At 32.5% G+C, this 57,671-nt stretch carries 60 protein-coding genes (2 of these 60 cut by a window edge); 37 read left to right on the plus strand and 23 right to left on the minus strand.

The annotated features are described in order from the left end of the window. Nucleotides 1-523, plus strand: the 3' portion of a protein-coding gene (locus tag DIS18_RS10445) for a hypothetical protein (protein ID WP_109353003.1). Its footprint begins 419 nt before the window's first position; the window shows 523 of its 942 coding nt (coding positions 420-942); its start codon lies beyond the left edge, outside the window; the stop codon is at nt 521-523. Nucleotides 524-532: 9 nt separating this feature from the next. Here the strand turns inward: DIS18_RS10445 and DIS18_RS10450 are convergent, their stop codons facing one another. Further along, nucleotides 533-1,096 carry a Smr/MutS family protein gene (locus tag DIS18_RS10450; RefSeq protein ID WP_109353004.1) on the minus strand — a complete coding sequence of 188 codons (564 nt, stop codon included), beginning with the start codon at nt 1,094-1,096 and terminating at the stop codon, nt 533-535. A 2-nt stretch (nt 1,097-1,098) separates the two neighbouring features. Next, entirely contained in the window at nt 1,099-1,287 is a 189-nt protein-coding gene (locus DIS18_RS10455) for a hypothetical protein (protein ID WP_109353005.1), read from the minus strand. A 172-nt stretch (nt 1,288-1,459) separates the two neighbouring features. Here DIS18_RS10455 and DIS18_RS10460 point away from each other — a divergent pair, with 172 nt between their 5' ends. The 3 genes from DIS18_RS10460 (at nt 1,460) to DIS18_RS10470 (ending at nt 3,886) form a co-directional block, all read left to right on the plus strand. After that, complete coding sequence (locus DIS18_RS10460) at nt 1,460-3,208, plus strand: T9SS type A sorting domain-containing protein (protein ID WP_181364033.1); 1,749 nt, start codon at nt 1,460-1,462, stop codon at nt 3,206-3,208. Between the two features lie 74 nt (nt 3,209-3,282). Next, complete coding sequence (locus tag DIS18_RS10465) at nt 3,283-3,558, plus strand: DUF2752 domain-containing protein (RefSeq protein WP_109353007.1); 276 nt, start codon at nt 3,283-3,285, stop codon at nt 3,556-3,558. Between the two features lie 10 nt (nt 3,559-3,568). Further along, nucleotides 3,569-3,886 (plus strand): CCC motif membrane protein, encoded by a 318-nt coding sequence (locus DIS18_RS10470; protein WP_109353008.1) that lies wholly within the window; start codon nt 3,569-3,571, stop codon nt 3,884-3,886. Between the two features lie 55 nt (nt 3,887-3,941). On the opposite strand, the gene DIS18_RS10475 is transcribed toward DIS18_RS10470, so the two are convergent. The 5 genes from DIS18_RS10475 to DIS18_RS10495 all read right to left on the minus strand — a co-directional run bounded on the left by DIS18_RS10475 (nt 3,942) and on the right by DIS18_RS10495 (nt 7,226). Then, nucleotides 3,942-4,388, minus strand: coding sequence for a DUF5362 family protein (locus tag DIS18_RS10475; RefSeq protein ID WP_109353009.1), 447 nt, complete (start codon nt 4,386-4,388; stop codon nt 3,942-3,944). 9 nt (nt 4,389-4,397) lie between these two features. Beyond that, nucleotides 4,398-5,678, minus strand: coding sequence for an ornithine--oxo-acid transaminase (gene rocD / locus DIS18_RS10480; protein WP_109353010.1), 1,281 nt, complete (start codon nt 5,676-5,678; stop codon nt 4,398-4,400). A 137-nt stretch (nt 5,679-5,815) separates the two neighbouring features. Continuing rightward, the gene (locus DIS18_RS10485) at nt 5,816-6,202 is read right to left on the minus strand and encodes a DUF6768 family protein (RefSeq protein ID WP_109353011.1); all 387 of its coding nucleotides are present in this window, start codon (nt 6,200-6,202) and stop codon (nt 5,816-5,818) included. Next, on the minus strand, nt 6,192-6,746 hold the full coding sequence (locus DIS18_RS10490; protein WP_109353012.1) for an RNA polymerase sigma factor: 555 nt from the start codon (nt 6,744-6,746) through the stop codon (nt 6,192-6,194). The genes DIS18_RS10485 and DIS18_RS10490 overlap by 11 nt, the downstream gene beginning before the upstream one ends. Continuing rightward, nucleotides 6,747-7,226, minus strand: a complete 480-nt coding sequence (locus DIS18_RS10495) for a hypothetical protein (RefSeq protein ID WP_109353013.1) — start codon at nt 7,224-7,226, stop codon at nt 6,747-6,749. A 109-nt stretch (nt 7,227-7,335) separates the two neighbouring features. Between DIS18_RS10495 and rlmD the strand changes: the two genes are divergently transcribed. From rlmD to DIS18_RS10530, 7 genes are all read left to right on the plus strand, one after another. After that, on the plus strand, nt 7,336-8,751 hold the full coding sequence (gene rlmD, locus DIS18_RS10500; protein WP_109353014.1) for a 23S rRNA (uracil(1939)-C(5))-methyltransferase RlmD: 1,416 nt from the start codon (nt 7,336-7,338) through the stop codon (nt 8,749-8,751). 9 nt (nt 8,752-8,760) lie between these two features. After that, complete coding sequence (locus DIS18_RS10505) at nt 8,761-9,309, plus strand: DUF6452 family protein (RefSeq protein WP_109353015.1); 549 nt, start codon at nt 8,761-8,763, stop codon at nt 9,307-9,309. Then, nucleotides 9,275-10,006 carry a DUF6048 family protein gene (locus tag DIS18_RS10510; RefSeq protein ID WP_109353016.1) on the plus strand — a complete coding sequence of 244 codons (732 nt, stop codon included), beginning with the start codon at nt 9,275-9,277 and terminating at the stop codon, nt 10,004-10,006. The genes DIS18_RS10505 and DIS18_RS10510 overlap by 35 nt, the downstream gene beginning before the upstream one ends. Before the next feature lie 369 nt (nt 10,007-10,375). Then, on the plus strand, nt 10,376-10,993 hold the full coding sequence (locus tag DIS18_RS10515; RefSeq protein ID WP_245925667.1) for a hypothetical protein: 618 nt from the start codon (nt 10,376-10,378) through the stop codon (nt 10,991-10,993). A 31-nt stretch (nt 10,994-11,024) separates the two neighbouring features. Then, nucleotides 11,025-11,645 (plus strand): hypothetical protein, encoded by a 621-nt coding sequence (locus DIS18_RS10520; protein WP_146191818.1) that lies wholly within the window; start codon nt 11,025-11,027, stop codon nt 11,643-11,645. Nucleotide 11,646: 1 nt separating this feature from the next. Further along, nucleotides 11,647-12,663 (plus strand): tetratricopeptide repeat protein, encoded by a 1,017-nt coding sequence (locus tag DIS18_RS10525; RefSeq protein WP_109353019.1) that lies wholly within the window; start codon nt 11,647-11,649, stop codon nt 12,661-12,663. A 25-nt stretch (nt 12,664-12,688) separates the two neighbouring features. Further along, nucleotides 12,689-14,008, plus strand: coding sequence for a DUF2314 domain-containing protein (locus DIS18_RS10530; protein ID WP_109353020.1), 1,320 nt, complete (start codon nt 12,689-12,691; stop codon nt 14,006-14,008). A gap of 36 nt (nt 14,009-14,044) precedes the next feature. Here DIS18_RS10530 and DIS18_RS10535 read toward each other — a convergent pair whose 3' ends face one another. Continuing rightward, nucleotides 14,045-14,521, minus strand: a complete 477-nt coding sequence (locus DIS18_RS10535; protein WP_109353021.1) for an OsmC family protein — start codon at nt 14,519-14,521, stop codon at nt 14,045-14,047. A gap of 166 nt (nt 14,522-14,687) precedes the next feature. On the opposite strand from DIS18_RS10535, the gene DIS18_RS10540 reads away from it, so the two are divergent. The 4 genes from DIS18_RS10540 to DIS18_RS10550 all read left to right on the plus strand — a co-directional run bounded on the left by DIS18_RS10540 (nt 14,688) and on the right by DIS18_RS10550 (nt 18,370). Further along, nucleotides 14,688-16,031 carry a hypothetical protein gene (locus DIS18_RS10540; protein WP_109353022.1) on the plus strand — a complete coding sequence of 448 codons (1,344 nt, stop codon included), beginning with the start codon at nt 14,688-14,690 and terminating at the stop codon, nt 16,029-16,031. A gap of 21 nt (nt 16,032-16,052) precedes the next feature. Further along, on the plus strand, nt 16,053-16,349 hold the full coding sequence (locus DIS18_RS15125; protein ID WP_342752165.1) for an exonuclease domain-containing protein: 297 nt from the start codon (nt 16,053-16,055) through the stop codon (nt 16,347-16,349). Further along, complete coding sequence (locus DIS18_RS15130; protein WP_342752166.1) at nt 16,346-16,564, plus strand: 3'-5' exonuclease family protein; 219 nt, start codon at nt 16,346-16,348, stop codon at nt 16,562-16,564. Before DIS18_RS15125 ends, DIS18_RS15130 begins: the two co-directional genes overlap by 4 nt. Nucleotides 16,565-16,825: 261 nt before the next feature. Further along, nucleotides 16,826-18,370 carry a ComEC/Rec2 family competence protein gene (locus DIS18_RS10550; protein WP_109353023.1) on the plus strand — a complete coding sequence of 515 codons (1,545 nt, stop codon included), beginning with the start codon at nt 16,826-16,828 and terminating at the stop codon, nt 18,368-18,370. Nucleotides 18,371-18,402: 32 nt separating this feature from the next. Here DIS18_RS10550 and DIS18_RS10555 read toward each other — a convergent pair whose 3' ends face one another. Next, the gene (locus DIS18_RS10555; RefSeq protein ID WP_109353241.1) at nt 18,403-19,560 is read right to left on the minus strand and encodes a THUMP domain-containing class I SAM-dependent RNA methyltransferase; all 1,158 of its coding nucleotides are present in this window, start codon (nt 19,558-19,560) and stop codon (nt 18,403-18,405) included. A 188-nt stretch (nt 19,561-19,748) separates the two neighbouring features. Here DIS18_RS10555 and DIS18_RS10560 point away from each other — a divergent pair, with 188 nt between their 5' ends. From DIS18_RS10560 to DIS18_RS10570, 3 genes are all read left to right on the plus strand, one after another. Then, nucleotides 19,749-20,480 carry a class I SAM-dependent methyltransferase gene (locus DIS18_RS10560; protein ID WP_109353024.1) on the plus strand — a complete coding sequence of 244 codons (732 nt, stop codon included), beginning with the start codon at nt 19,749-19,751 and terminating at the stop codon, nt 20,478-20,480. Between the two features lie 119 nt (nt 20,481-20,599). Further along, entirely contained in the window at nt 20,600-21,274 is a 675-nt protein-coding gene (locus DIS18_RS10565; RefSeq protein WP_109353025.1) for a ZIP family metal transporter, read from the plus strand. A gap of 99 nt (nt 21,275-21,373) precedes the next feature. Further along, nucleotides 21,374-21,799, plus strand: coding sequence for a DUF4268 domain-containing protein (locus tag DIS18_RS10570; RefSeq protein ID WP_109353026.1), 426 nt, complete (start codon nt 21,374-21,376; stop codon nt 21,797-21,799). Nucleotides 21,800-21,814: 15 nt separating this feature from the next. Here DIS18_RS10570 and DIS18_RS10575 read toward each other — a convergent pair whose 3' ends face one another. Next, nucleotides 21,815-22,312: a GNAT family N-acetyltransferase gene (locus DIS18_RS10575; protein WP_109353027.1), complete on the minus strand. Its 498-nt coding sequence runs from the start codon at nt 22,310-22,312 to the stop codon at nt 21,815-21,817. A gap of 171 nt (nt 22,313-22,483) precedes the next feature. On the opposite strand from DIS18_RS10575, the gene DIS18_RS10580 reads away from it, so the two are divergent. Genes DIS18_RS10580 through DIS18_RS10590 form a run of 3 tightly spaced genes read left to right on the plus strand, consistent with a single transcriptional unit; the run spans nt 22,484 to nt 26,463 of the window. Further along, nucleotides 22,484-24,292, plus strand: a complete 1,809-nt coding sequence (locus tag DIS18_RS10580; RefSeq protein ID WP_109353028.1) for a DUF1800 domain-containing protein — start codon at nt 22,484-22,486, stop codon at nt 24,290-24,292. A 6-nt stretch (nt 24,293-24,298) separates the two neighbouring features. Continuing rightward, entirely contained in the window at nt 24,299-25,711 is a 1,413-nt protein-coding gene (locus DIS18_RS10585) for a DUF1501 domain-containing protein (RefSeq protein WP_109353029.1), read from the plus strand. After that, complete coding sequence (locus DIS18_RS10590; RefSeq protein WP_181364034.1) at nt 25,711-26,463, plus strand: T9SS type A sorting domain-containing protein; 753 nt, start codon at nt 25,711-25,713, stop codon at nt 26,461-26,463. The genes DIS18_RS10585 and DIS18_RS10590 overlap by 1 nt, the downstream gene beginning before the upstream one ends. Nucleotides 26,464-26,466: 3 nt before the next feature. Here the strand turns inward: DIS18_RS10590 and trhA are convergent, their stop codons facing one another. Further along, nucleotides 26,467-27,093, minus strand: coding sequence for a PAQR family membrane homeostasis protein TrhA (trhA, locus tag DIS18_RS10595; protein ID WP_109353031.1), 627 nt, complete (start codon nt 27,091-27,093; stop codon nt 26,467-26,469). Further along, nucleotides 27,094-27,771 carry a DUF4294 domain-containing protein gene (locus DIS18_RS10600; RefSeq protein WP_109353032.1) on the minus strand — a complete coding sequence of 226 codons (678 nt, stop codon included), beginning with the start codon at nt 27,769-27,771 and terminating at the stop codon, nt 27,094-27,096. Between the two features lie 215 nt (nt 27,772-27,986). Between DIS18_RS10600 and DIS18_RS10605 the strand changes: the two genes are divergently transcribed. The 9 genes from DIS18_RS10605 to DIS18_RS10645 all read left to right on the plus strand — a co-directional run bounded on the left by DIS18_RS10605 (nt 27,987) and on the right by DIS18_RS10645 (nt 38,197). Beyond that, entirely contained in the window at nt 27,987-28,745 is a 759-nt protein-coding gene (locus tag DIS18_RS10605; protein ID WP_146191819.1) for a hypothetical protein, read from the plus strand. A gap of 20 nt (nt 28,746-28,765) precedes the next feature. Further along, complete coding sequence (locus DIS18_RS10610) at nt 28,766-29,530, plus strand: DUF6090 family protein (protein ID WP_109353034.1); 765 nt, start codon at nt 28,766-28,768, stop codon at nt 29,528-29,530. 423 nt (nt 29,531-29,953) lie between these two features. After that, complete coding sequence (locus DIS18_RS10615; RefSeq protein ID WP_109353035.1) at nt 29,954-31,042, plus strand: M42 family metallopeptidase; 1,089 nt, start codon at nt 29,954-29,956, stop codon at nt 31,040-31,042. A gap of 121 nt (nt 31,043-31,163) precedes the next feature. Beyond that, nucleotides 31,164-33,284, plus strand: coding sequence for a T9SS type B sorting domain-containing protein (locus DIS18_RS10620; protein ID WP_146191820.1), 2,121 nt, complete (start codon nt 31,164-31,166; stop codon nt 33,282-33,284). 14 nt (nt 33,285-33,298) lie between these two features. Beyond that, nucleotides 33,299-33,853 carry an NUDIX hydrolase gene (locus tag DIS18_RS10625; protein WP_109353037.1) on the plus strand — a complete coding sequence of 185 codons (555 nt, stop codon included), beginning with the start codon at nt 33,299-33,301 and terminating at the stop codon, nt 33,851-33,853. After that, complete coding sequence (locus tag DIS18_RS10630; protein ID WP_109353038.1) at nt 33,850-34,524, plus strand: PrsW family intramembrane metalloprotease; 675 nt, start codon at nt 33,850-33,852, stop codon at nt 34,522-34,524. The genes DIS18_RS10625 and DIS18_RS10630 overlap by 4 nt, the downstream gene beginning before the upstream one ends. A gap of 101 nt (nt 34,525-34,625) precedes the next feature. After that, nucleotides 34,626-35,111, plus strand: coding sequence for an acyl-CoA carboxylase biotin carboxyl carrier protein subunit (locus DIS18_RS10635; RefSeq protein WP_109353039.1), 486 nt, complete (start codon nt 34,626-34,628; stop codon nt 35,109-35,111). 90 nt (nt 35,112-35,201) lie between these two features. Then, nucleotides 35,202-36,644 (plus strand): acetyl-CoA carboxylase biotin carboxylase subunit, encoded by a 1,443-nt coding sequence (gene accC / locus DIS18_RS10640; protein WP_109353040.1) that lies wholly within the window; start codon nt 35,202-35,204, stop codon nt 36,642-36,644. 2 nt (nt 36,645-36,646) lie between these two features. Next, complete coding sequence (locus DIS18_RS10645; protein ID WP_109353041.1) at nt 36,647-38,197, plus strand: acyl-CoA carboxylase subunit beta; 1,551 nt, start codon at nt 36,647-36,649, stop codon at nt 38,195-38,197. Between the two features lie 294 nt (nt 38,198-38,491). On the opposite strand, the gene DIS18_RS10650 is transcribed toward DIS18_RS10645, so the two are convergent. The 3 genes from DIS18_RS10650 to DIS18_RS10660 form a co-directional block, all read right to left on the minus strand. Beyond that, entirely contained in the window at nt 38,492-40,102 is a 1,611-nt protein-coding gene (locus DIS18_RS10650) for a helix-turn-helix transcriptional regulator (RefSeq protein WP_146191821.1), read from the minus strand. A 91-nt stretch (nt 40,103-40,193) separates the two neighbouring features. Beyond that, nucleotides 40,194-40,790 (minus strand): acyloxyacyl hydrolase, encoded by a 597-nt coding sequence (locus DIS18_RS10655; protein WP_109353242.1) that lies wholly within the window; start codon nt 40,788-40,790, stop codon nt 40,194-40,196. 49 nt (nt 40,791-40,839) lie between these two features. After that, nucleotides 40,840-41,454, minus strand: coding sequence for a DEAD/DEAH box helicase (locus tag DIS18_RS10660; RefSeq protein ID WP_109353043.1), 615 nt, complete (start codon nt 41,452-41,454; stop codon nt 40,840-40,842). Between the two features lie 136 nt (nt 41,455-41,590). Between DIS18_RS10660 and DIS18_RS10665 the strand changes: the two genes are divergently transcribed. Continuing rightward, the gene (locus tag DIS18_RS10665; RefSeq protein ID WP_109353044.1) at nt 41,591-42,796 is read left to right on the plus strand and encodes a multidrug effflux MFS transporter; all 1,206 of its coding nucleotides are present in this window, start codon (nt 41,591-41,593) and stop codon (nt 42,794-42,796) included. A 158-nt stretch (nt 42,797-42,954) separates the two neighbouring features. Here DIS18_RS10665 and DIS18_RS10670 read toward each other — a convergent pair whose 3' ends face one another. Together DIS18_RS10670 and DIS18_RS10675 are read right to left on the minus strand one after the other, a co-directional pair. Continuing rightward, a complete protein-coding gene (locus DIS18_RS10670) occupies nt 42,955-43,473 on the minus strand; it encodes a DinB family protein (protein ID WP_109353243.1) in 519 nt (172 codons plus the stop codon). 4 nt (nt 43,474-43,477) lie between these two features. After that, on the minus strand, nt 43,478-45,250 hold the full coding sequence (locus tag DIS18_RS10675) for an ABC transporter ATP-binding protein (RefSeq protein ID WP_109353045.1): 1,773 nt from the start codon (nt 45,248-45,250) through the stop codon (nt 43,478-43,480). Nucleotides 45,251-45,364: 114 nt separating this feature from the next. Between DIS18_RS10675 and DIS18_RS10680 the strand changes: the two genes are divergently transcribed. Beyond that, entirely contained in the window at nt 45,365-45,979 is a 615-nt protein-coding gene (locus DIS18_RS10680; RefSeq protein WP_109353046.1) for a fumarylacetoacetate hydrolase family protein, read from the plus strand. A gap of 74 nt (nt 45,980-46,053) precedes the next feature. On the opposite strand, the gene acs is transcribed toward DIS18_RS10680, so the two are convergent. The 4 genes from acs to DIS18_RS10700 all read right to left on the minus strand — a co-directional run bounded on the left by acs (nt 46,054) and on the right by DIS18_RS10700 (nt 51,545). Then, entirely contained in the window at nt 46,054-47,961 is a 1,908-nt protein-coding gene (acs, locus tag DIS18_RS10685; protein WP_109353047.1) for an acetate--CoA ligase, read from the minus strand. 120 nt (nt 47,962-48,081) lie between these two features. Continuing rightward, entirely contained in the window at nt 48,082-49,803 is a 1,722-nt protein-coding gene (locus DIS18_RS10690) for a sodium:solute symporter family protein (RefSeq protein WP_425428178.1), read from the minus strand. After that, entirely contained in the window at nt 49,796-50,053 is a 258-nt protein-coding gene (locus tag DIS18_RS10695; protein WP_109353048.1) for a DUF4212 domain-containing protein, read from the minus strand. The genes DIS18_RS10690 and DIS18_RS10695 overlap by 8 nt, the downstream gene beginning before the upstream one ends. 127 nt (nt 50,054-50,180) lie before the next feature. After that, nucleotides 50,181-51,545: an alanine/glycine:cation symporter family protein gene (locus DIS18_RS10700; RefSeq protein WP_109353049.1), complete on the minus strand. Its 1,365-nt coding sequence runs from the start codon at nt 51,543-51,545 to the stop codon at nt 50,181-50,183. Nucleotides 51,546-51,629: 84 nt separating this feature from the next. Here DIS18_RS10700 and DIS18_RS10705 point away from each other — a divergent pair, with 84 nt between their 5' ends. Both DIS18_RS10705 and DIS18_RS10710 read left to right on the plus strand, forming a co-directional pair. Next, a complete protein-coding gene (locus tag DIS18_RS10705) occupies nt 51,630-52,739 on the plus strand; it encodes a heparan-alpha-glucosaminide N-acetyltransferase domain-containing protein (protein WP_109353050.1) in 1,110 nt (369 codons plus the stop codon). Beyond that, nucleotides 52,726-53,097: a TfoX/Sxy family protein gene (locus DIS18_RS10710; protein ID WP_109353051.1), complete on the plus strand. Its 372-nt coding sequence runs from the start codon at nt 52,726-52,728 to the stop codon at nt 53,095-53,097. The genes DIS18_RS10705 and DIS18_RS10710 overlap by 14 nt, the downstream gene beginning before the upstream one ends. A 295-nt stretch (nt 53,098-53,392) precedes the next feature. On the opposite strand, the gene DIS18_RS10715 is transcribed toward DIS18_RS10710, so the two are convergent. Beyond that, nucleotides 53,393-54,343 carry a phosphoribosylaminoimidazolesuccinocarboxamide synthase gene (locus DIS18_RS10715; protein WP_109353052.1) on the minus strand — a complete coding sequence of 317 codons (951 nt, stop codon included), beginning with the start codon at nt 54,341-54,343 and terminating at the stop codon, nt 53,393-53,395. A 348-nt stretch (nt 54,344-54,691) separates the two neighbouring features. Continuing rightward, nucleotides 54,692-55,645: a PhoH family protein gene (locus DIS18_RS10720; RefSeq protein WP_109353053.1), complete on the minus strand. Its 954-nt coding sequence runs from the start codon at nt 55,643-55,645 to the stop codon at nt 54,692-54,694. 155 nt (nt 55,646-55,800) lie between these two features. Here DIS18_RS10720 and DIS18_RS10725 point away from each other — a divergent pair, with 155 nt between their 5' ends. The 3 genes in view from DIS18_RS10725 to gldF are tightly spaced (at most 33 nt apart) and all read left to right on the plus strand, a layout consistent with a single transcriptional unit that may run on beyond the window. Beyond that, a complete protein-coding gene (locus DIS18_RS10725) occupies nt 55,801-56,691 on the plus strand; it encodes an SAM hydrolase/SAM-dependent halogenase family protein (protein ID WP_109353054.1) in 891 nt (296 codons plus the stop codon). A 14-nt stretch (nt 56,692-56,705) separates the two neighbouring features. Next, nucleotides 56,706-57,002 carry a putative quinol monooxygenase gene (locus DIS18_RS10730; protein WP_109353055.1) on the plus strand — a complete coding sequence of 99 codons (297 nt, stop codon included), beginning with the start codon at nt 56,706-56,708 and terminating at the stop codon, nt 57,000-57,002. 33 nt (nt 57,003-57,035) lie between these two features. Then, on the plus strand, nt 57,036-57,671 hold the 5' portion of the coding sequence (gene gldF / locus DIS18_RS10735) for a gliding motility-associated ABC transporter permease subunit GldF (protein WP_109353056.1). 81 nt of this gene lie beyond the right edge of the window; the window shows 636 of its 717 coding nt (coding positions 1-636); the start codon lies at nt 57,036-57,038; its stop codon lies beyond the right edge, outside the window.

A 57,671-nucleotide genomic window follows, 5' to 3' on the forward strand; every position in this document is an offset into this window, starting at 1 on the left:
AGATGATAACGATGATATTACAGCAGATTTAGAAGATAGAAATGGCAATGGTGATTTAACTGATGATGATACTGATGGTGATGGATTACCAAATTATATTGATGCTGATGATGATGGTGATAATATTTTAACCAAAGATGAAGACCCAGATCCGAATGGTGATGGAGATTTAAGTGATGCTTTAGATACTGATGGTGATGGTACACCAGATTATTTAGATGCAGATGATGATGGTGATGGGATAGATACCAGAGATGAAGAAAATGATAGCCAAGATCAAAATCCTGCAAACGATATTACTATAAGTGAGTTTGGTCCAGATTATTTAAATAAGGATGTAGCTAATCTGGGTGCTCCGGCTGCTGTAGCTTATAGAGATCATACAATTACTGAAACATACACCGTAACGCTTAACGTTACAAATTTTGATTTAACCTTAATATCTCTTGATATTTATGATTTCGGAACTCTAGATGATAGTTCAACTTCTACAACCAGAACTGAGACGCCAGATTTTCCTTAATTCTATTGTTTAGTTTGAAGACGTATTTTGATAAATATAAACTTCTGTTGCGCCTAAACCATACTTTTGATAATTGGCATCATAATATTTAACGTTATTATATCTACCAAATAAATATTCAAGCTCCATTTTTAAAACACCTTCCCCTACACCATGTATAAAAACGATTTTTTGTATTCGCTTAGAAATTGCAAAATCCAATTTATGTCTAGCTGTATCTAATTGAAGGGTAAGCATTTCATGGTTACTCATTCCCTTTGCAGATTTTACTAACTGATTGATATGCAAATCCACTTCCATAGTAGGCTCATATCTATCTTTAGCGCGCTTTTTAGTTTGTTGCTTTCTTTTGGGTGTTTCCTTTTCTGAAACAACATCTTTAATATTCGAGTTTGAAAATATTTCAGAGGAAATAGATTCCTTTTTAGCTTTCAAAACCAACTCATTTGCATTGTAATCAATTAAAAACCCATCCTCAGTTTCAATTGAAATAGTATGCCCTGAAATTTCTTTTATCACTCCAGACAAATCTTCATCTAAAACCAATACATGGTCTCCAGTTTTAAAATTCATAATCAAACATCAGAGTTTTGGTCATTCTCATTGTCATTTCTACTAGGTATCGTTTTTGATATTCTATAAACACCAATCATAAGCATTACAATACCAGCTATAAGTAAATACTTATTTTGATCCGCATCAACTTTTGCATACATAGCAACAAATGCACCAATAATAATTAAAATATAATTTAGATATTTCATCTTATAAAGAAACAGAATTTAGAGAGTAAATTACATCAAAAATTAGTTTTTTTAACTTTAATTTTTCACAAAAAAAGAATCACAAATAATCGACGAAATGCATTTTATAGCGTCAAAGAGCAAATTAAATAGAAAAAATAGTATATTTGCTGTATTGAAGTCCCCATACTTTATGCAAAAAATAATACTTTTTTTATTTCTATTAGCCACAAGCCTAAGTTTTTCTCAACTTTCAGTTAGAAATAGCGCTTACATTTTTGTAAATAATGAAGTTGTTTTTGTTGAAGACGATATTAACCTTAACGAAGCAACTAGCACTATTTATTTGAGAAACGAAGCTCAAATTATTCAAGGAACTGGAACTACTGGAAATTCGGGCATTGGTGAATTAAGTGTTTATCAGGAAGCAAATGGAGGAGAACATGAATACAACTATTGGTGTTCCCCTATTGGAAGTAAAACTAGCAATTCAATAAACAACCCTTTTGGTATTTCATTCTTAAATGATGTTACTGGTTTAATAACCTCAACACCTGCAACTTTTGTAACTTCATCAACTTACAACGGTACTTCTAGTCCTCTAAACATAGAACCTTATTGGGTTTGGAAATTTATTGCCTCTGATGATTACTCTGAATGGATTCATGTTCAAGGCAATACATCTATCAACCCAGGAGAAGGCTTTACCATGAAAGGCACCATTGGTTCTGGTGATGCACAACGTTATGATTTTAGAGGAAAACCAAACAATGGCACCATAGCCGTAAATGTTGCAACTAATCAATACTCATTAGTTGGCAACCCATACCCATCAGCAATGGATGCTTTAGCATATATTCACGATACTCAAAATGCAGGTACTATAACTGGCACTTTGTACTATTGGGAACAAGATCTTTCAACTAACTCGCATTATATAAGAGATTACAGTGGTGGTTATGCTACTTATACCATAAATGCAGCTGGTGTAGAAACATTTGTGCCGGCAGTTTTCAACACATATAATGGAGATGGTTCAATCAATGTTGCAAATACTGGTTCTGGAAGTAAAACCGCAAGACGCTATATACCCATTGGGCAAGGTTTTATGGTTGAAGGTACCGCGAATGACGTAGTTAGAGCAAAAAACGCGCATCGTTATTTTACAAGAGAAACTGCAGCAAATAGTGAATTTTTTAGAGGAACAGGAAAGAAAGAGAAAAATGAACCTATGTTCTCAAAAATTCCAGATGACTATAAACGCTTTAGACTAAATATTGATTTTAATAATAATTATACAAGACAACTTGTACAAACATTCCATAGTTCTGCTTCAAAAGGTTTTGATTATGGCTTAGAATCAAAAATAAGTGAGACTGATATTATAAGTTCTGATGCTTACTGGGTTGTTGATGGTAACTCCCACATTGCTGAGGCCTTACCATATGATGAAAACAGTCCTATTCCACTAACCATTAAAATAAATCAAGACCAACCGATTACAATTAGAATTGCTGATATTCAATATTTTGACAATGAAAAACCTATCTATTTACATGATAAAGAAATAGATACGTATACTAATTTAAGAAATCAGAATTTTGAAATTAATCTAGCTATTGGTGAATATATAGATCGTTTTGAAATTACTTTTAATAAAAACCTATTAAATAATTCAGTTGAAACTTTCGAAGGTTTAAAAATATTTCAAAACAACAGAAAATCAGAACTTAAATTATTGAATAGAAATAATATTGAAATTACATCTCTTAAATTATTCGACATTTCTGGTAAACAAATTATGAATGAGGTTATTTCGTCTTCTAAAAGAAAACATTCATATTCAACAAAATCAATCAGTTCTGGTGTTTATATTGTTAAAATTGAATTAAAAGATTATAAAATCTTCACTCAAAAAATTGTTGTTGATAATAAAAAATAGCAAACAACATATTTAGTTCATTTAATAGCTTTTAGTATTTTAGCTTTCAATCAAATCACATTTTTTTAGATTTTATGGAAGAGTATATGCTCCCGTGTTTAAATAAAAAACTACTAGGAATAGAGTGTATGGGCTGTGGTATGCAACGGGCTATTGCATTAATTTTTCAAGGAGAATTTGTTGCAGCATTCCATATGTATCCAGCTATTTACAGCTTAATTGCACTTTTTATATGTATTGGCATTAATATTTTCTTTAAATTTAAACATTCGAATAAAATTATTGGAGTACTCGCTATTATAACGGTTGCTACAATTATAACAAGTTATCTTATTAAAATAATCAATTAAAATTCTTAAAATGAAGAAAAAACTCAATCCAACTTTAATTTATGTGCTATCTATATTGGGGTTTGTATGTTGCTGCCTAGGAGGTGCCGTTTTATCAATACCAGCATATATTATGGCTCATAATAAAGTTAAAGATGCTGAAATAAATCCTGATGATTATGAAGGAGATTTAAAAGCTATGAAAACAGCAAAAACAGTAGCTCTTGTTTCTGCAATAATAAGTGGTCTAATGCTTATTAGAATTATTTATGTTCTAGCAACAAATGACTGGGATGAACTACAAAGAACGTTTGAAGAGGCCATAGAACAAGCACAACAAGCTCAATAAAAATACTATTATTAAAAGGCGACCAAATGGTCGCCTTTTTTTATTCTATTTTGTACTAAAATAATGAAGTACCTAATGCTCCAATTAAAATAATAACATAAAGTCCAATAATAGCAATAGTAAAAATGCCAATGAATTTATAATGCGATTTCAAATTCAAAAAAGCACTTTTAAAGTTTTCATTATTATCAGACTTTAAAGCACTTTTCATGTTTTTAGCAAACTTGAATAAGTATAACAATGGAAAAAAGTAGATTAATGCAAAAAGGATGTAAAAAAGCCCCACCCCAGCAGAATAACCTAATCCGTAAGCAGTGTCTCCTCCAAATTGATTCATTCCAGTAAAAAAGCTAACTCCAATACCTCCTGTAACCATTAGTCCTATTCCAACAAATCCAAGTATGGATAAAAAATAAGCCCACTTTGATATTTCCTTTAAAAATCCTTTAATTTCATTATTCACTTCTAACTCAAAGCTTTTAAAAGCTGACTTTTCTTCCATATTAATTATTTAATTTTCAAATTGTTTTAGTGTCTTTTTAATAATATCAACACAATCTAATAATTCCTCTTTTGTCATCACTAAAGGTGGTGCAAAACGAATAATATTACCATGTGTTGGTTTAGCTAACAAACCATTATCGCGTAAAGCTAAACAAATATTCCAAGCCGTATCACTATCTTCATCGTCATTAATTACAATAGCGTTTAGCAAGCCTTTTCCTCTAACAAGGTTAACTATATTACTAGTTGCTATGTATTTATTTAATTCACTTCTAAAAAGGTTCCCTAATTCAAAAGCATTTTCTGCTAGTTTTTCATCTCTTACAACTTCAAGTGCTGCAATGGCGACTGCTGCTGCAATAGGATTTCCTCCAAAAGTACTTCCATGATTTCCTGGTTTGATAACGTTCATAACATGATCATTTGCTAAAACCGCTGAAACAGGATACACACCTCCACTAATGGCTTTTCCAAGAATTAAAACATCTGGCTTTACTTCTGGTGAATTATCACAATTTTTGCTTTCGCATGAACAGTTCCCGCAAGTTGCCAATAACCTGCCTGTTCTAGCAATACCAGTTTGAACCTCATCAGCTATAAACAACACATTATGTTTTTCACAAAGTGCTTTAGCTTTTACTAAATAATCATTACTAGGAACATAAACACCAGCTTCTCCTTGAATTGGTTCAACTAAAAAACCACTTACATTTGGATTAGTCTTTAACGCTTCTTCTAAAGCAATTAAATTATCATATTCAATTTTAATAAATCCATTAGTGTAAGGTCCGAAGTTTTTACGCGCTACAGGATCATTTGAAAATGAAATTATAGTTGTTGTTCTTCCATGGAAATTGTTTTCACAAACAATGATTTCAGCTTTATTTTCATCAATCCCTTTTACCTCATAGGCCCATTTTCTACAAAGCTTTAAAGCGGTTTCTACAGCTTCAGCTCCCGTATTCATAGGTAAAAGTTTATCAAACCCGAAAAACTCGCAAGCGAATTTCTCATATTTACCAAGCATATCGTTATGGAAAGCTCTTGAGGTTAGTGTTAATGTTTGCGCTTGTTGCGTCATGGCATTAACAATTTTAGGGTGACAATGTCCTTGATTTACTGCTGAATATGCAGATAAAAAATCATAATACTTTTTCCCCTCTACATCCCATACAAACACACCTTCTCCCCTGTTTAATACTACAGGTAATGGATGGTAATTGTGTGCACCGTACTTGTTTTCTAAATCTATCGCTTGTTGCGAAGTTAATTGGTCTAAAACAGCCATTTTAATTTGTTTTAAATTAATAAATAACCATTCCTTATCTACCTTTATCCTTTCGAAGAGTGTCGAAAATTCAGCGTGGGAAAGAAATCATCCCTAGGAGGTACAAAGCTAATAAATATTAGTTGCTTCAAAAAATCTTATTCAGACATTCTTCCTGATAGCGAAGATACTTGTATTTCCAGACGTTTAATTTCACGTAACAATGCATTTTTATCCATTTGCATCCAAGCAAAAACTTTAAGCATACTAACTCCTAATAAAAAAACAAGACTTCCTGTTGCCCATTTTATCATATCAAAAGTAATTTCAGAATTAAAAAATTGCACTAAGCAATAGATAAATAAACCGAAGAATACCAAAGTCATGAAATTCATCATATACATAATCCACTTATTTTTCCCTTTGAATAATCCAAGTATCATTTGCAATACATTCTGTTCATCTAAATCATCGTAAAATTTAGCTTCTTCTTGTGTTAGCGTTTCTTTTATTAATTTGTCTATGTCTTCCATATTATTTTTCATAATTATAATGTTTTAAAAGTTGTTTTAATTTTTCTCTTGCGTGAAATAATCTTGATTTTGCTGTCCCTACAGAAATATTAAGCATTGAACTAATCTCTTTCAATGAATAGGATTCAGTGTAAAACAGTTTCACAACAACTTGTTGATGCTGAGGTAACTGTTTAAAGACTTCCAACAGTTTTAATTTTATTTCAGAGCTAGACTCAAAAGGCTTTTGAATGGCAACCGTTTCTTGTTCATGTTTTATTTGTTCTTTATGCTTTTGCTGCCTTTTATTTTTATTTAACCAATCTATAGCATTATTGCACACAATGCGTAATGCCCAACTCCCAAAACGTTCTGGTTTATTTAAAGCATCAATTCTTCTTATTATTACAGTCCAAGAATCTTGAGCAATATCTTTAGCAACATCAGCATCTTTAACCAACCAATAAGCCTTTTCACAAAAGGTTTTATGCCATTGTTTTACCAATTGATTTAATGCACTTTTATCCCCAGATTGAAATGCTATAACTAAATCTTTATCTGATGTTTTTCCCTTCACTTATTTTAGAATATACCTCCAAATACGAACCCAAAAAGACCATTTTGTAAATTTCTTAGTCTCTAAAAAATTATTTTCAACAGTATCAAAAGCGTTTTCAATTAAAGCATCATGCAACCATCGTATTACAAAAATCCATTTAAAAGTAGCCAACCCTTCCGTTTCCATAATGATGCTATGCTTAATCTCTGTTGATTTAGCATCCATCGCTTCAATTTCAAATTTATGAATTCCATTAAACCCTTTAGGTTTCAAAAACCTAAACACTATTCGTTCTTCAATTTCAAAAGTTTCAATTGCATATCCGATAATACCATGTCCGCCTTTCTCTCCTACTTTTAATCCATTTTTAAATCGCATTGCTGGCCATCTATCCTTAGGCCAAACTTTATCATTTTTTGTTGATAGTGTTTTCAACAAAGTAACAACTTGAGCTTTGGGTTGATTAATCGTTCTTTTATGGATGTTTACAACTTGCATTCTACTTTAAAGACGGTAAAAAATTAAAAAGGTTCATTTTATTTTGAAGTTTTTTAAAGATAATTCTATTTACCTACATTTAATCTATTGCGATTATTATTTTTGCAGCATGTCTAGAAGAAGTAAACAGAGAAAACAAGTTTTTGAGCACATAGAAGTTATAGATGCTGGTGCCAAAGGAAAAACAGTAGCAAAAGCACCAGACGGAAAAGTGGTTTTTTTACCAAATGCAGTTCCGGGTGATGTGGTTGATGTACAAACTTTTAAAAAAAGAAAAGCGTATTACGAAGGGAAAGCAATAGTTTTTCATAAACTTTCGGACAAAAGAACAGAACCTGCTTGCGAACATTTTGGAACCTGCGGTGGTTGTAAATGGCAAGATATGGGCTATGGGCACCAATTGTTTTATAAGCAGAAAGAGGTTACTAATAACTTAACCAGAATTGGACACATTGAACTTCCTGAAGTGACTCCCATTTTAGGTTCTGATGAACAATATTTTTATAGAAACAAGATGGAATTTTCTTTTAGTGATAGTCGTTGGCTAACCCTTGAAGAAATTAAATCTGATAAAGATTTAGGCGATAAAAATGCTTTAGGGTTTCATATTCCTGGAATGTGGGATAAAATTTTAGATATTGAAAAATGTCATTTACAAGCAGACCCTTCAAACGCTATTAGAAATACAGTTAAAAGTTTTGCTATTGAAAACGGTTTAGAATTCTTTAACACTAGAAACCAAACCGGATTATTAAGAACTATGATGATTCGTACATCTAGTACAGGCGATATTATGGTGATGATTCAGTTTTTTAAAGAAGATAAAGTGAAACGCGAATTACTACTCGATTATATTGCAGAAAAATTTCCACAGATAACATCGTTACAGTACGTTATTAATGAAAAAGCTAACGACACAATTTATGATCAAGAGGTAGTTTGTTATAAAGGTGCCGACCATATTTTTGAAGAAATGGAAGGCTTAAGGTTTAAAATAAACGCGAAATCTTTTTATCAAACCAACTCCAACCAAGCTTTTGAACTTTATAAAATTACAAGAGATTTTGCTGGATTAACCGGAGACGAATTGGTTTATGATTTATATACAGGAACTGGAACCATTGCTCAGTTTGTTTCAAAGCAAGCTAAAAAAGTAGTTGGTGTAGAATCTGTTCCCGATGCTATTACTGCAGCTAAAGAAAATGCACAATTAAATAATATTAATAACGTTGAATTCTTTGTTGGAGACATGAAACAGGTTTTTAATAATGAATTTATTGAAACGCATGGGCAACCAGATGTTATTATTACAGATCCACCTAGAGATGGCATGCATAAAGATGTAGTGCAACAAATATTAAATATAGCACCAAAACGTGTGGTTTATGTAAGCTGTAATAGCGCAACCCAAGCAAGAGATTTAGCACTAATGGATGCCACTTATAAAGTAATAAAAACCCAAGCTGTTGATATGTTTCCGCAAACGTTTCATGTGGAAAATGTTGTACTTTTGGAAAAGCGATAATAAATATTGATGAAAAAAATTAGCCTGCTTATTTTAATGATGTTTATAGTTGGTAACTACAGTTGCGAGCGCGATGATATTTGTCCTGGCTCAACTGCCACCACACCAAGATTGTTAATCGATTTTTTAGACTCCACAGATCAAGATAACATGAAAAATGTATTTGATTTGGTAGTTATTGGTGTTGAAAATAACACAACTTTAGAATCTCCTTTATCTGATTATGTTTTTGTAGATACTGATAACGTTATCTTGCCTTTAAAAACCACAGACAATACCACAGAATACATCTTTGTAAAAGAAGCCACCGTTAATGATAATGGCACACCTGATGACACCACTGATGATTTTGTAGATGGTAACCAAGATAGAATTGAAATAAACTATAGTCGAGAGCAAGTTTTTGTATCTCGTGCCTGTGGTTTTAAAACTATTTTTAAAAATGTAACACTCACCATAATTGATGATGGTGATAATTGGATGCTTTCAAGAGCACCTTTAACTGATAATCAATCTGTAGAAGATGAAACAACAACACACTTTAACATTACGCATTAGTAATTTAATACTTATGCTTTTTATTTGTGTGTTTGTTAATGCACAAAATGACAGCATTCCTGAAACTATTGATGATTCTAATCAAATTAAACTAAAATACGGACTGCGCTTAGGTGGAGATATTGGTAAATTGATTAGAACATCTCTTGATGATGATTACACTGGTTTTGAAATTATGGCAGATTATCGCTTAAAAGAAAAACTATATATAGCAGGAGAAATTGGTTTTGAAGAAAAAAACACTATCAATGATTATTTGAACATTACCACAAAAGGAAGCTATATAAAAGGCGGTATAGACTTTAACATGTACCAAAATTGGCTAAACATGGATAACATGATTTATGCTGGTTTTAGAGTTGGTGCAAGTACATTTAGTCACGATTTAAATAGCTTTCAAGTGTATAGTATAGACCAATATTGGGCACCTCAGCTAACATCAGATAATAAACAAGAACTTACCGGACTCACCGCATTTTGGGCAGAAATTATATTAGGCCTAAAAGCAGAAATATTTAATAACCTATACATGGGTTTAAACGTTCAGCTAAAAATATCTGCTAGCCAAACCATTCCAAATAATTTTGATAATGTTTACATCCCTGGTTTTGGCAAAACTTATGATAGTAGTGGTATTGGCGCTGGGTACAGTTACTTTCTAGCCTATAGAATCCCGCTTTACAAAAAGGCTAAATAGTTAGTTTTAATTTGGGCGTTACCCACAAGGGGTCGGGCTATCCGTTACAAGTCCTCGCACCTCTCCCTTAACCCCGATAGCTATCGGGGTCGGGATCGGGCTGTGGGCTATCCACTACTATCCCTAACGCGAACAAATCCGCCAAAGTCAGTCTTCAAACCAAACGCATTTCACTTTTAATCTATAAAAAAATACATTCATCAATTATATGCAATCAGCTTAACAAATAAGTTAACTTTTTCTTACAAATTCTAAGTTTTTTATTTATGTTTGAAAAGCTAGTGCTTAAAACAAACTCAAATATTAAACTAAATGACCAGAGCTGAACACCTAAAATTTTGTAAAAAATGTACAAACAGAGAACTTGATATGAAAAGAGGTCTTGTTTGTAATTTAACAAATGAAATTGCGGATTTTGAAAAAGAATGCGGATCCTTTAAATTAGATGATACTGTTGTAGAAAGAATTGATGACACAGAAGCTGTTGAACATAGTGAGGTCATACAAAAACTTTCAGAAAAAGATATTGAAAAATTTAAATCAGAACAAGATTATCCAAAAGCTGTTACTACCGGAATAGTAGTTGGCCTTATTGGTGCAATACTTTGGGGGGCAATTACTGTGGCAACTGGCTACCAAATAGGATATATGGCAATTGCCATAGGCGCTGGTGTAGGTATTTCTATGCGTTATTTAGGGAAAGGAATTGACCAAATATTTGGAATTACAGGTGGTATTATTGCCATATTAAGTTGCTTTCTAGGAAACTTTTTTAGCCTTGTAGGTTTTGCTGCAAACCAAGAAGGTCTAGGTTATATAGAAGTATTATCAATGATAGATTATAGTTTAGTCCCTAGTATAATGATGGAGGCCTTTAGTCCTATGGATTTATTTTTCTATGCCATTGCTGCGTATGAAGGGTATAAATTTGCATTTAGAACATTTACCGAAAAAGACCTTTATAATTTAGAAAACAACAATTCTTAGTAATTCATTTTTCTTATCAATAAACGTAAATATGAAGTACTCTTTTCTTTTTTTATTAGCTTGTATCTCATTGGCATCTTGCAAGCAAATTGATGCTAACAAACAGATAGATGAAGGTGAGTTTAAAAAAAACACATATACAAGTAATGAATTAGGGTGGACTATTAAAATCCCTGAAGGCTGGAAGATTACAAGCCGTGAACAAAATGAAAAATTTGAAAAGAAAGGTTTAGAAGCAATGGAAGATTTAGTTGATGGTGAAATTGATGTTAGTCAATTAAAAGACTTAATAGGGTTTCAGAAAAATCAATTTAATATGTTTCAATCTAATACCGAGCCATTTAAAGAAGAATATGATGGAGAATGGGAAGAAAATAATGCCTTAATTAAAGCACTTATTTTTAACACATACCAGAATCAGGGCATTAAAGTAGATTCTTCTAAAACAACATCTTCAAGAATAGGTGGATTAAATTTTGAAACTTATAAATTTACAATTTATGCACCCAATGGAGATGTTATTTTAAATCAAATAATGTATAGCAGATTAATAAATGAACTTTCTTTTGGAGTAAATATAAATTATAATAATGAAGCGGATAAAAATGAGATGCTAAGCAGTTGGAAAAAATCAAAATTTAAAAAAAAATAAAATGAAACCTATCCTATTCCTTTTTGTATTTATAATAAATATAGTTGTGTTGAATGCTCAATCAACCATTGATGATTTTGTAAAAAAAGGTATTGAATATCATGATGCTCAAAATTATGAAATGGCCATCAAAACTTACGAAAAAGCTTTAGAGATAAATCCTAAATCAACTCTTGTTAATTACGAAATTTCATTAAGTTATTTCAATAGTAAGAACTATGAAAAAGCTATCGAATATTCTGATAAAGTTTTAAAACAAAAATCCAAACATATGATGCAAGCATACCTTACTAAAGGCTCGTCATTAGATGTATTAGGAAAAACTAAAGAATCTATAAAATTATTTGAAAAAGCAATTAAAAATGAAGGAAGTCATTATTTACTTCATTACAACTTAGCGCTTAATTTTTATAAAATAGGAAAATTAGACGATGCGGAAGAACATGTTATTAAAGCAATAGAGAATAACTCTAATCATGCAAGCAGCCATTATATGCTAGCAAATATTCATAACTACAAAGGGCATACGGTACAAACATTATTAGCGCTTCATTATTTTCTATTTTTAGAACCAGACTCTACAAGATCTATAGAAGCTTATATGTTGCTTCATGATAAATTTGGAGGTAACGTTACAAAGGAAAAAGATAAAGCCACTACCATAAATATTAACCTTTCTTCTCTGGGAGCAGAATCAGATTTTGGAGCTGCAGAACTTATGATAGGTATGTTGGAAGCCTCAAAAAATTTAGAAGAAAATGTGGGTAAAACCGACGACGAAATGTTTATTGAAAACACTGACTCTTTTTTTACTGTTATGGGCGAGCTTAAAAAGAAAAAGCACAAAGGTATTTGGTGGACATTCTACACCACATTTTTTTATGAACTAGCAAAAAGTAATCACTTACCAACGTATTGTCATTATATAAACCAATCTGGAAATAAAGACTCAAGAAAATGGATTCAGGATAATCAAGAACAGTTAAATGCATTTGGAGATTGGTTAGAAAAAATATAATTTATAATGACTCAAAACTTTACAAATGACATTTAGATTTTTAATTTTCGCTTTATTAACAGTAACACTTTCTTCGTCACAGAACAAAATACCAAAAGGAAACCTTTCTGATGATACCATCTTTTTCGAATTTGCTATCTATTTTTTAAAAAATGATAAAATTGATGATGATGAAGCAAAAAAAATATTTAAAGACCAGTATCCAAACTTTAAGGTACATGATACATTCCCAAATCCAGATACGCTTAAAGGCAATAACGTTATTATAACTGGTGTTGATAATGTAATGATAGATTTTCCTCCTATGGATCTTGAGTATTTAAAATATACTAATCAGGGACTTACTGAAAGAGAGAAGACCGATTTACAAACATCAAAATATGCTTTAGTATTAGATTTTACTTGTGAAAAAAATCAATTAATAGCAAGCTTAAAAAAAGCTAATGATTATATTTTTAGTTTAATAAAAAATAAAGATGCCGTTGTTTTTGATTCTGAAACCAGAGAAACTTTTAGTAAAAAATTCTGGAAAGAAAAACGATTAATTTCTAACAAATCAGTCAATTTAGCAGAGCATATTACCATACATTTTTATCAAAAAGATGAGTTTTGTAGAGCCATATCACTTGGTATGTTAAAATTTGGGCTACCAGATATTGTCATTGAAAATTTATCCTGTAAATCTGGCCCTGAATTAGCCAGTTTTATAAATTTAATTGCTCAAACACTATTTGAAAAACAAGCGCTTGAAAAAAGCGGAGTGCTTAATCTTGATATAAATACTATAGAAAATAAGCCATTAAAAACACGCTTGTTAAGTGATTTATATGAAAATGCAACTAAACAAGCTGAAGTACAACTTATTGAGGGAGGTTTAGAAGAAGGCGACCCCGAAAACAGATTAATTGAAGTTGCATTTTCAAGTGATAACCCACAAATTGAACAAAATGAAGTCATATCCAAAATATTTGGGTCTTTAGATGAAGTAACCTTTTTAAAGCATGATGAAAAACTTGAAGCTGCAAGTAATAGAGCAAAAGCAAAAATACCAGAGTTACAAAAGCTATTTTTAGCTGGCTTGCCTTTAAACACTCATTTGTTAATTAAGTTTCCATTTGAAAGTGAAGACGGCCAAAGAGAATGGATGTGGGTTGAAATAACTAAATGGAAAGGTGAAAAAGTAGATGGTTTATTACAAAACGACCCAAGATTTGTTATGACATTAAAAGCGGGTCAGAAAGTAACAAAAAATATAAATGATATGTTTGATTATATATTATACAAACCAGATGGTAGTCAAGAAGGAAATGAAACTGGTGAAATTATTATGGAAAGTCAAAGATAGACTTTTTAAATACTAGAAAAACTCTTACTAACGTCATTAGTATTTAACAAACACTTTTACATAATGCTCCACAGGAAAATTACAAGAATTAGCAATAAAACATAACCTATTGGCTTTTTCATGAAGCGTTTTTGCTAGTTCTTTTTTTGAAGCATCTTTTATAGTTACCACAGGGTTTAGAGTTACTTTTTTGAAGCGTCCACTACCCGACCCTTCTACTTCTAAGATGGCCTCAGCATTATCCTCATAGTTCAAAACTTCAATATTGTTTTGCGCACAAACGTATAAATACGACATCATGTGGCAAGACGCTAAGGCAGATAACAACAAATCTTCTGGATTATACAGTGTTTCATCGCCTCTAAATGGCTTTGCAGCTGACACTTCTAAAGGTGCATTTTTATTGGGTATTGTTACTACATGGTTTCTACTAAAACCTTTTGGGTTTTGGGTAGTTTCGTTATTACCTAATTGCCAGTTTACTTTGGCTTTAAAGATGTGGTTTGATGGCATGAGTTTGTTTTTTTGAAAGGTAAGGAATGGTCAAAGTATTAATATTATTTATTAAGCACAAGTACGTATAGGTATTTTAGTCGGAAAATTCTAACTTAGCTTATTAACTAATATTTAGTATCACCACAATTATATTTCTAATTATTTACACTCAAAGTCAAAACAAATGATTCAAAAAAAACTAACCAAACTAGTAGGACTCAAAAAAGAAGATTTTGATTTATTTGTAAAAACCAAACAAATAAAGTTACAGCCAGCAAGATTAATCCCCACTCTTAAAACTGGAGATGAAATGGCTCTAACATCAATATTTTTATCTACAGTAAGATTAGTAAAGGAATATAGAGATGGTATTTTTAAAAGTATAAAACTAAATCGTGCAGGAAAAGCATATTACTATACTGAGGCTTGCTTTCCAGACATTAATCAATCACGAATTGATGGCTTAATAATAGTTGTTACTAAAGGAGTTATTTCAGATGCCGTATTTTTTGAAATGAAAAATAAAAATAATGGAATTGATAAAACTCAAATTGAAAGTTATCTTTCAATATCAAAAAGTCTTAAAGTAACCAAATTAGTAACAGTATCTAATGAGTTTGTTGCAGATTCTTCTCACTCTCCTGTAAATGTGAAGGTTCCTCGAAATATATTTCTTTATCATTTCTCTTGGACATATTTAATAACTAAAGGGAGACTACTTTTATTTAAGAACGATTTAAAAATTCAAGACAACGATCAAGTAGAAATAATGTCTGAATCTTTACATTATTTTGAAAATTCAGTATCTGGTATATGCGGATATATTCAAATGAAAGCAGGTTGGAAAGAACTTGCAGAAAGTATTAGAGCACAAAAAACACTTAAAATGTCTGATGAATATATCGAAGAAGCTGTTTTAAGTTGGTATGAAGAAGAAAAAGATATGGCATTACTTCTTAGTCGGAGATTAGGAGTATTAGTTAAATCATCTCCAAAAACTAAAGACAGTCTTAAGAAAGACATTAAGAAAATAATAAAAGACAATTGTATTACAGGAGAATTAATAATTAAAAACACGGCATCTGATATTAAAATTTTAGCAGAATTTGAACGTCGAATTGTATCAATGTCTGTAAAATTAACACCTCCTTTAAATAAAGGAAACAAAGCCAGAATTACTTGGATTGTTAAACAACTAGAAAATTGTAAAAGAAAAAATGAAGCTTCTTTTATGAAATTGGAAAAAGAATTATTTATTGAAGCTAATATAAAATACGCTCAAGCAAATATTAAAGTTAAGTTATCAGAAATAGAGAAATTAATTGATTTAACTAAAGACAAAGATATCCAAGGTTTTAAAATAGTAATAAACAGAGGTTTTGGAGCTAGTTTTGCAAGTGTAAAAAAATTCATTGTATTAATTGAAATTTTAGTCTTAGAATTTTATGAAGGAATAGTTCAATATGTTAGCACTTGGGTTCAACCAACCCCAAAACTTATTCAAAAGGATAATGATTTAAATCTGTAACTTTACCCTCAAACCCAAACCATGTCAAACACCTTTGCTGCCATAGACTTCGAGACCGCAAAAGGTCATCATATTTGTTCTGTAGGTATTGTAACCTTTAAAGATGGTGTTATTGTAGACGAGTTTCATGCATTAATACAACCACCAAATAACGATTACAATTGGCATAACATCCAAGTACATGGTATTACTGAAGATGACACAAGGTTTGCGCCTAACTTTAAAAGTGTGTATCCAGAAATTAAAAAACGTATTTCTGGTATTACTACTGTAGCGCACAACGAATCTTTTGACAGAACCGTTTTATTAAAACCATGAAGGATTATAATATTCCACAGTCTGATTTAATTATGCCAGAACGTTGGGAATGTACACTTAAAATTTTCCGTAAAAAAGGATATAAACCTGCAAAGCTTGATGCTTGTTGTAAAGTGCATAATATTACCTTAAAACATCATGATGCGCTATCTGATGCACGTGCATGTGGTAAGTTGTTTTTAATTGCACAGTTTGAGCGCTTGCCTCTGTTTTAAGAGCATCAAGAAATATATAACCTATTTAATTACAAACAATTAAGTAGTAGTACGTATTTTTTATTTGGTAAGAAAATTCTAATTTAGCTTATCAAGCTACTTTGTTGTTTTGAAATAGTTAAAAAGCTTTATACTGAACATAAAAAAGCAAATACAACTAACTAAACCTACAAGATGTTACAAATATTGAGTGCTTAACTCAAATTTTTCTAACACTGGGTGCTATGGTCTTTTAAATTCGCAACATAAAACCTTATCAACATGGAACATCGATTTGTTGGATTACCAAAAAAAGGACAAACATATTTATACCTAAAAGAAGGCGGAAAACTAAAAAAAGCAAAGCAAGTGCTTTGGGGAGATTGGCTTTACATAGACCCTTCACTAAATATTACTCACAAAGGAAAAAACTATCTAGCTGTTATCTGGAGTCCAAAAGGTCCTGACCCAAAAACGTATTACATACTTGAAGAGCATACTGATGAAAAAAGACCAATGGAATTGATCTTTTTGGATGTTGGACAGGGAGATGGTTGTGTGTTAATTACTCCTGAGCGAGATCAGAATGAAAGAATTATGATTATTGACGCAGGTAAAGGAGATAATATGAATACCTTCTTAGAGAGTAGATTCAAAACCTACAGAAATAAATTTCAATTTGATGCAGCCATACTTACCCATCCTGACAACGACCACTACCTTGGCTTCGAGAGTATTTTTGCCAACAAGAAAATCGGGTTTAACAATGTGTATCATAACGGACTCAATGAACGTCCTGTAAAAGGCACTTGGGATAAAGTAGGTGGTCATCATAAAAATCATAATGGAAATAGCTACGTTCATGAGCTTGTAGAGACCAAAAAGAAATTAGAAGAGCTCTACGGAACTAAAGAAAAAATTGGAAGTTTTCAATATCCGGGTGTTATGTATAATGCGTTAACGAATGACAACATTAAAGGATACAAGATGTTGTCAGTACACAAGAAACACAGCACACATAAAAATGGACGTGCTTATATGAAGGGTTTTGCTCCAATTAACGGAAGAGGCTATACTATTGAAGTATTGGGTCCAGTTCCAGAGGAGAATGAAAATGGAGAATTAATGTTACGCAAACTTTCATCTTATGGAGAGACCAAAAACGGGCATTCTATTCTTTTGAGATTACACTATGGTAATTTCAAGATTTTCTTTGGTGGCGACCTTAATATTCCAGCTGAGAAATTCCTTTTACAGCATTATGCCAATAAGGATAAATGGCCCAAATATGGAAGCGCACGGAGTGAGGCAATGATTGAAGAGGCTCGAGAATGGTTCCGATCGGACGTGATGAAAGTATGTCATCATGGTTCTGAAAAAGTAACAGATGAGTTTATAAGAGCTGTTGATCCTGCTTGTTTCATAATTTCATCTGGTGATGAGGAAGGGCATGTACATCCAAGACCAGACTTACTTGGTAGATTAGGTAAATTAGGAAGAAGTAATAGCCCTGTTATTCTGTCTACTGAACTCCAACGATCGACTCGAGAACGCGAAGATCAAAAAGTTATTGATAGGTTGAAAAAAAATGTAAACAAGCTTAGGTCTATTAAGGAAGAAAAACTAGAAGATCACACCAAAAGTGTGGATGCAGATATTGCACGTCTTGGACGTACTAATGTAAGCGTATTTGGGTCTATTTACATCAAAACTGATGGGGAACGCCTTATTGCTGCTTTCAAAAACGAGGCAGATTCAGAAACAAAGAAATGGTTCTATTTTGAGTATCATCTTAATGATGAGGGGGAGTTAATTCTTAAATCATAATCTGAATTATAGGTTAAAGAATAACTACTAAACTACTTCATGTATTTTCCCTTCTTACTCCCTTCATACATCACATACTTTACTAAACGCGATTCTAATTTAGCGTTATAGAGTTGTATTTTTCTTGATGGACGTAATCCTACATGTTTTAAAGCATCTAAGTTTGAAGTAATAAACCATGCATCAGTTCCTGGGTAGTTTTGTTTTAGGGTATCCCCAATATTGGCATAAAATTCTTCCATATCGATATTTAAACGTTCACCATACGGTGGATTAAATACCATATGGAGTTTCTCGTCTCCACCTTTTTGGGTTTTGAAAAAATCTTCGTGTTTAACGTCTATAAAATCTTCTAGCTGTGCGTTTTCTACGTTTTCTTTGGCTTTATTTACCGCACTTGGGGCTTTATCATAGCCAATTATTTTATGATGGAAATCTCGGGTTTTTCCGAGTAGAGATTCTTCTATTTTTTCAAACAGCTCCACATCCCAATCTTGCCAACGCTCAAAAGCAAATTCTTTTCGCATCAGGTTTGGTGGTATGTTACAGGCTATCATTGCAGCTTCTATAAGCATGGTTCCTGAGCCACACATGGGATCCATAAAATTGGTTTGCCCATCCCAACCGGATAACATGATTAAGCCTGCTGCCAATACTTCGTTTATGGGTGCAATGTTGGTGGCTGTTTTATAACCACGTTTGTGTAGAGAATCTCCTGAGGAGTCTAAAGATATCGTACAACGACGTCTATCAATATGAACATTTATTTTTAGGTCTGGGAATTTAAGGTCTACGTTTGGACGTTGTCCGTCGGTATCTCTAAATTTATCAACTATGGCATCTTTTGTTTTTTGAGCGATGTAGAGCGAGTGCGAAAACAAATCGGAATGGATAGTGGCATCAATAGCTAAAGTGCCTGTAGGCTTTAAGTATTTACTCCAATCCATGGCGTAGATTTTATTGTATAAATCTTGCTCGCTATTTACATTAAAAGCATGTATGGGCTTTAAGATTTTTACTGCTGTACGCAATGCTAAATTACATTTGTACATAAACCCTTTATCGCCTGAAAAAGAAACGTTTCGAACCCCTTTTTTAACGTACATTGCACCGAGTTGAGTGAGTTCTTTTTCTAATAATTCTTCAAAGCCAAATAGGGTTTTGGCGACCATGTTAAAATTTTCTGCCATTTTTTTAAGTCTGATAGACTTTTTACGTCTAATAGATTGCAAAAATAATGTAATTTTGCGCAAATTAACTAGCATTAGCGGATAATGGGTTAAGGATTGCAGTGGAAAGCCCACAGCGAGGTACGAGCGAGGACTTGTAACGGAAAGCCTGACCCCGCTTTTGAGCGGGGTAACCCTCAAAAACTACTATGACAAACGATACTTCTACTTGGTTTACTTCTTGGTTTGACACACCATTTTACCACATTTTATACAAAAATAGAGATGATACGGAGGCACACGCGTTTATGGATACGCTTACCGGGTATTTGAATATTCCTGAGCATGGAACGATACTGGATTTGGCCTGTGGTAAGGGTAGGCATGCACGATATTTAAATAAAATAGGGTATGATGTTACTGGTGCTGATTTGAGTGAAAATAGTATTGATTATGCAAAACAGTTTGAAAATCACCGTTTGCATTTTGCTGTGCATGATATGTGCAAGCCTTTTGGTAAACAGTTTGATGCGGTTTTTAATTTGTTTACTAGTTTTGGCTACTTTGATGATGATGCAGATAATTTAAAAACGATAAAGGCGATTAAGGAAAATTTGAACGATTTTGGGTTTGGAGTGATTGATTTTATGAATAGTGAGTTTGTAATTGATAACTTAGTGCCTGAGGAAGTGAAAACGGTTGATGATATTGATTTCCATTTAAAACGCTATGTTGAGGACGGTTATATTATAAAAGATATTACTTTTACGGCGGACGATAAATTGTACAATTTTCAGGAACGTGTGCGTGGATTTACGCTTGCGGATTTTGAGTTGCTTTTTGAACAGGCTGGTGTACATTTATTAGATGTTTTTGGAGATTATAAACTACGTAAGTTTAGCGCTAAAACCTCTGAGCGTTTAGTAATGATTTTCAAATAAGCCGATAATCGGCATTTGTTTATTATCACTGTTTCGGGGTCGATAATCGGCTTTTGGTTTTGTTTACTGTTACGAATTATTATAGATTAGATTTTAAAATTGTATAGTATATTTTTTGAATGAATAAGTTTCTTTTTCCCATACTTGCTGTTATTTTAGGTTTTGTTTTAGCCTTTTTTACGAAGAAGCAAAAAACTTGGAACACCAAGCTCCTGCTATCCTTTAGTGGTGCTTTTTTATTGGCTTTGACACTTTTTGAGTTGCTTCCTGAAGTATATAGTCATTTAGATACTAAAATGACAGGACTTTTTATAATGTGCGGTATTTTACTGCAAATTGTTTTGGAGTTATTCTCTAAAGGCGCGGAACATGGGCACGTACATATCCATAAGGATGAAACGGCTTTTCCTTGGCTATTGTTTATTAGTTTGTGTATTCATAGTTTTCTAGAAGGGTTTTCTATTCATGATCATAATGATATGGTTTATGGGGTTTTGGTTCATAAAATACCAATTGCTACATTGATTACTATGTTTTTATTGCAATCTAGCTATACCAAAATACAGGTTGGTAGCTTTTTGTTAGTATTTGCTTTAATGACACCGTTTGGGACTTGGATTTCTCATACTTCATCGTTTCTTGCTGATTATGCACATATGATTAATGCTGTGGTTATTGGTATCTTTTTTCATATTTCTACCACCATTTTATTTGAAAGTGGCGAGGGACATAAGTTTAATTTATCAAAGTTTGTTTCTATAATACTTGGTGTTGGGGTGGCTTATTTGATTTAGATTGTCATTCCTGCGAAGGCAGGAATCTCATAAATTGAAACTAAAATATATTAAAGTGGATTCCTGCCTTCGCAGGAATGACAAAATTGAAGATTTTAAATGTTCTCAAAAGAAGAATCTCGTAAATTAAAACAAGAATTTTGGACCAGTTTTGGTAAGTCGTTCCCACGAAAATGGATTTTATATAATACCAAACTGAAAGGTCTTAGTTTTAAATTTTATTTTGACAATAAGAAAGCTTTAGTGGCTTTAGACCTTGAAGATGATTTGGAATACCGCATTAAATATTGGGAAAAACTTCTTGCTTTAAAATCGATTCTGCTAGATGAATACTTATCTGATGCTATCTACGATGAGGAATATTTTTTAGACAACCATAAAGAGATTTCAAGAATTTATGTGCCTTTGGAGCAAAAAGTATCTATCCATAATAAAAACTCGTGGCGAAATGTTATGGAGTTCTTCAATGAAAAGATGAGTTTATTTGAGGCTTTTTTTGAAGAGTATAAGGAGATTATTGAATAGTGAATACTACAACTTTTAACTTTTAACTAATTTAATCATTTCATAATCATCCATAACAAAACCACTACCAATATCCGCAATTAAAGCTCCTATGTTTTTAAAACCAAGTTTTTCATAAGCTTTAATAGAGTTTATATTGTTTATATTAACCGTTAGTCTTATACGCTTTAAATTGTAAGTCTTTGCTTTTTGTTCTACAAACTGCATTGCCGTTTTTCCTATTTTTTTTCCTCTATAGTTACTTAGAACATATATTTTACTTAAAAACAAGGTGTCTTTTTCCTCTTTTATGGAAATATAGCCAACAGGAGTTTCATCATAATATATTGAGAAATACTCATATCCATCTTCAACTTGCTTTTCAATAGCTTTTACAGATTGAAATTTGTCTAGCATATAATCTATTTGCGGTTTTCCAACAATGGGTATATAATGCTCTCTCCAAATAGTATCAGCTAAAATTTCAATTTGTTGATAATTTTGAGTGGTTATAGCTGCTTCAATTTTAATCATATCTGTGTTTAAAAATTCAAAGAAAACAATAAAAATCTATTTATGATGTTAATATAAAGTGAATTTACCATTCATCGAAAAATTACGCTATCTATCTGATTTTTAACTATATTTGAATTGATATCAGTCAAAAATACCTACAAATTATACAGACTGACTAAAAAAAATTGCATGAAACACCCCATACTCTATCTTTTTTTATGTTTTCCTATTTGTTTCTTTTCGCAACAATACAGCGACTATTTAGGTGCTGGACATAGTAATGGAATAACGGTTACTTCTAGTAGTCAAGAAAGTCGAGCAAGTTGGAATGAAGTTGCAAGTGATGATAACACTGTAAATGGCACAGGGTTAGATGGACGCTTACTAGAAACTTCTCGATTTTTAGCACAAGCCACTTTTGGTACCGATTTAGATTATATTAAATCAGTAGCTGAAAACTCTTTTGAAGATTGGATTGATACACAATTTGATTTGAATTCACCATCTTTTGGCGAACTGACGCAAACCGTTTTCGACAAAGCTTTAAATAGATTTGTTGCCAATGGCGGTAATGAAGACGATTATTTTGGACCTTATTGGATTCATTTTCAATATGCATGGTGGGAAAGTAACATTGACAATCAAGATTTACTCAGACAGCGCATTGCACTAGCCTTAAGCGAAATTTTGGTTATTTCAAGAGAATCTAATCTAGGAGATTATGGTATTGGTTTGGGTGATTATTACGATGTTTTAAAAGATAATGCTTTCGGCAATTACAGAAACCTTCTTAAAGATATCACTTTACATCCTATGATGGGAATTTATTTAAGTCATTATAATAACCCTAAAACAAATCCTGATGAAAACACAAATCCTGATGAAAATTTTGCAAGAGAAATTATGCAATTATTTTCTATTGGACTTTATGAATTAAATCAAGATGGAAGCTTTGTGTTAGATGGAAACGGTGATAGAATACCTACTTACGATAATAATGACATCAAAGAGTTTGCTAAAATTTTCACAGGTTTAGGTCCTGCCGATGTTATGGATAATCCCTGGGGTGTAATAACACAGTTTGGTGTAGAGCATTATTTGGCTGTAAAAGATATTCCTATGGCCATGTATGAAGAATTTCATGAACCTGGAGTAAAACGCTTACTTAACGGTTTAGTTGTTCCCAGTGGGCAATCGGGTATGCAAGACATAGATTCTGCTATTGACAACCTATTTAACCATCAAAATGTTGGCCCTTTTATAGCAATCCGTCTTATTCAACAATTAGTTAAATCAAACCCATCACCAGCCTACATATCCAGGGTAAGTTCAGCTTTTAATAATACAAAAGGTGTTAGAGGCAATATGAAAGCAGTAATAAAAGCTATTCTATTAGATGAAGAAGCTAGGAGTTGTAATGGTATTGAAAACCCAACAAGCGGAAAATTAATTGCACCAATGATTCGCTATTTTAATGTTGCAAGACAACTTGATTTAAATAATGAAACTAGTGAAAATTGGAATATTGCTTATAACTTTTATAGAGCAACAGGTCAATCACCTTTAGCGGCGCCACATGTGTTTAACTTTTACTTTCCCGATTATGTTCCTAATTCTGAATTTGATACTGCTAAATTAGTAGGTCCAGAATTTGAAATACATAATTCAGCAACAAGTATCGATTTTATAAATGAAGTTGATCTATGGACATTTCCTCAATATTACTCAATATTAGATACTTGGGATTTAGATATGGAAGGACGCGCTTTAGATTTTGAAGCACTTAAATATTACGCAAAAGATAGTGAAGTACTCATCAATCAATTAGATAAATTATTTACGCATGGGCAACTATCAAATGAAACCAAACAACTCATAATTGATGCAATAGATCCTATTGTAAATGATTGGAATGAAGATTTTAAATACACAGACTTAAGAGTAAAAATGGCTTTGTACCTTTTACTAATAAGTCCAGATTATGCCATCCTTAAATAGCCTCAAATGACTAAGCATAAACACATATCAAGAAGAAAATTTATAGGCAATTCCTGTGCAGCTCTTGGCTACACTACCCTATTTTCATCTTTAATAAACCTGAAAGCTATGGCAGCAACTGCCATGGATAATTCTTCATTAATAACAGTTGGTGGAGATTATAAAGCACTTGTTTGTGTATCACTTGCTGGTGGAAATGATTCCTTTAATATGCTTATTCCTAAAGGGAATACTGAGTATAATGAATATGCAAACACGAGGTCTAATTTAGCCATCCCGCAAAATGATGTTTTACAAATTAACCCTAATACAAGTGATGGTAGAGTTTTTGGTTTACATCCATCAATGCCAGATGTGCAACAACTATTTGAGAGTGGTAATTTAGCTTTCCTTTCTAACGTTGGAACACTCATAGAACCTTCAAGTAAAACTGATATATTAAACGGTGTTGTTAAAACACCTTTAGGATTGTTTTCACATGCTGATCAGCAACAGCAATGGCAAACTGGACGTCCAAATGAAAGAACCAATACAGGATGGGGAGGTAAAATTGCAGATTTAGTGCAGTCCATGAATTCTAATCAAAATATATCAATGAATATCTCATTACGAGGTAGTAATATTTTCCAACGAGGTGATCAAATTACACCTTATGCCATTAGTAATAATGGGAGTATTGGTATAAATGGCTATGGTAATTCTGGTCATTTTAATGAATTAAAAACGGCTGCTCTAAATACAATGCTTGAAAGAGATTATCAAGATATTTTCAAGAATGCATACAAAAACACCATAAAAACCTCTAACGATGCCAATTTAGAATTTCAGGCAGCTATTGATACTATTTCAGATTTCAGTACACAACTTCCAGAATATAATAATTTGGCTGATCAACTTAGAATGGTTGCTAAAACTATAGCATCTAGAGATACTTTAGGATTTTCCAGACAGATATTTTTTGTTCAAATAGGTGAATGGGATCATCATGATGAACTTTTGTTAAATCATAGCAATAAATTAGCCGAAGTCAATCAAGCTTTAAAATACTTTAACGATGTGATGACCGAATTGAATGTTGGAGATTGTGTAACCACATTTAGTGTTTCAGATTTTGCAAGAACTTTAACTTCAAACGGAAATGGAACTGACCACGCATGGGGCGGAAACGCCTTTATGATGGGTGGAGCAGTTAACGGTAAAGAAATTTATGGAAACTATCCTAATTTAGCTTTAAACGGCGACCTGAATATTAACGACAGTGTACTAATTCCAACAACTGCAGCAGACAGTTATATGGCAGAATTAGCATTATGGTTTGGTGTTCCAGCATCAGAACTTTCTACTATTTTTCCTAATATTTCAAATTTTTATGATACAACCTCTAATGTTCCGCCATTAGGTTTTATGAATATGGCATGATGAGAACACAAAACATTTGCATATTACTGTTTGCTTTTTTGAGTTTTCAATTCATTACAGCTCAATGCTATCAAGATAGACATAGCACTAATTGGTATGACGGTTGGGTGTCTTGTGAAATATCACAAAACCCGATTGCATCTTACGGAGAGACCCATTGGATTATGTACGATTTGGGTTATGATTATGTTTTAAACGAAACTAAATTTTGGAATGCCAATGAACCTAAACATATTGATTATGGTATAAATGAATTTAACATAGATTACTCTTTAGATGGTGTAACATGGATTAATTTAGGTGAATTTAATATGGAACAAGCCTCAGGCTTATCAACTTATGTAGGGAATGAAGGTCCAGATTTTGATTCTGCTCAAGCACGCTATGTATTAATTACACCAAACTCTAACTATGGTGGAGCCTGTTATGGTTTAAGTGAATTGAAAATTTCAATTACAGATCCGTTTTTAGTTGTTGATGAAGATGATGGATTTAATGCTTCAGTTTATCCAAATCCTTTTATAGATAATATCTCTTTACGAATTGTTGCCTTAGATGAAAACTCACCAATTGAATATACGCTTTACGATATTTTAGGGCGTGCAGTAATAGAAAATAGTATGTCTATGGTTGAAGGTAACGAAACTTACGAGTTCCCATTAAACGGCAGTAGCTTATCTCTTGGTATTTATATTTTGAAAGTGAAGCAAAGTGGAAAAGAGCGCTCTTTTAAGTTAATTAAGAGAGATTAACTTTTAAATCACGTAATAAAAAATCATAAAAAAGTGAAAAATAGCGCCTGCTAACACAAACAAATGCCAAATAACATGATTATATGGTATTTTTTGAATCGCATAAAAAACGATGCCAACAGTGTAAGCGAGCCCACCAGCAAATAGAAATAGAATCCCATTATCTCCTATTGTATCAGATAAGTTTGAAAAATCAAATATAATTAACCAACCCATAACTAAATAAAGTAAGGTTGAAAACAGTTCAAACTTTCCCGTAAAAAAAAGTTTTAAAATCACACCAAAAGCTGCTATTCCCCAAACGGTAAAAAAGAGCGTCCAACCTAAAGTCTGTTCTAATGAAATTAGACACACAGGCGTGTAGGTTCCAGCAATTAAAAAGTAAATACTAATGTGGTCTACAATTCTGAAATAGTGCTTACGCTTCTCCCCTTTTACGGCGTGATAACATGTTGAAGCTGTAAATAAAATAATGATTGAAACTCCGTAAACAATAACACTAAACAAACTCCAATCAGTTTTACTAGAGTTATACGCCATTAGTAACACTAATGCAACAATACCAAATACAGCACCAATAGCATGAGAAATGGTGTTTAATTTTTCTTCAAAAGCCGTTTGAATACGCATTTATTCTGACGGATTTTGATGAATCCATTTATTGGTTAAATCATAGAAATCAATATCCAAAGCAGATTTTTGACGGTCTAAACGCCCGCTTTGAAAGTTGCGCTGCAAAACATCTTCAATTAAATAATCTTCCTTTTCATTTAAAGGGTCGTACTCTCGCTTTAAAGAAATATCAAACATACTGGCTGTGGTATTATACCAAAAGGCACGCCAACCGTTACGCAATTCTTTTATAAGGTTAAATGTTGTTTTGCCAGTTTGCCTATGAATCAGTTTTACTAAAATTTGGCCTTCAGTTCTGGTAAGCTTTTTTAATTCTTCAGAAAACTCACCTTCTATATATTTTTGTACACGTTTAGTATAACGTTTCTTTTCTCTGTTTTTGGTTAAGGTTGCCATACGTGCATTCATAGAATCTAAGCGTTCTGCAGCAAGTTTAGCATACGGGTAAACTTTAATGGTTTTTCTTCTCAAGATTAGGTAACGTATTCTATCTTTTCTACTATCAAATTTTAGTTTATGAAGCAGCATGACTTCATCCAAATCTATAGAAACTCTTGGAACAGAATCGCCTTCTATGATAATATACTCTGTGGGTATAGAATCTTGTTTAACTTCTTTTACTTGAGAAAAGCATAAAAAAGGAAAAATAACAAGTATGTATTTTAAGTAATTCATTTAATAAATAATGGGACATTTATTGTGCCAAAAATACTGAATTTATTAAAATTGGTTGTATTGATTTTAGATTTTCATAATACTTGATTTTGTCAGAAAAAAATGATAACTTCGTTTAACGTCGGATATAAGTCACCTGTGCTGAACTTGTTTCAGTATTAAAACGACACATATCCTTAAAAACATTGTGCTTCATTATAACCAACCGCTAACCAATGATAAAATTCTTTAGAAAAATTAGACAAAAAATGCTGACTGAAAATAAGTTTAGCAAATATTTTCTTTATGCTATTGGAGAAATAATCTTGGTCGTGATTGGAATTTTAATTGCACTTCAAGTAAATAATCAAAATCAAGTCAAAAATGAAAAACAAGCACTCATAAATTATTTAGATAAAATTGCTAAAAATGTAGAAAGTGATTTAAAAGTTAGTGAGCTTATGATTAAAACACGAACTGAACAATCACAATTGTGTGCTAATGCAACAGAATTGATTTCAAATAAAAAATGGAATGACCAAAAAACCATAACCTCTGCTGTATTTGTTATGATTATTGAGCAACCCTTGAATTATAACCGTAGTGGATTTGAATCGTTAAAGAATTCTGGGTATTTACAACATCTTGACAATCCAAAAGTTGAAGAACTGATTTACAATTATTACAATGCAGTAGATAAAGTTATATTTGAAGAAACAAGTCTACAAGTTTGGGCAAATGATTTGGATTTAGAATTACACAAAAGTGGCTTCTTTTCAGAATGGATTGAACTTGAAAAAAGGCCAAATCAAAAACTTAATGAAGTTGTTGGGAATTATACAGATGAACTTTGTGAGCATAAAGGGAATAATATTGTATTGTCCCTTTTATATAGAGGTTTCTTATTTACTGCCGACTTAACAAGTTTCTATAAAGAACAAGTAACTTTTGGAAATGAATTATTATTAGCAATAGAGAATTACGATAAAAAATAACGAAAGCACAACGCTAACCAATGATAAAATTCTTTAGGAAAATTCGCAAAAACTTACTCACCGAAGGTAAGACTGGAAAGTATTTTAAATATGCTATTGGAGAAATTGTTCTTGTAGTCATTGGAATTTTGATTGCTTTGCAGATTAATAACTGGAATGAAAACCGAAAAAATAAAATTGCTGAAGCTGATTATTACTGTAGAATTTTAGATGACTTTGAACTCAATGAAAAATTAATTGATGACACTACTGAACTGATAAACAACAAAATAAAACTCTGTAAAGAATTGATATTAGATTTAAACAAAATACCAAATGAAAGAGGTGAAATACTTAATAAATTTGTAATTGCTTTAAGACAAGACGTTTTTGTACCTAGCAATATCGCTTTTGAAGACATAACATCGTCAGGACAGTTAAAACTGTTGACAGATTTGAAACTTAAAAACAGACTCATTCAGCACAGTACATTTTTGAACAATATTTTAAATCTACTTCAAGAGAATAGGAATGAAATTCTTAAAAGAATGAGTGATTATGAATTAATAGTTGATTTTGGATATCAAGATATTAATTACCTTAATCAAGTGCTCGATAAAGAACTAGTGAATCTATTACCAAAAAACGATTGGACAAATGAGCCAGATAATCCAATCTTCGTGAAGTTTCAAGATAATCTTGTAGTATTTATTGCTATGCTAATCAGACAGAAACAACATTTATCAAATTTGAAAAAGGAAATGAAAGAACCTATAAGATTATTAAAAGAAAAAGAATGTAAATAACGAAAGCACAACACCGTGTATAATTCATTGCTAGTACTCGCCTACTTACGAAAATCCTCTCGGATTTTCTATTCAGTTTGTGTTTGCTAATTTAGTTGCTGAAACACGCAACGAAATCATACACAAACACGTTAAACGAACCTTCCAAAAATAAAACTACTTTCGTTTTAAAACACCTCTAGCAAACAAACCCGCGTTAGGGATTGCAGTGGCATCCTTTTTAAAACTTAATAAACTATAAGATTGATTTGCGCTTAGATTTGAAAGATTGCTAAGTCGCTCACTCCTCGCAATGACGTTTTAAAAAGATATAACGAAAAGCCCGACCCTTGTGGTAACGCACAAAAACTTTTAAAATATAAGAGGAGTTTCAATTGATTTTTTACATTTTATATTATTATTTTAGTGCAAAACTTTTTATAAATGGCAAAGAAGAGCATACTTAACAAGAAGTCGATGGACTTTTTAGAGAAATATTTGAATAATGCAGCGCCTACGGGTTATGAGTGGGACGGACAAAAAATTTGGATGGATTATTTGAAACCTTATGTGGATGAGTTTATTACAGACACTTACGGTACTGCTGTTGGTGTGATTAACCCAAAAGCAAAATATAAGGTGGTTATTGAGGGGCATGCGGATGAGATTTCGTGGTATGTGAATTATATCTCTGATAACGGATTGATTTATGTGATTAGAAATGGTGGTAGTGATCACCAGATTGCACCAAGTAAAGTGGTGAATATACACACCAAAAAGGGCATTGTTAAAGGTGTTTTTGGTTGGCCTGCCATACATACAAGAAACCGTGCTAAAGAGGAACCACCAAAGCCAGATAATATTTTTATTGATTGTGGTTGTGCTACTAAAGCCGAGGTTGAAAAACTGGGTGTACATGTGGGTTGCGTAATTACGTATCCGGATGAGTTCCATATTTTAAACGGCGATAAATTTGTGTGTAGAGCTATTGATAACCGCATGGGTGGTTTTATGATAGCTGAAGTAGCACGATTACTAAAAGAGAACAAAAAGACATTACCTTTTGGACTTTACGTTACTAACGCGGTGCAGGAAGAAATTGGTTTACGTGGTGCGGAAATGATTACCCAAACTATTAAACCAAACGTGGCAATTGTTACTGATGTAACGCATGACACCACTACCCCAATGATTGAAAAGAAAAAAGCGGGACATCTTGAAATTGGTGCTGGTCCTGTGGTAGCTTATGCGCCTGCAGTACAGCAAAAATTGCGTGATTTAATTACAGATACTGCTGAGTCTAAAAAGATTCCGTTTCAGCGTTCTGCACTTTCAAGAGCTACAGGGACAGATACGGATGCTTTTGCTTATAGCAATGGTGGTGTAGCATCAGCTTTGATTTCGTTACCTTTACGCTATATGCATACCACTGTAGAAATGGTGCATAAAGAAGATGTTGAAAACGTAATTAAACTGATTTACGAAACATTATTGAACATAAAAGACGGGGAAACATTTAGTTATTTTAAGTAATATACTTTGTTTCTACATTATAAAATTGAGTCGGTTTTTTAATATATCGACTCAATTTTATATTTAATTAAATACATATCTCCTATTGGGTAACTCTTATTTACATATAAATGAATTCCCATTGGCTAAACAGACTTTAATTATTCTATGTATTGGTTTGTTTGGTAGTATTCCTTACGTTTCTGCTCAAATACAACAAGAATTTTCGCCTAGATTTAATGAGATGGTTCGTGGTGATTTTACTTTGATTGCTAACAATGTAATATCAAGAACTGCCACTGGAGCTTACAATGGTGAAGGTGATAACCATGATTTTGTTGATAATGTTTATGTAGATATTGATAATGATGACTCTACTTTTAATTCTAGTAGCGCCAATTTTACAAATCCAGAGCCACAATTAGCCTGCGTAAGTATTAAAAAAGCGTATTTGTATTGGGCTGCTGCAGATAAAGAAAATGAAGAAGGTGAAGACAATGTACCCGATTGGAATTTTAATGATGTAAAACTAATGCTTCCTGGTGAAAATGAGTATACAACTTTAACTGCTGATGAAGTGATTTACCGAGGTAGAGATACTCATTTTAGTAACGACCCTTACATTTGTTTTAAAGATATTACAGCTTTAGTAACTAATCTAGAAAGTCCGTTTGGAAAATATCAATTAGCTAATATTGAAGCAAAAACTGGATTTTTGTTTCAGCATTCTGATGGCAATACTGGAACTTCTGGAGGCTGGCAAATTGTATATGTGTATGAAAGCCCTAAACTGGTTTCTAAAAATGTGAGTATATTTGATGGTTACGCACACATTACCAGAGATTTTAATAGTTATGATGTAAGCTTTTCTGGTTTTCAAACCATACCTAATGGTCCTGTAAATGTAAACACCTTAATTGGTGCTTTGGAAGGTGATAGAGGTTTAATTGGAGATCGGTTTCAAATACAAAATATTGCTGGCGATTATATAGATCTAACGGCGCCTTTGCGAAATTCTGATAATTTTTTCAATAGTAGAATTACCATTGACAATACTAATTTTACGGATAGAAATCCAGCTAGTTTAAATACTTTAGGGTTTGATGCCGCAGTATTTCAGCTAGATAACACAAATAATAGTATTATTGGTAACAGTCAAACTTCGGCTTCGATACGACTGGCTTCTAATCAAGAAACCTATGGTTTATTTTTAATTGGTTTGTCTGTTGAAGTTTGGGTGCCAGATTTGTATCCTATACTTGTAAATTCATCTGCAGTTGACAATACAACTAATGCTTCGAGTACTGTAACTTATAGTTTTAATGTTTCTAATACTGGAAATGATAATGCTTTAAACGTTTTATTTTCTGAAACACTTCCCGTAAATATTGAATTTGTTTCTGCTGATAATTTACCTGTTGGTGTCACTTACAGTTATAACCTAGATACTAGGCTTTTACAATTTTTCATAGAAGATGGTTTGGTTGATATTGGTGATGATCCATTAAATATCGAATTTGATGTTATTGTAAGAGAAGCTTGTTATTTTCTTGAAGAAAACTGCGATCTAGATTTTGATATTCAATTTGAAGCAAGTTATAGTGGAGAACAGAATCCTAATAATTTTATGGCTTCTAGCTCCAGCGTGTTAGACGATTGTCAAATTGGAAACCCATTAACGACTATTATAAACCAACCCATTCCGCAATGGGCAACACCAATAGGAAGTTTAGACAGAGAGATATCCAGCAATAATCAAAATGAATTAATGAATGCTCAAGCATTGTTTCCTGTTCCAGATATTTGTGATTTTAATATCATAAAAACTACTGGGGATTTTATTCAAAATAGTGATTGTGATTATAACGGAAGTTATACAAACACTTGGACTTTTACCGATGCTTGTGGGCGTACTATTGAAGATTTCACTCAAATTATATCGGTAACTTCAAATCGAGTTTTTGATGGTAGCAACATTACCATTTCTAAAGTTGTGACACCAAATCAAGACCAATGGAATGAATATTTTACTGTTAATGAGATAAAAGATTGTGGGTTTGTAGTAGACTTGAAAATATTCAATCGTTGGGGCGCTATCATTTATCAATCTGATAACTACCAAAACAATTGGAATGGAACAGCAAGTAGTAGCGCAATTGGTTCAGCAAATCAAGTGCCTTCAGGAACATATTTTTATATCATTAATATGATGAAAAGTGGTCTAGCACCTATTGCAGGAACATTATATTTAGGAACAAAATAAGATTTAAATTTAAAATGGAATACATCGATATTGTTACTAAAGATGGTAAACCCACAGGGAAATCAGAATTAAAATCAATAATACATAAAAAAGGGTATTATCATCATACGTCGCATCTTTGGTTATACACTGATGAAGGTAACATCCTAATATCACAACGCTCTGCTAATAAAACTATTTGCCCCTTAATGTGGGATGTTTCGGTGGCTGGACATATTGATGCTGGTGAAACTCCAGAACAAGGTATTATTAGAGAAACTAAAGAAGAAATTGGGTTAACAATTTCTTCAAACGAATTGAAAAAAATAGGCGTTTTTGAATGTTTCCAATCTTATGAAAATGGTATTATAGATAATGAATTTCATAATACTTATATTGCTGCATTGCAAGTTCCCATTTCTGAATTGATTCCGCAACAAGAGGAAGTTGAAGCATTAAAAATGGTTTCAATTGATGAGTTTCAATCTTTAATTACTAACATAAAAGATAATGGTAATCACTTTGTGCCTTCAAATAAATCTTACTACGAATTTGTTTTGCAAATGATTAAGAAACATATAAACTTATGAATTTACTACTTGTAGCTGTTGCTCCGGTTTTTATAATTATACTTTACATTTATCTAAAGGATAAATATGAAAAGGAACCAAAACGATTACTATTTTACAATTTTCTATTAGGTGCAATAGTCAGTATTATTATCACTTCCATTTTGTATTATGCCTTTGATATTGTATTACCATTACCAAATGAAACAAGCATTTTACAACAGTTTATAAAAGCCTTTTTTGTTGTTGGTTTAGTTGAAGAATTTAGTAAATACATTATTGTTAGATATTTTGCACAGCCCAACAAAGCTTTTAACGAACCTTTTGATGGTATTGTATACGCTGTTATGGTTTCTATGGGTTTTGCTGCAACCGAAAACATATTTTATGTTCTTGAGGGTGGTTATACAACAGCTTTAGCTAGAGCTTTTACTGCCGTTCCTGCTCATGCCACTTTTGGGATTTTAATGGGTTATTTTATGGGGAAAGCAAAGTTTTCGAGTAATAGAATCGTTTTAAATTTATCTGGGTTATTCCTCGCTATCCTTTTTCATGGGAGCTATGATTTTTTTCTGTTTATTGACTTTGTTCCTGGAATTTGGATAGGTGCTATTATATCTTTATTTATTGGAATCGTGCTATCTAGAAAGGCTATAAAAAGGCATCAACAAGATTCAAATTTTAAAATTTAAGGTTTATTAAACTTATATAAAATCCCTTTTCAAGAGTGTTATTTAGGGTTGAAATTCCTTTATAAAAATCCTTATATTTACTAAGATTAATTTCTCCAATTATGAGTAAACATTTTAAGACAAAAGTGAATAAAGCCATTGATTTTGATTTTTCTGAAGATGATATTTTAAAACTTGATGCTCTTCAAACATCCAAAGAAAAATATCATATTCTAAAAGATAATACGTCTTTCAAAGCTGAAATTGTTGAAGCAGATTTTAACAGAAAATCATATACAGTAAAAGTTAACAACAACTCATACAATGTCAATATTTTCAACGACTTAGACTTACTAATAAAAGATATGGGTTTTTCAGTTGGAACCACCAAACAAATCAATTCTATACTCGCACCAATGCCTGGGTTAATTCTTGAAATTAATGTTGAAGTTGGGCAAGAAGTAAATGAAAATGACAACCTACTCATTCTTGAAGCTATGAAAATGGAAAACATAATTACATCTCCCAGAGATGGTATTATAAAATCTATTTCGATAAAAAAAGGAGATGCGGTAGAGAAAAACCAACTTTTAATTGAGTTTCAATAATATGAAACTTCTATAACGAGAACTCTTTACAAAATACAATGTTAAAATGGAAGCTACATGTGACCGATTTTAAATAAATAATTTTAACACATGAAAAAAATACTTGTTGCCAACAGAGGAGAAATTGCTATTCGAGTGATGCAAACAGCTCAGAAAATGGGTATTAAAACGGTTGCTGTTTTCTCTACAGTAGACCGTAATGCACCTCATGTAAAATTTGCAGACGAGGCGGTTTGTATTGGAGAAGCGCCTTCTAGCGAATCGTATTTAAAAGGTGATAAAATTATAGAAGTTGCAAAAAACTTAAATGTAGATGCCATTCATCCTGGTTATGGTTTTTTAAGTGAAAATGCCTCTTTTGCTGAGTTATGCGAAGACAATAATATTATTTTCATTGGTCCAAAATCAAAGGCAATAAAAATCATGGGAAGTAAATTGGCTGCCAAAGATGCTGTTAAAGCCTATGATATTCCTATGGTTCCCGGGATTGATGAAGCCATTACAGATGTTGAAAAAGCAAAACAAATAGCAAATGATATTGGTTTCCCTATACTAATAAAAGCTTCTGCAGGTGGTGGTGGAAAAGGTATGCGCGTTGTTGAAAAAGAAGCCAATTTAGAATCTCAAATGAATCGTGCCATTAGTGAAGCTACTTCTGCCTTTGGTGATGGTTCTGTGTTTATTGAAAAGTATGTGACTTCTCCACGACATATCGAAATACAAGTTATGGCAGATAGCCATGGAAATGTTTTACACTTTTTTGAACGTGAATGTAGTATTCAGCGTCGCCATCAGAAGGTCGTTGAAGAAGCACCTTCTTGTGTTTTAACTCCCGTATTAAGAGCTAAAATGGGCGAAGCTGCTATAAAAGTGGCAAAAGCTTGTGATTATCTTGGAGCTGGAACTGTTGAATTCTTACTAGACGGTGACCATAATTTCTATTTTTTAGAAATGAATACTAGATTACAAGTAGAGCATCCTGTAACCGAATTAATCTCAGGAGTAGATTTAGTTGAGCTTCAAATTAAAGTAGCTCGTGGAGAAGCGCTTCAAATAAAACAAGATGATTTAAAAATTAACGGGCACGCTCTAGAATTACGTGTTTATGCTGAAGATCCGTTAAATGATTTTCTACCAAGTGTTGGACATTTAGACACTTATCAGTTACCAAAAGGAAAAGGTATTAGAGTTGATAATGGTTTTGAAGAAGGTATGGATATTCCTATTTATTATGATCCTATGCTCTCCAAATTAATTACCTATGGTAATACTAGAGAAGAAGCTATTCAACTCATGATAAAGGCTATTGAAAATTATATCGTTAAAGGTGTTGAAACAACTTTACCCTTTGGTAAATATGTTTGCGAACATGAAGCATTTCGTTCTGGTAATTTTGATACGCATTTTGTGAAAAATTTCTATTCTCCTGAAAGTTTAAAAGCTGAAACAGAAAACGAAGCTAAAATTGCTGCATTAATAGCGGTTAAACAATATATTGAAGACCAAAAATTACTACGCTTACCTAACTACTAATTATGGATTCTAAACAAGAAAAAATTAATAAGCTAAAAGAAGCTTTAGACCTTTCTAAACTTGGAGGTGGACAAAAGCGCATTGATAAACAGCATGCCAATAAAAAACTAACTGCTAGAGAGCGCATTGAATACTTATTTGATGAAGGTTCTTTTGAAGAAATTGGTGCATTAGTAACTCATAGAACCACAGATTTTGGAATGGAAAACCAAATTTATTATGGTGATGGTGTAGTTACAGGTTACGGCACTGTAAATGGAAGATTGATTTACGCTTATGCTCAAGATTTTACTGTATTTGGTGGTTCACTATCAGAAACTCATGCTGAAAAGATTTGTAAAATCATGGATATGGCAGTGAAAGTTGGTGCTCCAATTATTGGATTAAATGATTCTGGTGGTGCGCGTATACAAGAAGGTGTTCGCTCACTTGGTGGTTATGCAGATATATTTTATAGAAATGTGCAAGCTTCCGGAGTTATTCCACAAATCTCAGCTGTTATGGGACCTTGTGCTGGTGGAGCAGTTTACTCCCCTGCGATGACCGATTTTACTATTATGGTAGAAAACTCCAGTTATATGTTTGTAACTGGTCCTAATGTGGTTAAAACAGTAACTAACGAAGAAGTTACTAGTGAAGAACTTGGAGGCGCCCTAACGCATGCATCAAAATCTGGAGTGGCTCACAAAACTTCTGAAAATGATATTGCTTGTCTTGAAGACGTAAAAAAACTTTTAAGTTATTTACCTCAAAATAACACTGAAAAAACAAAAAAACTTGAGATTACAATTGATGATGAAGTAAGGGATGTTTTATCTGATATAGTTCCAGACAATCCAAACAAGCCTTATGATATGCATGACGTTATTTCTGGGGTTATTGACGACAATTCTTTTTATGAAATTCATAAAGACTATGCCGAAAGCATCATTGTTGGATTTGCAAGATTAGGAGGACGAAGTATTGGTATTATTGCAAATCAACCTATGGCATTTGCAGGTGTTTTAGGAGTTAATAGTTCAAGAAAAGCAGCACGTTTTACACGAACATGTGATTGTTTTAACATTCCGTTGCTAGTGTTAGTAGATGTTCCAGGGTTTTTACCAGGAACAGATCAAGAATGGAATGGTATTATAGTTCATGGCGCTAAACTTCTATACGCTTTAAGTGAAGCTACTGTGCCTAGAATAACCGTTATCACAAGAAAAGCATATGGTGGAGCATATGACGTTATGAACTCTAAGCACATTGGTGCTGATTTTAATTACGCATGGCCAGGGGCAGAAATTGCAGTTATGGGAGCTAAAGGTGCTAGTGAAATTATTTTTAGAAAAGAGATAGCAGCAGCAGATAATCCTGAAGAAAAATTAGCAGAAAAAGAAACTGAATATGCTGAGAAATTTGCTAATCCTTATAGGGCAGCAAAACGTGGTTTTATTGATGAAGTTATTCTGCCAAAAAATACCAGAAGAAAATTATTGAAAGCATTTGATATGCTTGAAAACAAAAAAATAGATAGCCCTAAACGAAAACACGGAAATATACCTCTATAAAAAAAAGGAGTCTATTTCTAGACTCCTAATTTTACTTCAATTTACAAAGCCTTCAAAAAGGCTTAATTAATCACCTTATACTTGTTTAGATAATTTAAACTAATTTGAAATACAACCAACCTAGTATATCAAAATAGAACTAAATCAAACCTTAAAAAATAAAAAACAAGTAAGTTAAACTTGAGCAATTAATTTATTGATAATAGCATAATCAAATATCTAAAAGTTGTGCAAATCATCACAATATTTGACTACGCATTAATTACTCACAAGTATAAAATGTAAAAAAAAAGGTTAATCTACCTGAAACCCTTTCAATGTGCTAGAAAATGTATTCTGTAAATGCTCAACAAGAGTAGTATCCGTATTAACAAGATCAATTTTTTTAGAAATCCTATATCGCCTACTTTCAACCGATCTTACAGTAGTATTTAAAAATAGTGCTATTTCTTTATTTGGAAACCCCATAAATAAATAATAGCAAATAATTATCTCAGACTTATTTAACTGAGGATAAATCTCCTCTATCTTCCTAAAAAACTCAATATTAAGTTCGTTAACTAAATCTAAATGATTTTCACTTTTATCTAATAATGTTGATGAATTAATATGCAAGTTTTTATATAAATCTTTAATTTTTTCCTTCTGATGCTCAATACATTCTGTTCTAGAAATTTGTTTTACCTCTTTCTTTAAATTTTTAATATACTCTTCTAAACCATAAACCTTTGTTGCAAGCTGTTCGTTATTAGATTTTAAATAAGACAAACTATTATCAGTTTCTCGACTATAAGTATCTAATTTACTTTTTTGTTTTCTATAATAAAACAAGGATAACAAGCTTAACAACAACAAAATAACAACTATAAAACCAGCTAAAAAACTATTGAACGTCTTCTTTTCATTTTGAGCGATTAATTCAGACTCAGCTTTAGCCAAAGAATCGTTAACCTCAAAACTGGCTTCAATAGTCCTGCCATGTATTTTGTTTTGTAGTAATACTAAAGAGTCAATATAAACCTTTGTGTTTTCTATATTACCTTCATATTTATTTACATCTGCATATAATCTATAATAGTCTCTTAAAGCATCTTCTGACATATAGTCAACTAGCTTTGAAGAATTTTGCAAATAAAAATGAGTAGAGTCTATCTCCTTTTTTCCTAAAAAGACATCTGCAAAACAGCTATGGATAGCACCTTCAAAAGAAAAATAATTATATTTGGCAATAGTATTATTTTCTTTTAATGTTTTAAACTCATCAAAATATTTATGCGCATTTTTAAAATCGTCTAAATAAATATAATTTGAAGTAAGCATATATAATGCAAACATATAATAGTAGGCATCATCTTTTATGCTTTTATAATTTTCTAATTCACTTAAGAGAAATGTATTACATGCTATATAATCACCATCCAGAAATTTAGCATAAGCCTCTACTTGAGTTACTTCTATAAGCCCATATTTGTAATCACATTTTTTGTAATATTCTCTGGCTTTAGCTAAGTATTCATATGCTGCATCATGCTTACCTATAAAATACATATTAGAATATATACCAACACTAGCTTCACCTGCAATACAAAAATCCTCTTCTTTTTCAGCGTATTTAATTGCTAGAATAGAACATTGATGATATTTAGTGTACTCATTAAAATCATCATGCACTAGAGCTTTTAAAGCATAATATTCTGCAACTCTACCTGGAATAAAATCTTCAATTGGTTTTGGAATAGCTTCTAGAAAAGATAAGGCTTTTTCTGAACTAGTGTCTATATGTATATCGGCAGAATCTACAAGCCTGAAATATTGATTTTCTGTCTGACCAGAAACAAACAAACCAAAAAAGAAAAAACACAAGCAAAGGCCTATAATTTTGAGAGAGAAATTAATTTTAAGCATTGGTTTAACTCTTATTTATTTTATCAATAGCTGAGTAAAAATATACAAATAAAAATTAAATACGTAAAGTATTACAATTATACTTTAAATTTTAAAGTTTAAATAAAACTGAAAATTCAATATTGGTAGTATTATGGCCTCCATTTGGCTGCTTTAATTCTAGGTTTGAAGTATGTCTAACAGAATGTCTAAAATCAAATTGCAATTTATTTATTTCATAGGATAAGCCTAAACCAAAAATATCTGAAAAAGCAAAACCTTTCGCTAATCGCTCTGTTGCTTTGTCTGAAATCATTGGACCTAAGCTACCAATAGCATAACAACTAATCCCTTTGTGAATTTTATATCTAGCAATTATTCCACAGTTTAAGACATATTCTTTTATCTTACGTTTTTGCGTATATAATTCTCTTAGCTCTTCATAATTATCAGCATCACTTGGCTTTACATAAAATTTGTTTAAAAGTTGATGCTCAACAACATTATAACTAGGCTCTAAATTAATCTCAAAAGCCCATTTATTTTTATCTTTAAATCTGTAGTTAATTTGTACTTTATAAAAATCAACTTTATGTATATAATCCTTAGCATTAAACGGAAATTTATCTTGAGAACCAGTTCCGTAAGTTAAACCTAATTTTAGGTTCTCCTTTTTTATCTGTCCATTTAAATAAAATGAACTAAGCATAAAAACTAAGGTTAAAAAAAATGCAATTGAAAATTTATGATTCATTAAACTATTTGAATTTAATTACTTGCGCGTTGTACATAAAAGAATCTTGCCAACGCTCAAAACGACTATCAAATAATGTTGAAAAAACTAAATATTGACACTTACCAATACTTTCTGGTGTTCTAGATATTTCAGCTAAATTATTATTTGTAAACAAAAACTCTGCATCCTCAACAATAAACAGCTGCAACTTGTTCAAATTTATTCCATTAAGATAATAGAGTTTATTTAAGCGTTTTGGAGTAGCGATAACAATATCTACACCATCATAAATTTCATTACGCTGATCATCAATATTTTTTTCATCATATGCACAATAAACACGTAAATCCGTTCTCCTCAGGTAAGCGTTAAATTCTAATTCTAAATCTAATGCTGCTTGCTTATTTTTCACAAAGATTAAAGCTCTAGGAGCATCTTCAAAAGCTTTACCTTTTAGTTTTTGAATAACGCTAAGAATTATACTTGTTGTTTTCCCTGTGCCTTTAGGAGCAATACAAAATAAACTTGCACCACCTTTTATTCTTGATAAAATTAATTTTTGAAAAGCTAATGGCGCTTCAAAGCCTTTATTCTCAAGAACATCTTTTAAAGGCTCAATAAGTTTTTTAAATGGCATATAATCAAATATCTCGATAAAGAGCACAAATATAGTATTTAATACTTTTAGCAAAAATTATTATAAACTATAATAAGATTGAGTTTATAGATGATTATTATGTTAGTATCGAATTTAATTCGACTACTTTTACATCATGGAAAAACCCCAAAAGTTTAAGCTAGAATTTGTAACCTTAATGGCTTCATTAATGTCTATTGTGGCCTTATCAATTGATGCCTTATTACCTGCACTTACTGAAATTGGAGATTTTTTAGGAGTTATAAATACCACAGACAACCAATTGTTAATTACCATGATTTTCCTTGGGCTTGGATTTGGGCAACTGCTTTTCGGTCCGCTATCAGATAGTTTCGGAAGAAAACCTATGGTTTATATTGGTTTCATCGTTTTTATTATTGCCAGTATTATATGCGTTACCACAAAAAGTTTTGAGATTATGATTTTTGGCAGAGTGCTTCAAGGTATTGGTTTATCATCACCAAGAACTATCGCATTATCAATGATACGAGATTCTTACAGTGGTAATTATATGGCAAAAATAATTTCGATAGTTGTTATGTTTTTCATTTTGGTTCCTGTTGTTGCGCCTACTATTGGTCAACTTATTTTAAACTTTTTTAACTGGGAATCTATTTTCTATTTTAATCTATTTATCGGGCTTTTAATAATGATATGGTTTTGGAAACGGCAGTCTGAAACATTAATAGAAAAAAACCGAATCCCATTTTCCTCACGTTTATTTATTGATGGTACCAAAGAATTTTTCAAACACAAACAAGCTGTTGCTTTCACCTTTGTCTCCGGTTTTATTACAGGCGCATTTATGGTGTATTTAAGTACGTCTCAACAAATCTTTCAAATGCAGTATGATTTAGTAGAACTATTCCCATACATATTTGCAAGTTTAGCCATTTCAGTAGGTTTAGCCACGTATTTAAATAGCCGTTTAGTAGTAAAATATGGTATGACTAAAATTGCATACTCTGCTTGTATTGCGTTTGTTATTATCTCTCTTCTTTACGTGATATTATTTTGCAACGGGAACAATCCTAACATCTATATATTGCTCAGTTTTTTTGCATTACAATTTTTTAGCGTTGGATTTTTATTTGGAAATTTAAGAGCTTTAGCAATGCAGCCTTTAGGTCATATTGCTGGCATTGGCGCAGCAATTAACGGGTTTATATCTACAGTTATGGCTGTACCCATTGCCAATTATATTGGTAGTTTTGTCAACACTTCAGTTTTACCATTATTTATTGGATTTTCCGTTTTTGGTCTGCTTTCACTTTTTGTATTTCTACTCATGAAAAACAAAATAGTTGTAGCAAACAGTTAGATATTTCATCATTTAAAAAATAATTTGGGCGTTAACCACAAGGGGTCGGGCTATCCGTTACAAGTCCTCGCACCTCCTACGTCGGGCTGTGGGCTATCCACTACTATCCCTAACGCGGGCAAATCTGCTAAAGTCTGTATTTAGTAATTAAACTCAGGCTATAAATAAAGTGTTTTTATAACTTCCATGTGATGAATTTCATGCCCGAGAATAATAAATGCAGCAGCTCTTGCAGATAAAGGACTTCCGCTAGCATGACCTGTAAACATCAAATCAGCATCATTAATACTTTTTAAGAGAATTATAAAACTCTTACGACCTATTTTATATTCTTCTAATAAATCATTTATAGATTTATCATCTGCTTTTGATGGCTCTATATAGTCATCTTGTTCATAACCAACTAAAGGCGCACTATCATGTCTTGCAATCCTAAAGCAACGATACATAAAAACACGCTCGGTATCTATAATATGCTGAAGCACTTCTTTAATACTCCATTTACCTGAAGCATATCTATACTCCAATTTACCCTCAGGAATGGATTTAAAAAAATCAACAACATCCTTTTCTGCTTTCACAAAACCATCCATTAAAGTAACATCTTTTGGGACTTTACTAGTATAGGTTCCGTAATATGAATTGTATTCTGATGTGTTTAAATCTGTAACTCTCATAATATTAAATTTTTGCTTGATATGTGTATAAATCAAAGTACCTACCATTTAAAGCAATAAGTTCATCATGAGTACCTCGCTCAACGATTCGACCTGCTTCAATTACTAAAATCTGATCTGCTTTTCTAATAGTACTTAACCTATGTGCAATAACAATGGTGGTTCTATCTTTTACCAATTCGTTTAAACTTTTTTGAATTAAAGCTTCACTTTCGGTATCTAAATTTGAAGTGGCTTCGTCTAAAATAATAATTTTAGGGTTAGCTAAAATAGCACGTGCAATAGCCAAACGCTGACGTTGTCCTCCTGATAGTTTCACACCACGTTCGCCTATTAAGGTTTCTAAACCATCATCAAACCTATCGGTAAATTCATTTACATAAGCTGCTTTAACAGCATTTTGCAATTCGGCTTCTGTAGCATTTGGTCTTGGAAACATAATGTTTTCTTTAATGGTGCCTTCAAATAAAAATTCATCTTGAAGCACCACGCCTAAATATTGACGATAGCTATTCAGTTTTACTTTTGATAAATCTTGATTATCAATAGTAATTTTACCAGATTTTGGATTTAAGAATGTTGCCGATAAGCCCGCAATAGTCGATTTTCCAGACCCTGAACTACCAACCAAAGCAGTTACAGAACCTGCTGGCGCATTGAAGCTAATATTATGTAACACCTCTTTATCTTCATCATAAGCAAAAGAGACATCATTAAAAGAGATATCGCCTTTAAAAGTATTAAATTGAATGGTGCGGTTTATATCATCTTCTTCAGCTGCCGTATTCATGAGTTCTTCAGTTCTATCTAAACCGGCTAAAGCTTCAGTTAATTGACTACCTATATTACTCATTTGTACAATGGGCGCAATCATAAAACCTAGAATAAGCGTAAAGAATAGGAAATCTCCCGTCGTCATTTGTTCTTGAATCATGTAATAGCCACCAATACCCATAATTCCTGTAGTAGCAACACCTATTAAAAATGTTGACGAACTCGTCATTAATGCCGTTGCCGTTAGACTCTTTTTTACATTTTGAAATAGCTTATCTACCCCTTTTTCGAAAATTTGATTTTCTTGAGTCTCAGCATTAAATGCCTTTATAACTCTTACTCCTGCTAAGGTTTCGGTTAATCGTCCTTTTACTTCTGCGTTTATTTTGCCTCGTGTTCTAAAAATAGGCCGAATGTATTTAAAAGCTCTTAACGCGATATATCCAAATATAGAAAGTGGGATAAACACAAAAAGTGTCATCCAAGGGTTTAATTTTATTAAAATAATTAATGAAACAATAGCTGTAAATGTTCCGCCAACTAACTGTACAAGTCCTGTTCCAATAAGGTTTCGTACACCTTCAACATCACTCATTATTCTAGATACTAAGGCACCAGATTTCGTATTATCGAAAAAACTAATGGGTAATGACAATACTTTTTTCTGAACTTGAGCTCGTAACTCACTGATTAAATATTGTGCTTGAACACTTAAAATTCTAGTTAGAGCAAACGATGTTATAGCTTGAATGGTTATTGCTGCTATAACGATAGCAATTAGCGAGTAAATTTGAGAAACGTCTTTACTTGGTACAACTTCATCTAAAAGTACTTTACTTTGCCATGGCAACACCAAGCCAGCTAAACTCCGAATAACAATTAATATTAACCCCACAAAAACTAAATTTCGCCTAGGCCAAATAATAGTTTTAAAGGCTTGCGCCATGGTTACTTTTGGCTTGGACTTTGTTTTATTTTTTGATGTTTCTTGAAGATGTTTCATAATTACTTTTCAATTTTTAAAGGTAGGTTTTTCTTGAAAACTATTTAGCTAAAGGTTTATTGAAATTATAATATTAATTACTTTTGACATTTAACAAACACTCAAACAACGCAGATGAAAATAATTGGTATTGGTAAAAATTACGTGAATGATAAAAGTGAAGTTCCTGCCCTTAAAAATGGAGCGCAACTTATATTTATTAAGGCTGAAAGTACTTTAGTAACTGATAATAAAGACATTGTTTTTCCTAAGATTACAAATCAGTTGATTTATGAAGTGGAATTAGTTGCAAAAATTGGAAAAACGGGAAAAGATATTAATGAGAGTGATGCAGCGTCTTACATTAGTGAAATTGGAATTGGAATTGATTATACCGCAAAGGATGTGTTGGGAGCCAGTAGAGAAAACAAAGGGCCTTGGGCTTTGGCTAAAGGGTTTGATGGTGCATCTCCTGTAAATGGTTTTAAACCGATTTCTAACTTTGCAGATATCAACGATATTAATTTTGATTTAAAGATTAACGGAAAGCAAATACAGGTTGGAAATACTAGCAATATGATTTATAATTTTGTTGAAATCATTGCTTTTGTATCAAAATACATGACTTTAGAACCTGGTGATTTAATATTTACTGGAACACCAGCTAGTGGTGCTGGCCAAAATTTTAAAGGTGACCATTTACAAGCTTCAATTGAAGGTGAGTTGCTTTTAGACTTTAAGTTAATATAAGAATCTAAATGGTACAAAATCAAAAACATAGCCTAATTTTTAGCTATGCTTTTAATCATTAGAACACTTATTTTTTACAGCACATTATCCATAATTTCCTGAACAACCTCTGGATTTAAAAGTGTACTGGTATCTCCTAAATTACTCGTGTCTTTATGTGCAATTTTACGCAAAATACGACGCATGATTTTACCAGAGCGTGTTTTTGGTAAACCTGAAGTAAACTGAATTTTATCCAATTTAGCAATAGGCCCAATATGCTCTGTGATAATCTGGTTAATTTCTTTTCTTAAGTTATTATGATCTCTAGATTCTCCTGTGTCTTTTAAAATCACATAGCCATAAAGCGCATTTCCTTTCACATCATGTGGAAACCCTACAATAGCTGATTCTGCAACAGCTGGGTGTTCGTTTATCGCATCTTCAATTGGTGCGGTTCCTAAATTATGACCAGAGACTATAATCACATCATCTACTCTACCTGTAATTCTGTAATACCCTACTTCATCACGTAATGCACCATCTCCCGTAAAATATTTGTTTTCATAAGCTGAAAAATAAGTCTCTTTATAACGTTGATGATTTCCCCATATCGTTCGTGCCATACTTGGCCATGGAAATTTTATACAAAGTCTCCCCTCTACTTGATTACCTTTTAATTCTTTACCGTTTTCATCCATTAAAGCTGGTTGAATACCAATAAATGGTAAGGTAGCGTAGGTTGGTTTGGTTGGTGTTACAAACGGAATTGGTGTAATCATAATACCACCAGTTTCAGTTTGCCACCAAGTATCAACAATAGGGCTTTTCTTTTTCCCTACATTATCATTATACCAATGCCATGCTTCTTCATTGATAGGTTCTCCAACGGAGCCTAAAACTTTAAGTGATGATAAATCGTGTTTTTCAATAAGTTCTAAACCTTCTTTTGCTAAAGCCCTAATGGCTGTTGGTGCGGTGTAAAATTGGTTTATTTTATGTTTTTCTACAATCTCCCAAAAGCGTCCAAAATCTGGATAACTAGGTACACCTTCAAACATCACTGTAGTTGCTCCGTTTGCTAATGGTCCGTAAACTATATAACTGTGCCCTGTAATCCAACCAATATCTGCAGTACACCAATACACATCATTTTCTCTGTATTGAAACACGTTTTTAAAAGTATAAGCCGTATGCACCATATAACCCGCCGAGGTATGTACCATGCCTTTTGGCTTTCCTGTGGAACCTGAGGTATACAGAATGAATAATGGATCTTCTGCATCCATAACTTCAGCTTCACAAGCTTTAGAGGCGTTTTCTAAAAGTGGTTGCAACCATTTGTCACGGCCAGATTTCATTTGTATATCTGAGTTTATTCGCTTTGCGACTAAAACGGATTTCACACCATCACAACTCTCCAAAGCTTCATCTACAATACCTTTTAAATCAATAGTTTTCGCACCTCTATATGAGCCATCGCTTGTTAAAACCATTTTACAATCAGAATCGTTGATACGAGTTGATAAAGCAGTTGCTGAAAATCCTGCAAATACAACAGAGTGAATAGCTCCTATTCTAGCGCAAGCTAAAACTGATATTGCTAATTCTGGAATCATAGGTAAATAGATACAAACTCTATCTCCTTTTTTAATGCCTTGGTCTTTTAAAACATTAGCAAATTGATTGACTCTTTCGTGAAGTTGATTATATGTAATATGTTCTGCTGCTTCTTTTGGGTCGTTAGGTTCAAATAGAATAGCTGTTTTATCCCCTCTAGTTGACAAATGTCTATCTATACAGTTTTCTGTGATATTTAATTGTGCGCCTTCAAACCATTTTACTTCTGGTTTTGAGAAATCCCAACTCAAAACGTTATCCCATTTACGTTGCCACATAAAATGTTCTTCAGCTATTTCTTCCCAAAAGTTTTCGGGTTCTCTAACAGATTTCCTATAAACTTGATAGTACTCTTCTAGGTGTTTTATGTGGTAATTACTCATTGGATAGCTTTAAAGAATTGATGTTTTAAATATGCGTTCTAAAATAGCAAAATATTAAACATTTATTAAGTTTTTTCTACTAACAACATTAATGCTTCTACAGAAAACATTACTAAGACATTAATGTGTTGCTTCACCAGCCCCACTTGGTATTCTTATGTTTTCAACGATTTCTTGAACATCTTCTGGTGGTGCTGGTGTAAGTTTCATTATGACTATTGAGACGATAAAATTTAAAAGCATTGCAATACTACCAAAACCCTCAGGCGAAATACCAAACCACCATTCACTTTTATCAGGAAGCGTTTCATCAAACCAGCCTAACTTGTATTTTATCATGTAAAGTAACATAGCAGTAATACCAACTACCATACCTGCAATAGCACCTTCTTTGTTCATACGTTTGTAAAATATACCTAATATGATAGCTGGAAAAAAAGATGCTGCTGCTAGTCCAAAAGCCAATGCCACTACAGCAGCGACAAACCCTGGTGGATTAATACCAAAATAACCAGCAACACATACAGCGCCTACTGCTGATAATCTTGCAGCAATTAATTCACCTTTTTCTGAAATTTTTGGGTTAATAATTTTCTTGATTAAATCGTGAGACACAGATGCTGATATTACTAACAGTAATCCTGCTGCAGTTGATAATGCTGCTGCTAATCCACCAGCTGCAACTAAGGCTATAACCCAATCTGGTAGGTTAGCAATTTCTGGATTTGCGAGTACCATAATATCTCTATCTACTACCAATTCGTTTTGCTCTTTATTAGCTACGTATTTAATTAATCCGTCTTTATTTTTATCGGTAAAGCTTATTAAACCTGTGGTTTCCCATTTTGTAAACCAATCAGGAACATCAACATACGGTTTATTAGAAACCGTTTCAATCATATTTGTTCTCGCAAATACTGCTACTGCTGGTGCAGTTGAATATAAAAGTACAATTAGCAATAATGCAATACCCGCCGATTTACGAGCATCTTTAACTCGTTTTACAGTAAAAAATCGAACAATAACATGTGGTAAACCTGCTGTACCAACCATAAGTGCAAGGGTTATTGCAAAAACATCTATCAGAGGTTTTGAACCTTCAGTGTATTCAGAAAAACCTAATTGGGTGCTTAAACCATCTAGTTTGTCTAACAAATAAGTACCCGAACCATCAGTTAATTCACCACCAAAACCTAATTGCGGAATCGGATTTCCAGTCATTTGAATAGATACAAAAATAGCTGGTACCATAAAGGCAAAAATTAGGACACAATACTGTGCTACTTGAGTATATGTGATGCCTTTCATACCTCCTAAAACAGCATAAAACAACACGATAAGCATACCTATAATCACACCTGTATTAATATCAACTTCTAAAAATCTGGAAAAGACAATACCAACACCTCGCATCTGTCCTGCTACATAGGTAAACGATACTAACAACGCACAAAATACAGCTACAATTCGAGCGGTTTTTGAGTAATACCTGTCACCTATAAAATCGGGTACTGTAAACTTGCCAAACTTTCGCAAATAAGGTGCTAAAAGTAAAGCTAAAAGTACGTAACCACCAGTCCACCCCATTAAATATACCGCGCCATCGTAACCCGCAAAAGATATGATTCCTGCCATGGATATAAACGATGCGGCACTCATCCAATCGGCAGCTGTGGCCATCCCATTTGCTAACGGAGATACGCCTCCGCCAGCAACATAAAACTCTTTGGTAGAGCCTGCTCTAGACCATATTGCTATCCCGATATAAAGCGTAAATGTTATCCCTACTAAAATGTACGTCCAGTTTTGCACGCCAATGCCTTCCGCTAGTAAACTATACATCGTATCCGTATTTTTTATCCAATTTATTCATCAAACGCACATACACAAAAATCAAAACCACAAATACATACATTGAGCCTTGTTGTGCAAACCAAAAGCCTAGTTTAAAACCACCAATTTTGACCGAATTAAGCGCATCTTTAAACAATATTCCAGCGCCAAAAGACACTATAAACCATACCGCCATCAGAATCAGAACATACCTAATATTTTCTTTCCAGTAGGCCTTAGCATTTTTTTTATCTGCCATAATTTTATTTTTTTGCGTTACCAGAAAAAGGTCGGACTATCCGTTACAAGTCCTCGCACTTCCTTCGTCAGGCTGTGGGCTATCCACTGCTATCTCTAACGCGAGTGAAGCACTAGAACTAAACCTTTTAGATTTCCTTTAATCTTTTAAAATACTCCTTAATTTCCTTTACCACTCTTGGTGCAAGAATTATAGTTGCTAGCATTGTTGGTATTGCCATAAGCGCAAAAACGCCATCAATTAAATTCAACATCACACTAAACGGCGTAGTTGCAGCAAGTATAATACTCAGGATATAAATGTAATTATAATAATGCTTTTTATCTGCACCAATTAAAAAAGACAAACATTTAGACCCATAATAAGCATAGGAAAACAATGATGAAATACTAAAAATAGCTACACAAACCATGAGCAAATATTTACCATAAATAGGCATGGTATGACTAAATGCCGATGCGGTTAAGCTCACACCATTATCTGCAGTGGTTTCCCAAACGCCAGTAACTAAAATAGCCAAGGCTGTTAGTGTACAAACAATTAAAGTATCTATTGCTGGTCCTAACATAGCCACTAAACCTTCTCGAACTGGCTCATCTGTTTTTGCAGCACCATGAGCCATAGGAGCAGTTCCAATACCAGCTTCGTTTGAAAAAGCACCTCTTCGAATTCCCAGTAAAATTAAAGCACCTAAAACACCGCCCATAAAGGCATCACCTTCATAATAATCTGCTGAAAACGCGTCAGTAAAAATCATCATGAAATATTTAGGAACCACTTCATAATTAGAAATCAAAATGAATAGCACCAAAACAAAATATAATATTACCATAGAAGGCACCATTTTAGAAGCCGCATTACTTATGCGTTTTAAACCACCAAGAATAATTACTGAGGTTAAAGCTACCAATACAAAAGCTAGAATTAAATTCGATTGTAAACCAACTTCAACACCATTCGGAATTAAAATAATATCATTTATAGCTTGTGTTAATTGATTCACGTTTACAACTGGCAATGCTCCAAGCATTCCAAAAAGACTAAACATAACCGCCAAAGGTTTCCAAGATTTCCCTAAACCTTCAATTATAAAATACATAGGACCACCTTGCAATTCGCCAGCACTATCTTTTCCGCGATACATAATCGCCAATGTTGATGTGAAAAATTTAGTTGACATACCAACAATAGCACTCACCCACATCCAAAACATTGCTCCTGGTCCTCCAACCGAAATAGCAACAGCCACACCTGCAATATTCCCCATACCAATAGTAGAAGATAATGCAGTAGTTAAAGCTTTAAAATGTGAAATTTGTCCGGGATCATTTGGGTCATCATATTTTCCTCGGAGTACTTGTATGGCATGACCTAAATACCGAAAAGGTAAAAATTTAGATAAAATTAATAAATACAACCCGCCACCAATTAACAAAATTACCAACGGTAGACCCCATGCGTAATTTGAAAAATCTTGAATGAGTTGCTCCATAAAAAGGTTTTATATTCTATAAATATATCACTTTACAAACATTTCTATAAATTAAAAGTATCTTTATAGTTATTAACCCAATTTATGGCGCAATCCAACCGCTTATATTTTATTGATGCTGTTAGAGCATTTGCTATTTTAATGATGCTCCAAGGTCATTTTATAGATACTTTATTATCTCCTGTTTATAGAGATAATTCTAACACTATTTACAATATCTGGTCATATTTTAGAGGTATTACAGCGCCCACTTTTTTTACTATTTCAGGGCTAGTTTTTGCCTATTTATTATTGCGCGCTTACGCAAAAGGTAATGATAAACCTAGAATAAAAAAAGGACTATTTAGAGGCCTCCTCTTACTAGGAATAGGTTACAGCTTGCGTATTAATATTTTCAGTTGGCTCTCTGGGAATTTTAACTCTTATTTTTTTGTTATAGATGTATTGCAATGCATCGGATTGTCTTTAATTTTCTTAGTAAGTTTACATACTATCTTTAAAAAGCACAGTTACATTTTTTCTATTGTGTTATTTGTAGTTGGTTTTGTTTGCTTTGTTTCAGAACCGCTTTATAGAACCATATCATTAGAAAATACCCCAGCGTTTATTGCTAATTATATGACTAAAACAAACGGATCAGTATTTACCATTTTACCATGGTTTGGCTATTCAGCTTTTGGAGCATTTATTTCGACAGTTTTTTTTAGGCATGTGCACCGTGATAAATTTAAACTTACTACCATTATTTCCTTTTTTATAATTGGTGCATTTTTGATTTATTTATCTTCTTTATTTTTAATAAAACTGAGTAATTTAACAGGTATAGAATTGTTTAAAATGAGTGCCGATTACAACTACCTATTTACAAGACTAGGTGACGTTCTTATTCTATTTGGTCTCTTTTATGCTCTAGAAAGGTTTTTAAAACAATCTATTATTGCTCGAATTGGGGAGAAGACATTATCCATTTACGTTATTCACTTCATTTTACTTTACGGAAGTTTCACAGGTTATGGTTTAAAAAAGTTTCTGAGTAAATCCTTAGAACCTTCAACAGCTATTTTTGGAGCTATTTTATTTATGGTTGTAGTTTGTTTTATATCATTTCATTATGCAAAAACAAATGCTTTTGTTTATAATTTAATTCGAAAAATGGTAGACACTATTAAAACAAAAAGAAATGGCATACGATGAATATTTAGCAGACAGAATACGAAGACAATTAAAAGAGAAACGCACTGCTTTTTCAGAACTCAAAATGATGGGTGGTTTATGTTTTAAAGTTGACGATAAAATGCTTTGCGGGATTCATATCGATAAAAAATATGGAGATAGCTTACTAATGGCTAGAATTGGTTTAGATACTTATGAAAAAGAGTTAGAGAAGTCAGAATGCTTACCTATGGATTTTACTGGACGCCCAATGAAAGGTTATATTTTTGTGACTCCAGATGGTTTTGATAATGAAAATGATTTATCTTATTGGTTAGATTTATGTTTAACTTTTAATCCAATGGCAAAAGCTAGTAAAAAAAAGAAAAAAATTAAATGATAGTTCATGAAAAAAAAGTAAATACTTACAAATCAGCTTATTAATTAACAAAACATTTAACATTATTTTGTTTCTAATAATTATTTTCTTACATTTGGTCGAACATTATAAACAGTTAATCGATTATTTTAATTTTGTTTAATACCTACCAACCATGAAACAAAACAACATATTCAGCTCAAACGAAATAGCTTTGACTATCAAAGTGACAATTTTTTATATTATACTTTTCTTGTTAATAAGTCAAATAATATAACATTAAAGAATTTATAGCTATTCGTTCTAATCTATACCTTTACTTTTTCAAATACTCTAAAACATTAGACTCAATACGCTCTTGGATGTTACTTACATCTGCCTTAACAAAGGTTTCTCCTGTGATGTTTTCGTAAAGTTCGATGTAGCGTTCTGAAACGGTTTCAATATACTCATCGCTCATAAAAGGTACGGTTTGTCCTTCTAGACCTTGAAAGTCATTTGAAATTAACCATTGGCGTACAAACTCTTTTGAGAGTTGCTTTTGGGCTTCACCTCTATCTTGACGTTCTTGATAACCATCCGCATAAAAATAACGTGAAGAATCTGGTGTGTGAATTTCATCAATTAAAACAATCTTACCATCTTTTGTTTTACCAAATTCATATTTAGTATCCACTAAAATTAAACCTCTTGATGCTGCAATTTCAGAACCTCGTTGGAATAATTTACGGGTGTAATCTTCTAGAACAATATAATCTTCTTCTGAAACAATACCACGTTTTAAAATATCTTCACGAGAAATATCTTCATCATGGTCGCCCATTTCTGCTTTGGTTGCAGGTGTGATGATGGGTTCTGGAAACGCATCATTCTCTTTCATACCTTCTGGCATAGGTACTCCACAAAGCATACGTTTACCTAATTTGTACTCTCTTGCTGCATGACCAGACATGTAACCACGAATAACCATTTCTACTTTAAATGGCTCACATAAATGCCCTACTGCAACGTTTGGATCTGGTGTAGCGGTTAACCAATTTGGCACCAAATCTTCAGTGGCCGCCATCATTTTAGTAGCGATTTGATTTAAAATTTGCCCTTTGTATGGGATGCCTTTTGGCATGACAACATCGAATGCAGATAGCCTATCGGTGGCTACCATTACTAATTCTTCGTCGTTAATATTATATACGGCTCTTACTTTTCCTTTGTAAAGACTTTTTTGTCCTGGAAAATTGAAGTTTGTGTCTATTATGGTATTACTCATTGTTTTAAAAACTGTTTATTCGTTTATGAGTTGATTTGTTTATTCGTTTATTTATTATCGTCATTACAAGGGCATTTTTTTGCGACGAGGTAATCTCTTCCTTTTTAACAGATTGCCACATCACACAAAAAAGTGTGATTCGCAATGACGGTTCGTTGTTTTATTCTAAAAAGCCCTAGCCCCGTTTCAACAGTTCGACTATTTTTTAATAGTCTTAACCTTTTTATGTGTTTACTATAGTTTAATTATAACCAAAAATTTTACAATTATACTATTTTAATGAGATACTGAAACAAGTTCAGCACATGAAAAGATATAGCGGAAAGCGGGAAATAGCTTCAAAAAAAATTAATCTACGTTTTCTATACTTTTATACGCTGCAATTACCTTTTTAACAAGTTTATGGCGGATAACGTCTTTATCATCTAAAAATATCATGCCTACACCTTCAACATTCTTTAAAATTAACAAGGCTTCTTTTAGTCCTGATATGGTACGACGCGGTAAATCTATTTGCCCAGGATCACCCGTTAACAAGAACTTTGCGTTTTTACCCATACGCGTTAAAAACATTTTCATTTGGGCGTGTGTGGTATTCTGACCTTCGTCTAAAATTACAAATGCATTATCTAAAGTTCGTCCACGCATAAAGGCTAATGGCGCTATTTGTATAGTCCCTTTTTCAATATAACTCGCCAACTTTTCTGGTGCAATCATATCGCGCAAAGCATCGTAAAGTGGTTGCATGTAAGGGTCTAACTTTTCTTTTAAATCGCCCGGTAAAAAACCAAGGTTCTCTCCTGCTTCAACCGCTGGACGCGTTAAAATAATACGTTTAACCTCTTTATTTTTAAGCGCTTGAACTGCCAATGCTACGCCCGTATAGGTTTTTCCTGTTCCTGCTGGACCAATGGCAAAAACCATATCGTTTTTACGCATAAGCTCAACCATTTTACGTTGGTTTGCGGTTTGTGCTTTAATCAATTTTCCACCTACACCATGAACGATGGTTTCTCCGCTTGCTTTAGAAGTGGTATAATCATCGCTACTTTGACTTGTTAATACGCGCTCTATAACGTTTTCATCAAGTTTATTATACTTAGCAAAATGTTTTAATAGCATGGAAATACGTCTATCAAATTCCTCTAGCAATTCTTCATCGCCATAGGCTTTAATTTTGTTTCCGCGAGCTACAATTTTTAATTTTGGGAAGTACTTTTTTAGAAGTTCAATGTTTACATTTTGAGCTCCAAAAAATTCTTTTGGAGTTATTTCTTCAAGTTCAATAATAATTTCGTTCAAAAGCGTGTTATTAGTATTAAAGATTTACAAGTATAATATATTGAAATAATGTTTACTTACATGAAATGATTTCTTAGTTTTGTACATCATCTCTCAATCCCAAAAATACATAAATTTGGTTGAGATAACATTAAAAACATATCAACAATTTTGCCATGGCAATTATAACATTAACAACCGATTTTGGTGAAAAAGATTACTTTGCTGGCGCGACAAAAGGCGCTATCTATAGTGAACTTCCTGATGTTAAAATTGTTGATATCTCACATTCTGTTTCGCCATTTAATATTCCTGAAGCGGCTTACATTATTCAAAATGCATATAGTAGTTTTCCAAAAGGGACGATTCATATTATTGGGATTGATTCAGAGATTAACCCAGAGAACAAACATATTGCTATAAAACTTGACGATCATTATTTTATATGTGCCAATAACGGTATAATGAGTATGATTTGTTCTGAGATTGCGCCTGAGAAAATTGTTGAGATTAATATTCATGATAATATTCAGAGTAGCTTTCCTGTATTAGATGTTTTTGTACAAGTAGCTTGCCATATAGCTCGAGGAGGAACTTTAGAAGTTATTGGAAAATCTATCTCAGAAATTAAGCCCATTAAAAATATTGTACCTTTTGTTAATGATGACAAAACCCAAATTGTGGGTAGTATTATTTATGTTGATAATTATGGAAATGTAGTAACCAATATTAAACGTAGCTTTTTTGAAACCATACAAAAAGGACGTGAGTTTGAAATTTCTGCTCGTAATTATACATTCAAGAAAATTTACAATAAATACAGTGATATTGTTAATTTTGAAATCCCAGAAAACAAGCGACATGATGAAGGCAGGAAACTTGTTGTTTTTAATTCTGGTAATTTTTTAGAAATTGCAGTTTACAAAAGTAATAGTGAAACACTTGGTAGCGCATCAACGCTTTTAGGTTTAGGGCTTATGGATGCTGTAAGTATTAATTTTATTCCAAAACCAATCATTCCTAAAGGTGCTGAAATTCCGCAAAATATAAAAGCTGCGGATTATTAATTTAAAAAGAATTTATGCTAGTTAGAATAGTAAAAATGGGGTTTTACAAACAAAATGTTGAAGTTTTTCTTGAAAATTTTGAGGCCACCAAAACAAAAATTAGAGCTTTTGAAGGCTGTACATTTTTAGAATTATATAGAGATAAAAACGATCCAAGTATATTTTTCACCTACAGCTATTGGGAGTCTGAAGAGGCTCTACAGAATTATAGAAAATCTGAATTATTTATTGGAGTTTGGGGATTAACCAAACCGCTTTTTAGTATCAGACCTGAAGTTTGGAGTGTTGAGAAGTTGGAGTCGCTAAAGTAAACAGTCTCAGTCGCAGTAAACAGAAAAAAATAAATGCTAGCTATACTTAAAAAAGAAATAAACTCATTTTTTGCATCGCCAATTGGGTATCTGGTTATTGCTATATTTTTAGTTTTAAACGGGTTATTCCTTTGGCTGTTTAAAGGCGAGTTTAATATTTTAGATTATGGGTTTGCAGATTTATCATCCTTCTTTTTATTAGCTCCTTGGATTTTAATTTTCTTGATTCCTGCGGTTACGATGCGCAGTTTTTCAGATGAGAAAAAACAAGGCACTTTAGAGTTACTTTTAACAAAACCCATCTCCCATTTTAATGTTGTTTTAGGAAAATATTTTGGTGCACTTATTTTAATATTGATTGCGCTTGTACCAACATTGCTATACGTGTACACCGTTTATCAATTAGGAAACCCTGTTGGTAATTTAGATATGGGCAGCACTTGGGGTTCTTATTTTGGTTTATTATTTTTAGTAGCTGCTTATACGGCTATTGGCATTTTCGCCTCCACTTTATCAGATAATCAAATTGTAGCGTTTATTTCGGCGGTTTTTATTTGCTTTGTCTTTTATATTGGTTTTGAAGGTATTGCGGAGTTTATCTCAAGTAATATTATAGAACAATTAGGCATGAGCACACACTATAAAAGTATGAGTCGTGGTGTTTTAGAT

The organism is Algibacter marinivivus, assembly GCF_003143755.1.
Taxonomy (GTDB): Bacteria; Bacteroidota; Bacteroidia; order Flavobacteriales; family Flavobacteriaceae; genus Algibacter_B; species Algibacter_B marinivivus.

Coding starts and splice junctions, on each gene's coding strand:
- DIS18_RS10645 (WP_109353041.1), top strand. CDS start 36,647: ATGGATTCTAAACAAGAAAAAATTAATAAGCTAAAAGAAGCTTTAGAC.
- DIS18_RS10695 (WP_109353048.1), bottom strand. CDS start 50,053: ATGGCAGATAAAAAAAATGCTAAGGCCTACTGGAAAGAAAATATTAGG.
- DIS18_RS10625 (WP_109353037.1), top strand. CDS start 33,299: ATGGAATACATCGATATTGTTACTAAAGATGGTAAACCCACAGGGAAA.
- DIS18_RS10615 (WP_109353035.1), top strand. CDS start 29,954: ATGGCAAAGAAGAGCATACTTAACAAGAAGTCGATGGACTTTTTAGAG.
- DIS18_RS10605 (WP_146191819.1), top strand. CDS start 27,987: ATGATAAAATTCTTTAGAAAAATTAGACAAAAAATGCTGACTGAAAAT.
- rlmD (WP_109353014.1), top strand. CDS start 7,336: ATGTCTAGAAGAAGTAAACAGAGAAAACAAGTTTTTGAGCACATAGAA.
- DIS18_RS15130 (WP_342752166.1), top strand. CDS start 16,346: ATGAAGGATTATAATATTCCACAGTCTGATTTAATTATGCCAGAACGT.
- acs (WP_109353047.1), bottom strand. CDS start 47,961: ATGAGTAATTACCACATAAAACACCTAGAAGAGTACTATCAAGTTTAT.
- DIS18_RS10540 (WP_109353022.1), top strand. CDS start 14,688: ATGATTCAAAAAAAACTAACCAAACTAGTAGGACTCAAAAAAGAAGAT.
- DIS18_RS10715 (WP_109353052.1), bottom strand. CDS start 54,343: ATGAGTAATACCATAATAGACACAAACTTCAATTTTCCAGGACAAAAA.
- DIS18_RS10465 (WP_109353007.1), top strand. CDS start 3,283: ATGGAAGAGTATATGCTCCCGTGTTTAAATAAAAAACTACTAGGAATA.
- DIS18_RS10675 (WP_109353045.1), bottom strand. CDS start 45,250: ATGAAACATCTTCAAGAAACATCAAAAAATAAAACAAAGTCCAAGCCA.
- DIS18_RS10700 (WP_109353049.1), bottom strand. CDS start 51,545: ATGGAGCAACTCATTCAAGATTTTTCAAATTACGCATGGGGTCTACCG.
- DIS18_RS10630 (WP_109353038.1), top strand. CDS start 33,850: ATGAATTTACTACTTGTAGCTGTTGCTCCGGTTTTTATAATTATACTT.
- DIS18_RS10730 (WP_109353055.1), top strand. CDS start 56,706: ATGCTAGTTAGAATAGTAAAAATGGGGTTTTACAAACAAAATGTTGAA.
- DIS18_RS10670 (WP_109353243.1), bottom strand. CDS start 43,473: ATGAGAGTTACAGATTTAAACACATCAGAATACAATTCATATTACGGA.
- DIS18_RS10660 (WP_109353043.1), bottom strand. CDS start 41,454: ATGCCATTTAAAAAACTTATTGAGCCTTTAAAAGATGTTCTTGAGAAT.
- DIS18_RS10590 (WP_181364034.1), top strand. CDS start 25,711: ATGAGAACACAAAACATTTGCATATTACTGTTTGCTTTTTTGAGTTTT.
- DIS18_RS10710 (WP_109353051.1), top strand. CDS start 52,726: ATGGCATACGATGAATATTTAGCAGACAGAATACGAAGACAATTAAAA.
- DIS18_RS10650 (WP_146191821.1), bottom strand. CDS start 40,102: ATGCTTAAAATTAATTTCTCTCTCAAAATTATAGGCCTTTGCTTGTGT.
- DIS18_RS10525 (WP_109353019.1), top strand. CDS start 11,647: ATGAAACCTATCCTATTCCTTTTTGTATTTATAATAAATATAGTTGTG.
- DIS18_RS10690 (WP_425428178.1), bottom strand. CDS start 49,803: ATGTATAGTTTACTAGCGGAAGGCATTGGCGTGCAAAACTGGACGTAC.
- DIS18_RS10460 (WP_181364033.1), top strand. CDS start 1,460: ATGCAAAAAATAATACTTTTTTTATTTCTATTAGCCACAAGCCTAAGT.
- accC (WP_109353040.1), top strand. CDS start 35,202: ATGAAAAAAATACTTGTTGCCAACAGAGGAGAAATTGCTATTCGAGTG.
- DIS18_RS10580 (WP_109353028.1), top strand. CDS start 22,484: ATGAAACACCCCATACTCTATCTTTTTTTATGTTTTCCTATTTGTTTC.
- DIS18_RS10550 (WP_109353023.1), top strand. CDS start 16,826: ATGGAACATCGATTTGTTGGATTACCAAAAAAAGGACAAACATATTTA.
- DIS18_RS10585 (WP_109353029.1), top strand. CDS start 24,299: ATGACTAAGCATAAACACATATCAAGAAGAAAATTTATAGGCAATTCC.
- DIS18_RS10530 (WP_109353020.1), top strand. CDS start 12,689: ATGACATTTAGATTTTTAATTTTCGCTTTATTAACAGTAACACTTTCT.
- DIS18_RS10610 (WP_109353034.1), top strand. CDS start 28,766: ATGATAAAATTCTTTAGGAAAATTCGCAAAAACTTACTCACCGAAGGT.
- DIS18_RS10655 (WP_109353242.1), bottom strand. CDS start 40,790: ATGCTTAGTTCATTTTATTTAAATGGACAGATAAAAAAGGAGAACCTA.
- DIS18_RS10495 (WP_109353013.1), bottom strand. CDS start 7,226: ATGCAAGTTGTAAACATCCATAAAAGAACGATTAATCAACCCAAAGCT.
- DIS18_RS10470 (WP_109353008.1), top strand. CDS start 3,569: ATGAAGAAAAAACTCAATCCAACTTTAATTTATGTGCTATCTATATTG.
- rocD (WP_109353010.1), bottom strand. CDS start 5,678: ATGGCTGTTTTAGACCAATTAACTTCGCAACAAGCGATAGATTTAGAA.
- DIS18_RS10510 (WP_109353016.1), top strand. CDS start 9,275: ATGAAACAACAACACACTTTAACATTACGCATTAGTAATTTAATACTT.
- DIS18_RS10565 (WP_109353025.1), top strand. CDS start 20,600: ATGAATAAGTTTCTTTTTCCCATACTTGCTGTTATTTTAGGTTTTGTT.
- DIS18_RS10505 (WP_109353015.1), top strand. CDS start 8,761: ATGAAAAAAATTAGCCTGCTTATTTTAATGATGTTTATAGTTGGTAAC.
- DIS18_RS10485 (WP_109353011.1), bottom strand. CDS start 6,202: ATGAAAAATAATATGGAAGACATAGACAAATTAATAAAAGAAACGCTA.
- DIS18_RS10680 (WP_109353046.1), top strand. CDS start 45,365: ATGAAAATAATTGGTATTGGTAAAAATTACGTGAATGATAAAAGTGAA.
- DIS18_RS10600 (WP_109353032.1), bottom strand. CDS start 27,771: ATGAATTACTTAAAATACATACTTGTTATTTTTCCTTTTTTATGCTTT.
- DIS18_RS10560 (WP_109353024.1), top strand. CDS start 19,749: ATGACAAACGATACTTCTACTTGGTTTACTTCTTGGTTTGACACACCA.
- DIS18_RS10515 (WP_245925667.1), top strand. CDS start 10,376: ATGAAAAGAGGTCTTGTTTGTAATTTAACAAATGAAATTGCGGATTTT.
- trhA (WP_109353031.1), bottom strand. CDS start 27,093: ATGCGTATTCAAACGGCTTTTGAAGAAAAATTAAACACCATTTCTCAT.
- DIS18_RS10705 (WP_109353050.1), top strand. CDS start 51,630: ATGGCGCAATCCAACCGCTTATATTTTATTGATGCTGTTAGAGCATTT.
- DIS18_RS15125 (WP_342752165.1), top strand. CDS start 16,053: ATGTCAAACACCTTTGCTGCCATAGACTTCGAGACCGCAAAAGGTCAT.
- DIS18_RS10475 (WP_109353009.1), bottom strand. CDS start 4,388: ATGGAAGAAAAGTCAGCTTTTAAAAGCTTTGAGTTAGAAGTGAATAAT.
- DIS18_RS10665 (WP_109353044.1), top strand. CDS start 41,591: ATGGAAAAACCCCAAAAGTTTAAGCTAGAATTTGTAACCTTAATGGCT.
- DIS18_RS10555 (WP_109353241.1), bottom strand. CDS start 19,560: ATGGCAGAAAATTTTAACATGGTCGCCAAAACCCTATTTGGCTTTGAA.
- DIS18_RS10450 (WP_109353004.1), bottom strand. CDS start 1,096: ATGAATTTTAAAACTGGAGACCATGTATTGGTTTTAGATGAAGATTTG.
- DIS18_RS10575 (WP_109353027.1), bottom strand. CDS start 22,312: ATGATTAAAATTGAAGCAGCTATAACCACTCAAAATTATCAACAAATT.
- DIS18_RS10535 (WP_109353021.1), bottom strand. CDS start 14,521: ATGCCATCAAACCACATCTTTAAAGCCAAAGTAAACTGGCAATTAGGT.
- DIS18_RS10635 (WP_109353039.1), top strand. CDS start 34,626: ATGAGTAAACATTTTAAGACAAAAGTGAATAAAGCCATTGATTTTGAT.
- DIS18_RS10570 (WP_109353026.1), top strand. CDS start 21,374: ATGTTCTCAAAAGAAGAATCTCGTAAATTAAAACAAGAATTTTGGACC.
- DIS18_RS10455 (WP_109353005.1), bottom strand. CDS start 1,287: ATGAAATATCTAAATTATATTTTAATTATTATTGGTGCATTTGTTGCT.
- DIS18_RS10520 (WP_146191818.1), top strand. CDS start 11,025: ATGAAGTACTCTTTTCTTTTTTTATTAGCTTGTATCTCATTGGCATCT.
- DIS18_RS10725 (WP_109353054.1), top strand. CDS start 55,801: ATGGCAATTATAACATTAACAACCGATTTTGGTGAAAAAGATTACTTT.